Consider the following 44,646-nt stretch of genomic DNA (forward strand, 5'->3'; position numbering starts at 1 on the left):
CAGTATCGCGCTATGCAAGACGAGGTGGTGCGGGCACGCCTGCTGTCTCATGTCATGAGGGCCGAGCGCGAGTTGGCGGCGGGGAGTTATGACGACTACGATGACTTTGCTGCTGCGGTGAGGGAAGAATATGGCCTATAGGAAGGCCATATTGGCCGAGGCTCAGCAGGAGTACCGCGATATCGTCGGATATCTCGTCGGCGTGTTGCAGAGCAAGCAGGCCGCGCGGAATTTCATGGAGGAATTCGACAAGCAGGTGAGCCTCGTGGCGGAGAATCCCGAGTTGTATGGCCTTTCTCGCGTTCCTGAGCTAGCGGAGCTTGGTTACCGGCGCGCTCCTGTGAAGAACTATCTTGTGCTGTACAAGGTGGCGGATGGGCAGATAGTCGTCTGTCGCATTATCCATCGCTCGCGGGATTACACCCGTCTTTTGTAGGAAGTGCTGCTCGAATGCCCCTGCGGGAAGAAGTTGATTGGCGGCCGGCTGTTTGCCCTCGCCGTCAAATCTTACATTCTTGTCGGTGGGCTGATCGCGCGGTGCGGGGCCGTGAGCCCGTGGTATTATGGTTCGATGCTGAAACGACCGCCCTCTGGCAAGAAAGCGCTATGAAGAACATCTCAGAAATCCTCGCCAGCGTCGAAGAGACGCCCGTCACGTTCGAAGACTATTTGAAAGCTTATGCCGATCCGGTCGGGGAGCTGATCAACAGTTACATTCCCCATGGGACTCATGGGGATATGGATCGCTACCTGTACGATCCGCTCTACCATTACAGTGAGAACGCGGGCAAGCGCCACCGCCCGCTCATCTGCTTCGCGGCCTGCCTGGCCGTGGGCGGCGATCCCGATCGCGCTGCCACCGCCGCCGCGGCTATCGAGCATTTCCATTCCGCGGCTCTCATTCACGACGACATCGCCGACGAGGCCGAGCTGCGCCGCGGCGAGCCCTGCCTGCACCTCACCGAGGGGCTGGGGCTGGCCATCAACATGGGGGACTTGGCCCTTTCCATGGTGAACGGTCCGGTGGTGAACGATCCGCTTCTGGAGGACGCCGTGAAGGTGCGCGTCATCAAGGAGCTCATCGCCATGACCTGTCGCACGGTGGAGGGCCAGGCGCTCGATCTGGGTTGGGCCCGCGACGGCCGCTACGACATCACGCCCGAGGACTACCTCACCATGGCTATCCACAAGACGGCCCACTACTCGGGTGCTGTGCCCCTGGCCGTGGGCGCCATTGTGGGCGGCGCCGACGACGAGATCGTGGAAGCCCTGCGCAGCTACGGTCTGGACACGGGCCTCGCCTTCCAAATTCAGGACGATCTGCTGAACCTTGTGGGCACCGACGAGGCCAAGAAGAAGGACTTCCGCAGCGACATCACCGAGGGCAAGCGCACGCTGGTTGTGGTGCACGCCCTGCAGAACGCGGCGCCCGAGGCGCGCGAGCGTCTCGTCGAGATCCTGTCGTCGAAGGAGCGCGACCCGGAGGTGCTCGCCGAGGCCGTGGCCATCATGGAGGAGACGGGGTCCATCGATTACGCCCGCACCTTCGCCGAGGATCTGACGCTGAATGCCAAGGCGCGGTTGGCCGGGGCGTTGCCCCCTTCGCAGTACCGCGACTTGCTCGTATCCATGGCCGACTGGTTCGTGAACAGGTTGAAGTAACATGGAACCTATCAAGAGAAACGACACCGGCGCCGCCGTCGAGGACGTGCAGACGCGCCTGGCCCGCATCGGGCATCTTCCCGAGGACGCCATCACCGGCATTTTCGATGACGCTACCGCCGCCGCTTTGGCCGAGTTCCTCGCTGCCTCGGCGCTCCCGCCGAGCGAAGAGGTGACCGAGAAGGTGTGGGCGGCGCTGGTAGACGCCACCTACAATCTGGGCGACCGCACGCTGTATCTGCGCATGCCCTACTTCCATGGGCACGACGTGCTTGAGCTGCAACAGGCGCTGGGCGCGCTCGGGTTCTTCTACGGCACCCGCGATGCCATCTTCGGTGCTCACACCGAAGAGGCGCTCCGTCGCTTCCAGCTGAACTTGGGTTTGCCCTCCGATGGCATCGCAGGCGCCTACACCTATGCGGCGCTGCGCAACCTGGCCCACTCCTGGGTCGGCAAGGAGGCCACCCACAGTCCGGTGCGCCATTTGGGCTTCGCCCGTGCGGCCGATGTGCTCGAGCGCAACGCCGTGTGCCTGTTCGGCACCGATGAGTTCTCTCGGGCCGTGGCCTCGCGCATGTCGAACGTGGCTCAGGCCACCAATCCCGCCTCCAAGATCATCAGCGCCGACGCGCTCTCGGTACCGCCGGACGCGTCTATGATGCTCGTGCACGTGCTGCTGAGCGCGACGGACGCCGAGGCCGGGGTGCCGCTGGTGTCCTATGCGGAAGAGGATACGCTAGGGCTGCGTTTGGCCTCGGCCGTCGATGTGGCCCGCGACGCGAGCTGGCCCCGCGTGTCGGTGCTGCTCCCCGGCACCATGTGGCTAGAGGCCGGCCCGGAGCGCTCCGCCCAGCACTACGCCATCACGCTGCTCGACGCCCTCTGCTCCGCCTTGCAGGAGTAGACGACAGGTGACTTCCTGCGGGAGCCTATCGATTGCGCTTGTCGGAACTATCGCTATTGGAGATGCGGCATTTTCGGATTATCCGGACTAAATGCCAGTTCGACCCCGAAATGGTCGACCTGCGGGATGGAGGTGCGCCATTCCGGGCCTCAAGTGGCAGAAAAATGCCAGTTGAGGGCAGAAATGGCAGAAGGGGGGGATCGGGATCGGCCATTTCGGGGTCGAAGTGGCATTCGCGGGCGAAATCCCGAAAAGAGGGGTTTGAAAGACCCGGAAAAGGCGACGAGCGCTTTTGTGTGGAAATTACCGTGTTCGCGTGCGAGGAAACAAAGCGGAAAAGCGCGCGGTGCTACAATAGCCGAGTTTGAGAGTAATGTTTACCGCGCGCAAAGGAGCATCCCTTGACTCGTCCTATGACCATGGCGGAGAAGATTCTCGCCGCCCATGCGGGGCTGGATGAGGTGGAACCGGGCCAGTTGATCGAATGCGATCTGGATCTGGTGCTCGCCAACGACATCACGGCCCCCATCGCCATCAAGACCGTTCGCGAGATCACCGACAAGGTGTTCGATCCGACTAAGATCGCCCTCGTGCCCGACCACTACACCCCCAACAAGGACATCAAGTCCGCCGAGCAGGCCAAGATCGTGCGCGATTTCGTGCGCGAGCAGGGCATCACCCACTACTACGAGGTGGGCTGCATGGGCGTGGAGCACGCGCTTCTGCCGGAGCAGGGCGTCGTGGGCGCGGGCGACCTCATCATCGGCGCCGACAGCCACACCTGCACCTACGGCGCGCTGGGCGCGTTCTCCACGGGGGTGGGTTCCACCGATGCCGGCGTGGGCATGGCCACGGGCAAGGCCTGGTTCAAGGTGCCCGAGACCATCAAGTTCGTCATCAACGGCGAGCTGGCCCCCGGCGTCACTGGCAAGGACGTCATCCTGCACATCATCGGCATGATCGGCGTGGACGGCGCCCTGTACAAGGCCATGGAGTTCACGGGCAGTGCCATCGAGGCTATGCCGATGGACGAGCGCCTCTCCATTTCGAACATGGCCATCGAGGCCGGCGGCAAGGCGGGTCTCATCCCCGTGGACGACATCACCCGCGCCTACCTGGACGAGCGCGCCGAGCGGCCCTATACCGCCTACTATTCCGACGACGACGCGCAGTTCGCGCAGGTCGTCGAAATCGACGCCGCCGACATCGTGCCGACGGTGGCCTTCCCGCACCTGCCGAGCAACACGCGCCCGGTGGCCGAGGCTCGCGACGTGAAGATCGACCAGGCCGTCATCGGCAGCTGCACCAACGGGCGTCTCGCCGACATGCGCCAGGCCGCCGCCGTTCTCGCGGGCCGCACGGTGCATCCGGACGTGCGCTGCATCGTCATCCCCGCCACCCAGAAGGTGTACCAGCAGTGCATCGCCGAGGGGCTCATGGACATCTTCATCGACGCCCACTGCGCCGTGTCCACCCCCACCTGCGGGCCGTGCCTGGGCGGCTACATGGGCATCCTCGCTGCCGGAGAGCGCGCCATCGCCACCACCAACCGCAACTTCGTCGGCCGTATGGGCGACCCCACCAGCGAGGTGTACCTCTCCTCGCCGGCCGTGGCCGCCGCTTCGGCCGTGCTCGGCCACATCGGCCTTCCGGAAGATTTGGAAGCCGTCGCGGACGCGGCGGAGTAGGAGGAAGCCCCATGAAATTCAAGGGAACCGTGCACCGGTACGGGCGCGACATCGACACTGACGTCATCATTCCCGCCCGCTATTTGAACACTTCCGATCCGGCGGAGCTGGCGAAGCATTGCCTGGAGGATCTGGACACGGAATTCGTGAACAACGTGCAGCCCGGCGACATCATCGTGGCCGATGAGAACTTCGGTTGCGGCTCATCGCGCGAGCACGCCCCCATCGCCATCAAGGCGGCCGGGGTGGACGTGGTCATCGCCAAGAGCTTTGCGCGCATCTTCTACCGCAACGCCATCAACACGGGGCTGGCCATTATGGAATGCCCCGAGGCCGTGGACGCCATCAGCAACGGCGACATCGTGTCCGTGGATGCCGATGCGGGCACCATCACCGACGAGACCACGGGCGAGACCTTCACGGCCCAGCCCTTCCCGCCGTTCCTCATGGAGATCATCAACGCGGGAGGCCTCGTGCCCCGCTGGCAGAAGAAGCTCGGAAAGGACGCGTAGCATGACGACTACCTACAAGATCTGTTTATTGGCCGGCGACGGCATCGGGCCGGAGATCATTGCCGAGGGCGTGAAGGTGCTGAACGCCGTGGGTGCGAAGTACGACACCGCCTTCGAGTACACCGACGCGCTCATCGGCGGCGCGGCCATCGATGCGACGGACAATCCGCTGCCCGAGGCGACGCTGGATGCGGCCCGTGCTTCCGACGCGGTGCTGCTGGCTGCCGTGGGCGGCCCTAAGTGGGACACCACCGATCCTGCCGCCCCGCGTCCGGAGCAGGGGCTCTTGGGCATCCGTAAGGAGCTGGGCCTGTACACCAACCTGCGTCCCGTGCAGATCTTCAACGCTCTGGCCGACGCCTCCACGCTGCGTCCGGAGATCGTCGACGGCGTGGACATGATGATCGTCCGCGAGCTTACCGGCGGTTTGTACTTCGGTCGCCGCGAGCGCTTCTACGACGAGCCGGCCGCCGGCGTGAACGGAGCGCCGGGCCAGCGCGCCTACGACACGCTGGAGTACTCCGAGTACGAGATCGAGCGCATCGCCCGCCAGGCCTTCGAAATCGCCCGCAAGCGTCGCGGGAAGGTGACGAGCGTGGACAAGGCCAACGTATTGGAGACGAGCCGCCTGTGGCGCGAGATCGTGCACCGCGTGCACGACGCCGACTACGCCGATGTGGAGTTGGAAGATTTGCTGGTGGACAATACGGCCATGCAGCTCATCAACCGCCCCGCCGATTTCGACGTGGTGGTGACCGAGAACATGTTCGGTGACATTCTCTCTGACGAGGCCGCCCAGATCACGGGCTCGCTGGGCATGCTCGCCAGCGCTTCTTTGGGCGACGGCGCGGCCCTGTACGAGCCGAGCCACGGCAGCGCGCCGGACATCGCCGGGCGCGGTATCGCCAACCCGCTGGCACAGATCCTTTCCGTGGAGATGATGCTGCGCTACAGCTTCGGCATGGGCGAGGCCGCCGACGACATCCGCCGTGCCGTCACCGAGGTGCTGGATGCCGGCTGGCGCACCGGCGACATCAAGGACGCCGAGACCCCGGCCGACAAGGTTGTGGGCACCGCGAAGATGGGCGACTTGGTGGTCGAGCACCTGTAGCGCCTCGCCCGTTTCGTCGGCCTGTCGGCTCGCCGCCATCGCCGCTGGGATTAAACTTGCAAAACCATTGGGAAAGGGCGGCCTGCGGGGTCGTCCTTTCTGCGTTACAATACCCGAAGTTTCACTTACCAGGGCCGCAAAGCCCCGTCGACGAAAAAGGATATCACCATGGCCATTAACGCTCCCGAGGGGACTCGCGATCTTCTGCCCGACGAGGCGCTGTTCTGGAATCAGTTCAAGCAGACGGCGGCCGAGGTGTTCGGCACCTACGGGTATCTGCCCATCGAAACGCCCATCATGGAGCAGACCGAGCTCTTCGTCCGCGGCATCGGCGAGGCCACCGATGTGGTGTCCAAGGAGATGTTCACGGCCATTTCCGGTGAGAATCTGCGTCGCTGGGTGGAAGAGGGGAAGGCCCCGAAGGCGAAGAGCCGCCTGTCCTTGCGCCCCGAGGGCACGGCCGGTGTGGTGCGCGCCGTAGTGCAGCACGATTTGGTGCCGCAGGGCGCGGCCCCGGCGAAGCTCATGTACGCAGGCCCGATGTTCCGCGCCGAGCGCCCGCAGAAGGGGCGTCAGCGCCAGTTCAATCAGGTGGGTGTGGAGTGCCTGGGCGCCGAGGAGCCTACGATCGATGCCGAAGCCATCATCATGCTCATGTGCTTTTACGAGAAGGTGGGCATCCCGCGCGATTCCATGCGCCTTCTGTTGAACTCCATGGGCTGCGAGCAGTGCCGTCCGGCCTACCGCGAGCTCGTGCGCGCCTACATGGACGAGCACGCCGACGAGCTGTGCGACACCTGCATGACGCGCGCCGAGGTGAATCCGCTGAGGGCGTTCGACTGCAAGAATCCCCAGTGCGCGGCCATTATGGCTGACGCGCCGAAGATCACCGACCACTTGTGCGACGAGTGCCGCGAGCACTACGATGCAGTGAAGGCTCTGCTCGATGGCGCCGGGGTTGTTTACGAGGAGGACTACAAGCTCGTGCGCGGGCTGGACTACTACACCCGCACGGTGTTCGAGGTGCAGGTGGACAACGGCATGGGAGCCCAGAACGCCATCGGCGGCGGCGGGCGCTACGACAAGCTGGCCGAGGAGGTGGGGGGCCGTCCCACACCGGGCCTCGGCTTCGCGCTCGGTTTCGAGCGCTGCGTGCTGGCCCTGGAAGCGGCCGGCGTGGAATTCCCGCGGGCCCAGAAGTGCGACCTGTTCGTGGCCTGCGTCGACGATTCCGTGCGCGCCCGGGCCTTCGCGCTCGTACAGGAATGTCGCGACGCCGGCTTCACGACCGAGATGGATCACCAGAAGCGCTCGCTGAAGAGCCAGTTCAAGCTGGCCGACAAGCTGGGTGCGGCCCGCGTGGCCGTCCTCGGCCCCGACGAGTTGGATGCGGGCGAGGTGACCCTGCGCGACATGGCCACCCACACCGAGGCCAAGGTGCGCCTGGAAGAAGTCGTCGGCGAGCTAGGTCGCGCGATTTTGTAGGAACTTTTTCGCTCTGCTTTCTGGCGTCAAAGAGGGAGCTGTCGATGCGGCGATGCGTCGACAGCTTTTCCTGTTTCTTCGGGTTTGACAGCAAGTATAGCTGCAAGTATACTTGAATTGCAAGTATACAGGAGGTGCGCTATGCCGCAGTTGTCTTTGTATCTGGATGAGCCGACCATGGAAATGCTGCGCGAGAAGTCGTCGCGGGCGCATCAGTCGATGTCGAGGTACGTGACGGGGCTCATTCGCGAGAGTGGGGAAGGGCGCGGCTGGCCGTCAGGCTACTGGGATAACGTCTACGGCTGTCTGAAGGATCCGACGTTCGTTGTCCCCGAGGAAGAGGGAGACCTCGACGAGATCGTTCTGTTCGCGTAAGGGGCCGTCATGTATTTCTTCGACTCCGATGTGTGCATCGAGATCATGCGGGGCCATCTGCCGCGGGCCCAGGAGATCATGCGGAAAAGCTCGCCGGATCTGTTCGGCGTGCCGGCTATCGTCGAGGCCGAGCTGCTGTACGGGGCCGAGAACAGTAACAATCCCGAAGAGGGCCGCTATTTTGTAGAGAGCCTCTTGTCGCCGCTGCACATCATTCCCTTCGATTCCCGGTGCGCCGCCTGCTACGCGCGAGTCCGGGCCGACTTGAAGCGGCGCGGTTGCATAATCGGGCCGAACGATCTGCTGATTGCCGCGACGGCCCTTGCCCATGGCGCGACGCTCGTTTCGAACAACACGAGGGTGTTCCGGCGTGTCGAGGGATTGCTTCTGGAGTTGTGGGCGGAGGTAGACTTTTAAGGTCGCAGTGAAGAAAATCTTCAGGCCCGTGGTTTTCTTTCGGGTATTTGACGGGTTGGGTGTTGGCGCGGGGCCTTCCTGTATAGTGTCACGAAACCTTTTGTGGGGCCAAAGGGGCTCCGGGAGATGCGAGGTCGCCGCGCGGTGCGCTGCGGCCGATAAGAGAGGATGAGTTACGTGGCACAATCTGGTTTGGATTCGCTGCTTGAGGCGTTGCGCCAGTCGGGTATGAACACCGATGGCGTGGGCTCGGGCGCCGGTGCGTCGGATTCGGCGTCGTCCGGGCCGCAGACGCCGGGCTCCGGCTCGGGCGCCGGCGCGGGAGCGTCGGGCTCGCGCGGCGGTGTGGGCGGCTTTCCCTTCGGAGGCTTCGGCGGGTTCGGGGGTGCGGGCAACGGCGGCGGTCGCGGCCATGGCGGCTCCGGCTCCGGTTATGGCGGCGATGGCGGCCATGGTGGCCCTACGGTCGATTTCGAGTTCCTCGCCAACGACTTCCACCTGCCTTCTAAGAAATGGCTGGCGCTCATCATCGTGCTGGCGCTGCTCGTCATCGCCGGTGCCTACTGGTGGTTCCATCCGGCCATCAACATTCACTCCACGGACTTCTGGGGCTTCGTCTTCATCGTTATCCTGCTGCCGCTGTTCCTCGTTTTCTGGATGCGCTCCAAGCAGTACAAGACGGGCACCAAGGAAGTGACGAAGAACGAGGGTAAGGCGAAGACCTTCCGCATTCTGTCCTTCGTGCCCGTGGCCGTGGTGGCGCTCGTGGCCATTGGCGCCCTTATGTCCATGGCGATCTTCCCGGGCAATGCCGAGAAGTATTCCAACGTGCTGAAGACCGACACGCTGGAGTTTGCCCAGGACATCAAGGAAGTGAACTATTCGGAGATTCCCGTCATCGACCGCGATTCCGCCATTTTGCTGGGCAACCGCGAGATGGGCTCCATCCCCGAGTACGTCAGCCAGTTCGAGGTGTCGAACCTGTACTCGCAGATCAACTACCAGGGCACGCCGGTTCGCGTGAGCCCCTTGGGCTACGCCGACCTGTTCAAGTGGTTCACCAACCGCGAGGGCGGCATCCCGGCCTACGCGCTCGTGAACATGACCACCCAGGACGCCGAGATCGTGCGTCTGGAAGACAGCCCCATCTATTACTCGCAGTCCGAGCCGCTCGTGCGCAACATCGACCGCCACGTGCAGTTGTCCTACCCCTTCTACATGTTCGGCGAGAAGTCCTTCGAAATCGATGAGGACGGCCACCCCTGGTGGATCTGTCCCGTGAAGGATTTCACCATCGGACTCTTCGGTGGCGAGACCATCAGTCGCGTGGTGCTGTGTGACGCCACCACCGGCGAGACCCAAGACCTCGCCGTGGCCGACTGCCCCGAGTGGGTCGACCGCGTGTTTCCCGCCGAGCTGCTCATCCAGCAGTACAACTGGTGGGGGGCCTACAACAACGGCTGGCTGAACTCGTTCCTCGGCCAGGAGGGCGTGGTGCGCACAACGCCCGGCACCGACGGCACGCTGGGCTACAACTACATCGCCAAGGACGACGACGTGTGGGTGTACACCGGCGTCACCTCGGCCACGGCCGACAACTCCATCATCGGCTTCGTGCTGGTGAACCAGCGCACCCAGGAGTCGCACTTCTACAGCGTCTCGGGCGCCACGGAGGACTCTGCCATGCAGTCCGCCGAGGGCCAGGTGCAGAACTTGCGCTACACCTCCACGTTCCCGCTGCTCATCAACGTGTCGAACCAGCCGACCTACTTCATGGCCCTGAAGGACGGCGCGGGCCTGGTGAAGAAGTTCGCCATGATCGACATCCAGCGCTACCAGAACGTGGCCGTGGGCGATACGGTGGCCGACACCCAGAAGGCCTACGAGGCGCTGCTCGCCACCAACGGCGTGGTGGCCGAGGGCGAGGGCGGCGCGACCGATGTGGTGACGGTGAAGGGCACCATCCGCTCCATGAATCAGGCGGTCATCGAGGGCAACACCCACTTCTACCTGACCGTGGAAGGGGAGGACGGCTCCATCTTCGATTTCGCGCTGCCGGGGCTGCTGGACATCGTCGGCTATAAGGTGGGCGACGAGATCAACTTCACCTACGTGGAAGCTGCCGGTTCCAACGTGAGCCCGGCCTATGAGATTCTGGGCGAGGGCGGCAAGGCCTCCGAGAACGCCTCCGGCGAGCCCGAGGACGATGTGGTGCAGGATAACGGGGCCGCCCAGACGCCTGCCGACGTTGCTTCTGGCGAGGACACCGAGAAAGTGGCCTAGGGGCGCTTCGGAGCCAACGTAATTCTTAAGGTTTAAAGCGAGCGGGAGCAATCTCGCTCGCTTTTGTTTTCCCAGGTCAACATGAAGGTTTATAGGAGGGTTTAAAGCTTTAAACTTCTTTTTCCCGCTTGGTCGATGCGTGGATTTGCCAAGGCGTCCATAGTGCGTGGTGCAGCGAGGGAGCTGCGGCGGCGAAGCGAAAAGCTTCTCCGCAAACCAACGCAGCACGGACGCTGCAACCGAGCTTTCAGAGAAGCTCGGCGTCACGAGTGAGGGAAAGGGACCCATCATGACCAACGGAATGAATGTTTCTCGCCGCGACCTGTTCAAGTTCGGTGGCCTGGCCGCCATCACCGCTGCCGGAGCCGGCGCGCTCGCGGGCTGCGCTCCCCAGCAGAAGATGGCGAGCACGGGCGCCGCCGCTGCCGAGGACGGATCTACCTACGTGGGCCCGAGCTTTTTGCAGAAGCCGGCCGAAATCACCGAGTTCGACGAGGAGCACACCTACGATGTCGTGGTCGTCGGCGCGGGCGAGTCGGGGCTTTCCGCCATGCACGCCGCCCTGGAGGCGGGCGCTACGGTGGGCGCGCTGCAGAGCCTCTCCATCGTGCAGACCGCCGGCAACATGGGCGCTTCCATCGATTTGACGAAGACGAACGAGGCCGGCATCAAGGCGGTGCTGTCCTTCATCAACTACAAGAGCGACTACCGCGCCAACCTGGGCCAGGTAGAGACCTGGGCCCGCAACTCCCAGGAGGCGCTGGCCTGGTGGGCCGAGGCTGCGGCCAAGGGCGGCAGCGAGTCGAAGCCCTACGACTACACGGTGAACTGCAACGGGCATGAGGTGTTCTTCCATGCCAACACCTACTTCCATGACGAGGGCCATCAGAAGGGCGCGCTCGTCATCGGCGACGCCGTGCAGGCCGAGGGCGCCGAGATCTTCTTCGAGACCCCCTGCGTGCAGTTGCTCGTGGAGGACGGCCGCGTGGCGGGTGCCATCGGCGAGACCAAGGACGGCGCTCATGTGCTGCTGCGTGCCAACAAGGGCGTCATCATGGCCGCCGGCGACTATGTGGGCGATTCCGAGATGCTGTACTACTACACCCCCGACGCGAAGGGCCTGCATCAGGCCGTCGACTTCCGCAACGGCACGGGCCTGAAGGCCGCCATGTGGGCCGGCGCCCAGATGTGCCCCGCCTCTCACACCAAGATGGTGCACGGCGAGGGCCCGAAGGTGCGCTTCGAGATGCCGTATTTGTTCCTCGACCGTCACGGCAAGCGCTTCATGGACGAGGGTTGCTGCCGCATGGGCTATCTGAACGAGTTCACCAACAAGTACCTGGCCGAAGTCGATTTCGCCGAGTCCACGGCCGCCAAGTTCTTCTCCATCGTGCCCACGAACTGGGAGGAGCACTACGATGCCTGGAAGGACTTCTCCGACATCTCCATCCACAACGCCTACCGCAACGTCGATCCCGAAGCCTGGATCAAGGGCGACACGCTGGAGGAGCTGGCCGAGGGCATGATCGCCTACGCCGACGAGGAGGGCTGGGCCCACGACTACACCGTGGAGGCCATCGTCGAGTCCATCAACCGCTACAACGAGCTGGTGGCCGCCGGCAACGGCGATGAGGACTTCGGCAAGCGCGACGAGTATATGGTGCCGATCGAGGCCCCCTGCTACGCGGTGCCGCGCGGCGCGAACAACATCGACGCCCTGGTGGACGGCCTGTGGTGCGACGGCAACTTCCAGTGCCTGGACGTCGACATGAAGCCGATCGAGGGCCTGTTCGCCGTCGGAAACGCTTCCGGTCCCTTCTTCGGCAACAGCAACTACCCCATGGACATCGAGGGCCTGTCGGTGGGCCGCGCCATCACCACCGGCTTCGCCACGGGCCGCTACGTCGCCGGCCTGTAGACTCGCTAACGGCGCTTTTCTCACCCTCCCTCTGAGCCGACGCCCCTCACCGGGCGTCGGCTTTGCCGTTTCCGCCGAATTGGGGACGTGGAAAAAGCGGGACTTGCCACGGATTGGGACTTCTGGAAAATGTGGGGCATGTTTTCTGGGAATAATTTCGAGTTGTTAGACATTCGGTTCCCTGAGGATGGCCTGATTTCGTCGAAAGAGGAGCTCGGAAAAGACTTTCCGCCTTTTGAAAGACAAAAAGCGCAGTTAGGTTCAGGCGTAGACAGAGGATATGTCTAACAACTCGAAATTTCTGCCATAATAGACGGGCGAGATTGACACGAGGGTTGCAAAGGGGCTGAGTGTGAAGAGCGAGAATGCGGAAGATCGTCGGGCGCTCTTGAGGGGCGGGCGGCGCTACGTCTGCGCTTACGGGTGCGCTCGGGCGTGGGCGACGCTGACGTTCACGGGAACGTCGGGCGCGGGCGTGCTGGGCGCGCCGTCGAGCGACTTCGATTCTCACCTCACGTTCGACATCGCTTTCATTGCCGTCAGCATTCTCGTGGTGCTGCTGTTCCGGCGTCTGGTGCCCCTGAACGAGAATCGCGTGGTGAAGGCGGTCTCCTCCGGCTGTATGGCGGCTGCATCGCTGCTGTGCGTGGCGACTGCCTGGATCCCGGGGGCGTCCTTGGGGCTCATGGTCGCGGGATCGCTGGCGGCGGGCGTGGGCTATGGTCTCTTCCTGCTGCTGGCCGCGGAAGTGCTGGCCACCTTCAGTCTGTTGCGCATCTTCCTGTTCCTGTCGGGCGCGATGCTTCTAGGCTCGGTCATCACGTTCTTCTGCGAGGGGCTTGTCGGCCTTCAGGCCCAGGCCATGCTCGTGCTTTTGCCTCTGCTGGCGACGCTGTGCCTGCAGGGCGCCTACGAGCATGTGCCTGCGGCCGATCGTCCCAAGCGGGGCGTGCCGAAGTTCTCCTACCCGTGGAAGCTGTTCGTGCTGTACGGCCTGTACGCCTTCGCCTACGGCATGCGGGCGAACCAGCTGGTGGCGGGCGCGGGGAGGCACTCGTCGGCCTCGACGTTCATTCTCATGGCGGTGCTGTTCGCCACGGCCTATTTCGCGTCGAAGCGGTTCAATATCGGGCTTCTGTACCGATCTCCCGTGGTGCTCATGGTGTGCGGCTTTCTGCTGGTGCCGGCCGAGAGTCTGTTCGGCACGGCGGCGTCCAGCTACCTCATCGCCATCAGCTACTCGCTCATGTCCTTCCTCGTGATGTTCCTGCTGTTCGACATCGCCAAGCGCTTGGGTGTGGCTATCGTGGCGTTCATGGCCATCAAGAACGCCGAGCAGTTGCTGCAGCTGGCTGGTGGCGGCGCCACCGATGCGCTGGGCATGCTCGGGCTGCCGGCGTCCACCGAGGCTCTGGCGGTGACGGTCATCGTGTCGGTACTCATTTTGGCGGCCACGGTGCTGCTGTTCTCCGAGAAGGAGCTGGCTAGCAAGTGGGGCGTGTCCATCCTGGAGGAGGGCGGCCTCGTGCAGCGCACGGCCGAGGAGGAGCGCGCCGCCGAGCGCGTGGAGGAGCTCTCGCGCACTTACCGCCTGAGTCCGCGGGAGCAGGAGGTGCTGGCGCTTCTGGCCGAGGGGAAGACCGGCCGCGTCATTCAGCAGGAGCTGTTTATCGCCGAGGGTACGTTCAAGGCCCACACGCGCCACATTTACGAGAAGATGGGCATCAACTCCCGCAAGGAGCTGTTCGAGCTGCTGGGCCTTCGTTCGTAAGCAACTGCAGGTTGCTGCTGATTGGGCTGCGCAGGCTGCCGCTGGCCGGGCTGCGCAGGCTGCCGCTCGCGCGGGTTTTTTGAAGAGGGGAGAAAAACCCGTTGACACGGGCGGGATTCGCTCTAGAATAGACGAGCTGCCCAAAGGTGGGCAGTGCAACGAACAGATATGTTCCGCTACTTAAGACAGCAGGTACCGAGTCTGCAACCGCCTGCGGGGCGTTCCGGAAGGGGCGACACCTGGCGCAACGGCTCGGTTTAATCGCGAAAGCGGCCCGCCGAGGTGGTCGAAGATTCGCAACCGTGAATTTCTGCGGCCTCCGTCTTATGGGCGGGGGCCGCTTTTCTCATCTTAAGGCTTGCGGCCCACCCAGCACAGGTGCGGAACCCGGAAAGCTTTGAGAAGGAGGTGTACGTACAACATGCCCAACGCTCAGAACAAGGAGATGCTCGCCAGCATCAAGGAGGATCTCGACGGCGTTTCCGCCATGTGGGTCGTGGATTACCGCGGCCTTACCGTGAAGGAGATGCAGCAGCTGCGCCGCGACATTCGCGAGACCGGCTCGGTGATGAAGGTCTACAAGAACACGCTGGTTCACCTGGCGCTCGCTGAGGCCGAACTGCCGACGCTCGACGATATGCTCGCCGGCCCCAGCGCGTTCGTGTTCTCCGGCAACGACGTGGCCGCATCGGCTAAGGCCCTGAAGACCTTCGCTAAGGCCAACGAGAACCTTGAGATCAAGGGCGGCCTGATGGAAGGCGCTGCCGTGTCGGCCGCAGAGGTGGAGGCCATCGCTTCTCTGCCCTCTCGCGAGCAGCTCATGGCTCAGATCGCCGGTGCTATCTCCGGCGTCGCTCGCGGTCTGGCTACCACCATCAACGGTGTGCCGCGCGGTTTGGCCCAGGTCGTCAAGGCCGTGGCCGAGCAGAAGGAAGCTGCCTAACAGCTCGGGCGGCCTGAGACGGGTCGCGTAACGCAAGAAGAAATAACGGTCGGCGCGAAGAGGTGCCGGCCCCCTTTGAAAGGAAACTAACATGGCTGTTACTCGTGAAGAGATCATTGAGGCTTTGAAGGAGATGTCCCTGCTCGAGGCTTCCGAGCTCGTGAAGGACATCGAGGAGACCTTTGGCGTGTCCGCCGCCGCTCCGGTGGCCGTGGCCGCCGCTGCTCCGGCTGAGGGTGGCGCTGCCGCCGAGGAGAAGTCCGACTTCGACGTCGTGCTCGAGGGCTTCGGCGACAACAAGATCGCCGTCATCAAGGTTGTCCGCGAGATCACCGGCCTGGGCCTGAAGGAGGCCAAGGAGGTCGTCGAGGGCGCTCCGAAGGCTGTCGCCGAGGGCGTGAACAAGGAGAAGGCCGAGGAGATCAAGGCGAAGCTGGAAGAGGCCGGCGCCGCTGTGACCCTGAAGTAAATTCGCTTTCGCGAAGACTTCTCCCAACCATCACGGTTGAACACAAGGACCCCGCTTACGAGAGGGGTCCTTTTTTGTCTTCGGAGGATTGCCGGCTCTCGGTCGGCTTAGCCCAGCCACTCTACGAGGGATGTGATGTCGCGCTGGGTTTGGGCGAGGCCGTCCTTGTAGGATTTTCACGAGGGCATCGTAGTCGGTGGTCTTGTTGGTGACTTCCATCTTGTCGGGATAGAAGATCCAGGCGGCGCCCGTCTTCTCCGGGCCTTCGTACTGTGGGGTGAAACCGTGACTGGTGGCGGTGTTAACGATAAGAAGCACCTTATCCTTGTATTTGGACAGCGGCACGTCGGTGTCGCCTTAGACTCTAACGCTGAAATCATAGATGCTCATGAGGGTTCCGAGTCTTTCATTTGCTGGCGTTCGCGTACGGGTGGTCCGTGAACGCAATGGATGGACATTGCGAACAATAGCGAATGACCGAGCCTTGATATTTGGAAATGGTTAGTCGTGCTTATTTGTTGGCATTAGAAGCGAGCGAGGGCATTTGGGAGATAGTAGTACGGTGCTCTAAATATTGCGTTCGCCTCGTCGCTGCCTTCGCTCGCGCCATCAGATGGTCGCATTGACGGCAACTTCACTATAGCTAAATAACAAAAAACCCAGGTCAAAACTGGACTCATCCAAAAGAACTAGTCCCCAAACCCGCAAACGTCTGAATAGATGAGGACAAGTATAGCCCCGCGTTCTATCTTGCGGATTGTCGGCGCTTGCAAACCGGGATGTTTGCAAGAACGCTTTATCCCGTGGAGAGAAAAGGGGAACTATGTCTAATACGGAGAAGAGATTGTCAGATTTGTCTCGAAGGGGCTTCATTGGCGCGTGTGCCGCCACGGTTGCTGCCTTGGGCGCTACAAGCCTAGGGTGCTCCGAAAACAACGTCCGAATGGCAGAGACAGGAGAGTTGGAAGAAGTTGAACCGGAGTGGAAGCCAGTAGTGTGCTGGGCGCATTGCGGCGGCAAATGTGGACTCAAAGCCTATGTGAAAGACGGCACCGTCCTCAGGCTTAAAACTGACGACACCCACGACGATTCTTTCAATCATCCTCAGCACCGCGCCTGCTTGCGTGGCCGCTCGAGAAAGTTTGACGTGTTCTCGAAGGACCGCGTTCGCTTCCCTATGAAGCGGAAGCACTGGCAGCCGGGTGGCGGCGATAACGTCAACGGTGACCTACGTGGCATTGACGAGTGGGAGCGCATCTCGTGGGACGAAGCTCTCGATATGGTGGCAGACGAAATAACGCGCATCAAGGAAACCTATGGAAACCGTGCCATTCTCGGAAGTGGTCAACAGCCCACGAACCGTACTTATGTTGATTATGAAATGTACATCGATTTTCCTGACTTCTTCATCAAGGGGCTGGAATTCTTCAATGTGCTGAATCTTTACGGCGGTCAAGTGTCCCATTACGGCACGGGCTCGGCGGGCTCTTTCCAGAACGTTCCCGAACTGGTGGGTTTTGGAACAGCTAATGCTGGTGGCGGCATCGACATGCTTAATGATCGACTTGACGCACGCAACTGCGAATACGCGGTCATGGTTGGCGTGAACCCTGCTTGGAGCTCTGACGGCACAACCTTGTGGGCGAATTTCGTGCCCATGAGAGACGCCGGATGCAAGTTTTACTGCATCGACCCCATGCATACGGACACGGCAGAGGTCTTGGGTGCGGAATGGGTGCCCATTCGCCCTGGCACTGATATCGCGTTTCTCATGGCGTGCGCCTACGTGATGATCACCGAGGATGATCCCAAGAGTAATCCGCTTATTGATTGGGACGTGGTCAATCGCTGCTCCATCGGCTTCGATGCCGAATCCATGCCGGAGGGCGCCGACACCGAGAGGAACTTCAAAGACCATATTCTGGGAATTTATGACGGTTGTGCCAAAAATCCCGAGTGGGCAGAGGAGATTTGCGGCGTTCCTGCAGGCAAGATTCGAGAGATTGCCTATGTGCTGGGTATGGAAAACAAGACGGCCCTGCTTTGTGGATGGGGTCCGGGGCGCTGCAACGACGTAGATAACCTTCCTCAGATTCTTATGGCAGTGGGGTGCGTGCTCGGTGGACATTTCGGCAAGTCGGGCCATATGACCGGCAGCAGCTTGCGCGACACCTCGGCAAGTGGCGGCAATGCGCTCATCAACCCGGGCTGGAGAAAGTTGCCATGCGTGCCCGACCCCGTTGATGATTGCATTCAGGATCCGCTGCTGTGGCCCGCGATTCTGGAGGGTCGCTACGTGTACAACGGCCTTGGCCAATTTCTCGAAGGCGAAGAGCGCGAGATTGATGTTCGCTGTATCTACAACTATTCGCTCAATATGCTCAGCCGTACGGAAGACCAGATAAAGGGTATCGAGGCCTACCGAAAGATGGATTTTGTGGTGACCCATGCGCTTACGTTCAATCCGAACGCCCAGTACTCCGATATCGTACTTCCCGTGTGCTCGCCCTGGGAGCTGCCGCCCCAGTTGGGTATGTTCACGGGGCGAGAGGCGGCTTTCTTGGGCGATAAGGTGTGTGATCCGCTCTGGGAGTCGAAGTCGGTCACGTGGATTGGACGCGAACTCCTCGCGCGCTGGGGCATCGACCCCGATTTGGCCTATCCGTACTCCGACGAGCAGCAATCGTTCTATCAGATTTCCGGGACGCAGATTATTGAGGACGACGGAAAGACCTTCTCGCCCCTTGTTACCTTTACCGCAGAGGACATCGCAGCCCTCGGCGTGGAAGGTGAGCCCCAAGAAGGTAAGATTTCCTACCGGGACGCGCTAAAGCAGGGCGTGATAACCGTACCCCGTTCTGAATCTGACAATCACGGGCACATCGCATACGAGGCGTTCCGAACTGCTCCCGAGGAAAATCCCCTCGCGAGCGAAAGCGGCAAGATGGAACTGTACTGTCGTCGCCTGGAAGAGCAAACCTCTCGCGCAGGATGGGGCGTCGTGTCCCCCGTGCCCGAATACGTCGATGATCAGAAGTTCGGCTATAAGGCGACATTTGCGAACTATGAGGCACGCGAAAAAGGCCCGTATCCCTTCCAGCTCTTCAATCCTCACTACCCCCGTACAGCGCACGCTCACTTCGATAACATCTTGGAGCTTCGCGAGGCATTCAAACGCCCGCTGTTCATAAGTCTGGAAGATGCCGAGTCGTTAGGCATTGAGACCGGCGACACGGTTCTCGTTGAGAACGATTACGGTCGGGTGGTGCGTCAGGCTTGTGTGACCAACCGCATCATGCCTGGCGTGGTTGGGCTACCCCATGGAGGATGGTTTGAGATGGACGAGCAAGGAAACGATCTAGGCGGATCCGGCGCCACGCTGTGCGGCTCGGTGACGGGCGGCACGGGCGTCTCGGGATACAACACCCAGATTTGCTCGGTGACCAAGGTGGATGGCAGCCCTGAAGATTGGGAGCGTCCTGTGGCGATGCCCGAATGCCAGAAAGACGAGGAGGAGTAACGATGGGACGTATGGGATTTTACTTCGACGCAGTCAATTGCATTGGTTGCCGAACCTGTCAGATTGCCTGCAAGGACAAGAATGCTCTTCCGGTGGGAATGTTGTTCCGCCGTGTGGTGACGGTAGAAGCGGGACGCTTCCCCGAGGGGTCATTCTTCCACATTTCCGAAGGCTGCAATCACTGCGAAGACCCTGCGTGTGTGAGCAACTGCCCTTCGGGAGCTTGCGCGAAGAACGAGCAGGGACTGGTAACTATCGATGAAGAGGTATGCATTGGTTGTCGGTCTTGCGTAATGTCGTGCCCCTATGGCCAACCCCAGTATGACGCGGAGGCAAGTGTGAGCCGTAAGTGCGACGGTTGTTCGGATTTAACTGCCGCTGGAGGGAACCCCGTCTGTGTCGATTCTTGCCTGATGCGCTGCTTGGAGTTCGGCGATTTGGACGATCTGCGCGCTCTTCATGGCGAAGGCTTGGTGTCGGAGATTCCGGTGCTGCCCTCCGCTAGCGAGACGAACCCTTCGCTGCTAATAAACCCGCGTGCCTGTGCTCTTGAAGAAGAATTCACTGTTCAGAGCGTCTATTAAGAGAATCGCCAGCGTTCGTCTATAGGGATGCTTGCTGGAAAGATGCGATTTGAAAAGCCGCGAAGGCGAGTGTTCGCGAAATGAGCGTGCGAGATGGAAGGCGATTGCAATTGTGCGCGGTCGCCTTCCATATGCTGAAGTTTTCAAATCTGAAAATGTTCGGAGAACTGTCTACCGAGCCGAAGGAAAGGAAAGGCCAATGAGCACAGACGTAAGCGTATTTGATCGGCAAAAGGCGGCTGCCTTCGGTTTGGTGCTGAAGGTGTTACAGAGCGTATTCGGCGCAGAGCCCAGTGTTGGACAGGTCAATGCGTTGCGCGAAGATACCTTCCAGGAAGCTCTTGCCCTTCTTGGGTTGGGAGGCAACGAGGCTATTGCCTGCGCTATGGACCAGTTTTTGACAGATGAGAATGACTTCCAGCGCATCGGGGAGGGATACTATCGCTTATTCGTAAGCCCTTCGCTCGAGGTTTCTCCCTGGGAATCCACGTATGTTGGCAACCCTCAGCTCCTCTTTCAGGAAAGTACCCTCGATGTTCGCAATTTCTATAAGTCACTTGGCTATGTAGCCGATAAGTTTCAACAGGTGGCCGATGACCATATCGCCATCGAGCTTGGCTTTCTTTCCGCCCTCTGTCTAAGAGCCGCCTTAGCCGACGAAGAGGAGGAGGGCCGTGCTCTCGTTGCAGATGCGGCCCGTTTTGCCGATGAGCACCTTGCCCGCTGGACTCCCATTTTTTCTAAGTCGCTGCAGGAGCGGGACAAAACGGGGTATTATGCTAATTGGGCGAAGGGGCTGGAGGCATGTCTCCTCGTCCTGAAGGAGTGTGCGTAGCCGGCGATACTTTGGAGGTGCTGGTAACTTGGCGAGAGGCGCGGCATCTACAAAGAGCATGGGCGGTTTGTTTGCGGCTTTGTCGGACGAGGGGAAGAAGTGGCCCGGCATTCATTGCTTCGCCCTGGCGTTTTATATGGCTTGGTACCATATGACGTTTTTCGGGGAGTCGTGGATTCGCTTCAATGCGGCGGGTCCCGTAGAGCGCATCTTTCTCTTCGTGGCTCCCTCTCTGACTCTTGTGGCAGCTTTCGTAGCAGCGGCGTTCCTTCCTCGTCGAACGTTGAGGGTTCTTTCGCTTCCGCTGGCTATTTCCGGCTTCGCTCTTGTTGCGACTGCGGGATCGCTGCTCATGCTGTTCTCCGTAGGGTTTTTGACCCCCTTTTTCTTCGGCCTCGGCTCATGCGTTTCGGCTGCGGGAATGGCTCCACTTGCCGTGAGGATTGGTCTTGATCTTGCTGAAGAGGGGCCCAAGCGTGCGTTTCTCTTTATCTCGGCATCGTCGGTTCTCTCAATGCTTATTTGGTTTGTGGTTTCGTGCGTCACTCTGATATCAGCAGGGCTCGTGTTGGCTTTGCTCCCGATGACGACGACGGCGCTGGTGCTCACTGGCCCTTATAGAAAGGGAGGGAAGCGAGCTGACGAGGCTGAGGAAGGCGAGAGGGGACTGCGCGTATCGCTTGTCGATTTCTGGCGGTTCTTCTCGGCGTTCTTCGTGTTTGCGGCTGTGGCTGGCATGGGGCGTGTGCTGTTCCTAGACGCCTCTCAGGAGGGTTATCTCCATTCGATGATGTTCCTCGCCCTGGTTTCCTGCTTGTCGCTTATGCTGCTGGCAGTTAAGGGTCTCTCGGTATCCATGCTACGTGGCGTTTACTATTTGGTTGTGGTCAGCTGCGTTTTTGCGTTACTTCTGGTGTTTGCGGTCGGGGTAGACGCTCATTGGATGTTCGAACTGACTAATGCGCTCTACCTGGTTCTCGATGTTTTGTCATGGTGCCTCATTGCCGCGGCTGCCTTCGTGGGTCGAAAGCGGGCACTTTGTATCGTTGCGTTTGGCCGCGCCGCATTTTTGGCGGGGTCGATAGCGGGGTATTTGCTCGGTGCAGGCTATCTAAAGTCGATTTACAGCTTCCAAGGGGGCGAATATCTTTGGGTTGCTCTTGTTCTAGTCGTGGTGTGTTGCGCGACGGTAGTTCTCTCGGGGGGAAACCTTGTGGAGCTGACCCAGGTATCGATTCAGGAAGCCCCTGAGGTAACTGATCGCTCTGCGTTTGATCTTCAGCAAGCCAGAGAAGAGTATCTCAACCACAAATGCGAGCGCATTGCGGCGCAGTATCACTTGCCTCCACGCACAGCTGAGGTATTGGGAATGCTGGCTGCGGGACGTGGGAACAAAGAAATCGCGGAAGAGCTTTGTATGGGGCTGAACACCGTGCGGACCCATGTACAGAACATCTACCAAAAACTTGATGTCCATAGCCGCAGTGACTTAGCTTCGTTCATTGAGCAATATTAAAAGGTCGTTCGTTCTACCCCTAGGATGGCGTCTTCGCGGCTTCCGAAAGAGCACCTGGCGATTTGCCTGTACTCTCCTTTGCGGGGTGCTCTTGCTTTATAGGCGGTTTAGCCCAGCCACTCCAGGAGGGAGGCGATGTCGCGCTGGGCTTGGGCGAGGCCGGTTTCGTAGGAGCGGACGAGGGCGTCGTAGTCGGTGGTCTTGTTGGTGACGTCCATGGTGTCGGGGTAGAAGACCCAAGCGGCGCCTGTCTTTTCCAATTGCTCTATCTCGTCGCAGAGCTCGTTGTAGGGCTGCCAGCGCGCGATGGTGCGCTCGGCCACGATGGGATGCTTGCGGAAGGCCGCGCGGAAGAGCGCCTGGGCGCCCCGGCTCATGGCGTGCTTACGGTAGCCGCGCGGCTGGGTGCGGATGATGCAGAAACGCTCGTAGCCGTCGGCGCGGGCGGCATTCAGCAGGATGCCCCAGCTATCTCCCATGCCGCCGTCCATGTAGGTGTGCCCGTCGATGGTGGTGGGCGGCATGAAAAGGGGCATGGTGGACGATGCACGCACTTTCAGCCCCAGGTCGTGGGCGTCCTTCACATCGGTGCGGGTCCAGGCGACGGTCTCGCCGGTGTCCCAATCCATGGCCTCGATGTGCATCTCGGCCGGGTTGGCGGCGAAGGTGTCCCAGTCGAAGGCCATGGGGTCGCCGGCGGGCGCGTTCTCGATCAGCTCCTCGTAAAGGTAGGGGCTGTTGAAGTAGCCGGTGCCCCGCAAGAAGCTGCCCCAGCCGCCGAAGCGCGGATACTTCACCAGCTCGACGAATGAGGCGCGAGCGCGGGTAGCGTCGCGCACCAGGTAGTTCACCGTGTGACTGGAGCCGGCCGAGATGCCGTAGACGCACCCGAAGTTCAGGTTGCGCGCGAGCAGTTCCACCACCATGGGCGCCGTGTAGCTGTTGCGCATGCCGCCGCCCTCGAAGATGAGCGCCACATCGGGCTGGTTGATGGCGAGGTCGGCGAGTTGGGCGGGGTCGGTCATGGAAGCTCCTTTAAGGGCATGAGAAAAGGGAGCCCGTAAGAGCTCCCTTTCAGTATAGCTATTTGTCACGCCGCCGTGGGCGTTACTCCGCGTAGCGGAAGAGGGCGGCTACCGACTTGTCGGTGGGCATCTGGTTCTGCTCGACGATGTAGATGTGGGCCTCTTGGGCCAGTGCCGCCTGGGCGAAGGCGTCGGTGATGTCGGGCGCGGCCGGGTCGATGTAGCCGTCATCGACCGGGTTCGGATCGCCGTCGAAGGTGACGGTACCGGTGTTGATGTCGAAGCCGCCGGGGAGGATCTTGCCCTTCACGAGGAACAGCGCTCCCACGCGGCGCTCGGCCAGCGCCATGCCGATGGCGTCGAAGTCGTCCGAGGCCTTGCCATGGGCCGCGTCGGCGCCGAACTTCTCGGCGGTTTCCTTGATATTCGCATCGCGGATGCCGTCCATCACGGCCAGCGACTCTTCCAGAAGCGCCTTGCCGTCAAGACCGGCGGGATCCTTCTTGATGCCGACGGGCAAGAGATGACGCAGCGTGGAGAGCTTGCGGAAGGCGGTCTCGTACTCCTCGTCGCAGCACAGGATGATGGGGGTGGTGTCATCGTGCACGAGGTAGTCGTTCACGGCCTTGTTCACATAGCGGAACCAGGGCAGGGCGTCGTCCTTCTTCACCTCGTTGCGGGACTGATGGTCGTGGTACTGGCCCATGTGGCCCTCCAGCGAGATGTAGTCCAGCGCGCCCTTCTCGCCCTTGCGAGCGTCGGCGGCGATGTCGTCGCTGTTGGCGAACAGCTCGCTGAAGAAGTCGTGCACTTCCTGCGGCAGCTGCTGGCGCTCCACATGGGTGCGGTCGCCCTTCACCCAGCTGAAGCGGTCGTTGCCCAGTTCCAGCACATAGTACTCGGTGCCGTACTGGAAGTTGCGCAAAAGCGGCTTGACGAAGTAGGTGTCGCCGGCGGCCACCATGGGATCGGGGGCGAAGAACAGGTTGTACACGTAGATGTCGTCGTTGTTCATGAGGAAGCCCAGACCCTCGCCGGCATGCAGCCAAAGCGGCATGTCCGGATGCTCGAGCAGGTAGTCGGCCTTCTCGACGATGCCCTTATAGGCATCTTTGTCGTAGGTTTCGGCGAGCGTGCGCTCGGCATCCTTCATCAGATCCTTGAACATGTCGCGATCCCAGATATCGCGGCGCTCCTCGCGCTCGGTGTGGTGCACGGGAATATAGAGCGACACGACGGGCGCGGTCACATCAGCGAGGATGGCCGGATCGAACTTTTCCATCACGTGAATGCTATCGGCGGTCTTCCGCAAGGTCTCCTTCTCGTCTTTCATGACGAACCTCCAAAGTGGTCGGGAACACAAAGTGCGCGCAGCAGTGTCGCGGCGCCGTTGCGTCTGGAAAGGCGACGGCGCGTGGTGCAACTGATGTGCTGAAAAGAGCATAGCCCCCGACGAGGAAAATCGGGGGCTATGAGCCAGCCTGTGAACGGGCGGTTGCCGAAATGCAGTTTAAAGTTGATTTGACCGCTCGCCTTTAGTCGAGGTAGCGCTTCACGTTCATGGCGCGCATGGCGTTCAAGATGGCGATGACGGCCACGCCCACGTCGGCGAAGACGGCCATCCACATGTTGGCGATGCCGAAGGCGGCCAGCACCAGCACGGCAAACTTGACGCCCAGGGCAAACACGATGTTCTGCCAGACGATGCCCATGGTGCGCCGCGCCAGGTGAATGGCGCGGGCGATGTCGTCGGGGTCGTCGTTCATGAGCACGATGTCGGCGGCCTCGATGGCGGCGTCCGAACCCATGGCGCCCATGGCGATGCCGATGTCGGCGCGGGTGAGCACGGGTGCGTCGTTGATGCCATCGCCCACGAAGGCGAGCTTGCCCTTGCCATTGGTGTCGCGCTCGGTTTGGGCGAGAAGCGCCTCCACCTCGGCCACCTTGTCTTGGGGAAGCAGCTCGGCGTGCACCTCGTCGATGCCGAGTTCGGCGGCGACGGCCCGGGCCACGGGTGTGCGGTCGCCCGTGAGCATGACGGTCTTCTTCACGCCGGCCGCGCGCAAATCGGCGATGGCGCGGGCGGCGTCGGGCTTCACGGTGTCGGCGATGACGATGGCGCCCAGGTAGGTGCCGTCGGCGGCCACGTAGAGCACGGTGCCCGGCACGTCGGTGGCCGTGAAGGCGATGTCATGGGCCGCCATGAGCTTGCCGTTGCCCACGAGCACGTTTCGTCCGTCCACGACCGCTTCCACGCCCTGGCCGCTGATCTCGCGGACGTCGCGCACCCGTTCGGCGGTTGTGGTGGAGCTGCTTCCGGGCCGCGCGCCAGTCGTGGTGGAGTCGCTGTCCGGTTGCGCCAGATTCGCGTCGTTGTCGCTGTCCGGTCGCGCGTCGGTCGTCAGGGAGTCGCGATAGGCCCGCACCGATTGCGCGATGGGATGGGTGGAAAAGGTCTCGGCCGCCGCGGCGATGCCAGCAAGCTCGGCCTTGCTTACGCCGGGGGCACAAACGAGCTCGGTCACGGAGAACGTGCCGTCGGTCAGCGTGCCGGTCTTGTCGAATACGACGGTCTCGGTGGAGCCGAGGGCCTCCAGGTAGTTCGACCCCTTCACCAGAATGCCGAGGCGCGAGGCGCCGCCGATGCCGCCGAAGAACGACAGCGGCACGGAGATGACCAGCGCGCAGGGGCACGACACCACGAGGAAGGTGAGTCCGCGCAGGATCCAGTCGGACCACTGACCGCCGAACAACAGCGGGGGCACGATGGCGAGTACAGCGGCCACGCCCACGACGATGGGGGTGTACACGCGGGCGAAGCGGGTGATGAAGTTCTCGGTGCGTGCCTTCTTCTCGGCGGCGTTTTCCACCAATTCCAAGATGCGGCTTACCGTGGAGTCCTCGAAGGGCTTGGTGGCGCGTACGACGAGTTTGGCCGTCAGGTTCACGCAGCCGGAGATGACCTCGTCGCCTGGGCGCGCCGTGCGGGGCACCGACTCGCCGGTGAGCGCCGCCGTGTCAATTTGGCTTTCGCCGGTCAGCACCGTGCCGTCAAGCGGGATGCGCTCGCCGGGCATGACGATGAACTCGTCATCGGGGGCGAGCTCGAAGGGATCCACCTGCTTCAGCTTGCCCTCCTCCATGACGTTCGCGTACTCGGGCGCGATATCCATCATGTCCGCGATGGACTGGCGCGACTTGTCCACGGCGTAGCTTTGGAATAGCTCGCCCACCTGGAAGAACAGCATCACGGCCGCGCCTTCGGCCATGTGCGGCTCGGTGTCGGGGAACAGCACCAGCGCAAACGCGCCGAAGGTGGCCACGGTCATGAGGAAGTCCTCGTCCAGCGCGTGTCCGTGAACGAGTCCGCGCAGGGCGCCGGCGATGACGTCGTAGCCGGCGATGAGGTAGGGGATGAGGAACAACGCGAACTCGGCGTACACGTCGCCGGGGGTGCCGAAGGCGGCGCGCAGGATGCCGGTCTGGGCCGCCACCTCGATGATGACGAACAGCACGAGCGCGACGATGATGCGGGTGAGGAGTTTCTTCTGCTTCGGGTTCATGGGGAATCCTAACGGACGATGCGGCAGTCTTTCTCGTAGCTGGTGCAGACGGCCTGGGCGGCGTCGACAATGGCGGCTAGGGCCTCCTCGTCGGCGGCGTCCGCGTCGATCATCAGCTTGCTCGTCATGAAGCTGATGGATGCTTTGTTCACGCCGGGCAGCTCATTGATGCCGGCCTCCATCTTCGCGGCGCAGTTGGCGCAATCGAGGTTCTCCAGTTTGAATGACTTGCGCATGATGGTTCCTTTCAATGTTGTTCCCACTCGATAGTGGCGGGCGGTTCGGTGAATCGCAAGGGGGACAGGGTTACTCGCACACGTGGGTCATGCCCTGGGCGAGCATGGTGTAGACGTGGTCGTCGGAGAGGGCGTAGATGACGTTCTTGCCGTCGCGGGTGGCTTTCACAAGGCGCGCCTGCTTCAACGTGCGCAGCTGGTGGCTCACGGCGCTTTGGGTGCAGCCGACGACGGCGGTGATGTCGCCGACGGATAGGCCGCCGCCCATGAGCGCGAACAGGATCTTGATGCGGGTGGTGTCGGAGAAGGCCTTGAACAGGTCGGCCACGTCGAACAGCAGCTCCTCGTCGGGCATTTCCGCGAACAAGCCTGCCGTGGCTTCGCGGTTGCAGCCGCAGGGGCAGGCCTCCAGCGATGCGCAGGCGCCTTCCACGATTTTGCCGGCTTCTTTCTCTATGGCTGTCGGTTCGCTCATCTCAGCTCCTTGCAAACTATTAAACATATGAGCAACTGTTCATAAGTATAGGCACCGCCACCGTTCTGTCAAGGGGTGGAATAAAAGATTTCGTTTGGAAGGGCAACGGAAGGGGAAGCGTAACGGCTCCGTCGCCATCGGAAGGCGCGCCAAAGCTACCATTGAAAGCAGAAAACGCGATAGGACGCAGTGCCGCATGCTTTTGCCTTGCACGATCCGGCCAATTCCCAATCATTGATATGAGCTGGGGAAGAAGGCGCGGTCGGTCGTCCCGTCGCGCCCGATGCGAATTTGAAAGGTGTTGCAATGAAGGCTTACCAAATCGTCGATGCCGACTTCGTGAAGCGCGAGATAGGGCGCATGCCCATCGTGGACGTGCGGCCGCCGCTGCGCTACGACCCGGCCCATATTCCCTCGGCCATCAACATTCGGCTCGATGTGGCCGCCGCCTCGGAGGATCCTGCCGAGGAGCTGGCCGAGATGTTCCAGGACAACGGCATTTTCCCCGAGGACGCGGTCGTCGTGTACTGCCAGATGGGCGTGCATGCCAAGATCGCCTGCGATTACCTGGCGTCGGCGGGTTACAGTAGACTGTATCTGTACGCCGGCAACATGAACGACTGGATACGCGACCCGGCGCGTCCCGTGGAGGCCTCGTCGGTTGCCTTCGCGAAGGCGTCGTAGGAGGGCGCGAAGACAGCCGGATCGCGCGTCCGGCGCCGCCGATATTGGCGCCCCGTCGCGACGAAACGATGACAAGGGCCGTCTGTCCGTGGCAGGCGGCCCTTCGCTGTCCTACCATAGGCGGGAGACACCGACGCGGGGGGCCCGCGTTCGCGAAGACGGGAGGCCGCTATGACCACGGAAGAGAAGCGCATCGACGAGGAGAAGTCCTCGCAGCTCGATAGACCCGAGCCCATTCCCGGGTTCCCCGAATTCGGGCACATTCCCTTTGAGGGGCTGCGCAACACGCGCGACTTGGGCGGCATGCCGACGGCCGACGGGCGCACCATCGCGCCGGCGAAGCTCCTGCGCAGCGGCGCGCTGCACAAGGCGAGCGAGCAGGATTTGGCGCGGCTCGTGGGCGACTACGACCTCGCCGGCGTCATCGACTTCCGCACCCAGCTCGAGCGCGACAAGGAGCCCGACCCTCGCGAGCTTATGGAGGGCGTGGTCTTCTACGACTTCCCGGCGCTGTCCGGCGAGACCATCGGCATCACCCACGGTGCCGGCGTGGCCCAGGACCTGAAGACCTTCGCCAGCTACAACGCCGGCCCCCACGAGTTGGTGTGCGGCATGTACCCGCAGATCCTGCTGGACGAGGCGGGGCGGGTCGCCTACACGTCGTTCCTCGAGGTGCTTTTGGAAGGCGACGGCGGAGCATATCTGTGGCACTGCACCGAGGGCAAGGATCGTGCCGGTTTGGGCGCCGTCATCGTGGAACGGGCGCTCGGCGTGCCCGAGGCCTACGTGCGCGCCGATTATCTGGCCACGAACCTGTTCGTCCGCAACCGCGCCGAGGGGATCATCGACGCCATCAGCGAGAAGCTGCGGCTTGCGCGCGGGCTCGATGCGGACGTCGACTCGCTGTTCTACGCCTACAACGACTACTACGACCGCGCCATGGCGGCGGTGAGCGCCAACTACGGCTCCTTCGACAACTACCTCACCGAGGCCCTGGATTTCGGCCCCGAGAAGCGCCAGGCCCTGCGGGCGAAGTACCTGCGGTAGTTGCGGCGGCCGACCACCCATTCCGCACTTTCTCGACATTTCACCTCGTAGAAATACCTCAGCGCGCGGGGAGGTGTAAAATCGCCCTCGAACATTTCGCGACCCAAGGAGGCATTGTGGCCGAGTCCGCTACCCCGGAACAGAAAGTCATCGTCGTCGATTTCGGCGCCCAGTACGGGCAGCTCATCGCCCGTCGCGTGCGCGATTTGCACGTGTATTCCGAAATCGTGCCCTGCGACATCACGGCCGAGGAGGTGCGCGCCATCGCGCCGGCGGCCATCATCCTGTCCGGCGGCCCGGCGTCGGTGTACGCGGAGGACGCCCCTTCCATCGACCCGGAGATTCTCGCCCTGGGTATTCCCGTGCTCGGCTTCTGCTACGGGCAGCAGGCCATGGCCGTGGCGCTCGGCGGGGAAGTGGGCCACACCGAGAAGGGCGAGTACGGCCCAGCGGTCATCACGCGGGCGGGCGAGTCGGCGCTGTTCGACGGCACCCCCGGCGAACAGACCGTGTGGATGAGCCACCGCGATGCTGTGAGCCGCGTGCCCGAGGGCTTCTCCATCACGTCGCGCACCGAGGTGTGCCCGGTGGCGTCCATGGAATACCCCGAGCGGCGCCTGTTCGCCACGCAGTTCCACCCCGAGGTGCGCCACACCGAGTTCGGCCAGACCATGCTGCGCAACTTCCTGTTCGGCGTGTGCGAGCTTGAGCCGGATTGGACCATGGACTCCATCATCGAGGACTCCGTGGAGGCCATCCGCGCCGAGGTGGGGGACGACCGCGTCATTTTAGGCCTTTCGGGCGGCGTGGACTCGTCCGTGGTGGCGGCGCTGTGCGCCCGCGCCATTGGCAAACAGTTGACCTGCGTGTTCGTGAACCACGGCTTTCTGCGCAAGGGCGAGCCCGAGGAAGTGGAAGAGGTGTTCACGAAGCAGTTCGACGTGGACTTCATCCACGTGCACGCCGAGGAGCGCTACCTGGAGCTTCTGCGCGGTGTGACCGATCCGGAACAGAAGCGCCGCATCATCGGTACGCAGTTCTGGAAGGAGTTCTTCGCGGTGGCGGAGGATCTGGCTCAGGACGGGCGCCCGGTGAAGTACCTGGCCCAGGGCACCATCTACCCCGACATCATCGAGAGCGGCGCGCGCAAGACCGGTGGGAAGGCGAGCACCATTAAGAGCCACCACAACCTGATCCCGTTCCCCGAGGGCGTGCATTTCGACCTGATTGAGCCTCTGGACCACTTCTTCAAGGACGAGGTGCGCGCGCTGGGCACGGCGCTGGGCCTGCCCGACTACATCGTGCACCGCCAGCCCTTCCCGGGGCCGGGCCTGGCCATCCGCATCATCGGCGACGTGGACGCCGAGAAGCTGAGCATCCTGAAAAACGCCGACGCCATCGTGCGCGAAGAGCTGGATGCCTACAACGAGCGTCTGTTCGCCGAGACCGGCGAGCGCAACAGCGAGCACGCCGTGTGGCAGTATTTCGCCGTGCTGCCGGACATCAAGAGCGTGGGCGTCATGGGCGACGAGCGCACCTACGCCCGCCCGATGATCCTGCGCGCCGTAGAAAGCTCGGATGCCATGACCGCCGACTGGGCCCGCCTGCCCTATGACGTCCTAGCCCGCATCTCCGGCCGCATCGTAGCCGAAGTCCCCGGCGTGAACCGAGTGGTGTATGATATCACCAGCAAACCGCCCGCAACGATCGAGTGGGAGTGAGCATTTGTTCGCTTTTTGGGGCATGAGCGTAATTTACTCCAGTTCACGGAGGCTGTCAAATTTGATGGACTCAACCAAAATCTGACAGCCACCAGTGAATCCTCTCACTTTGCCAAGACCGTCGAGATTGCTCGACGGTCTTTTTTCCCAGCTAGAGGCTAAGAAATGCTGTGTTTTCATCCAAAGTCCGTGCGCTTCCTTCATTCATGTTCACGTCCAGTAATCGCTATCAACCGGGTGCGGTGCTTGCAAGCCGCTCGCAACTATTTCACTTTCGAGCTATACGGCGCTGAGAATGCGCGATAGTATCGTTTTGAACTCACCCGCTTTTGGGAGGGCACACGATGGAAGAGTTCCCAGTTCAGACAATGGAGTAAAAATTCCGCCGATACTGCCTGAAATGCAGAGGCACCCACAGTATCGGATGCCTCATGAATACGGAGCAAAACTCAAGCTGCGGTGAGTAAATCAAAAAAGCATCTTCTAAGCTCGGAATGAAGCCTTCCAGAGCTCGTATTCCGCTTCGGTCATCTTGCCGGACTCCACATCGGCCAGGGCGCGGCTCCATGCCTTGAGGGCCTGCGTGAGCTTCTTCGCACCCTTGGTCTTATGATCGATGGTGATGGTGCCGACGGGTCCGGGAGCGATGCCGAACGAATCCTCCATCCTGAAGAGCGCCTCTAGCGCGTCCCTGGCGGAGTCGATCTCGTAGTCCTCCAGTGCAGTGACGGGAACGTCGAGAACGTAAGCCCGGCTTCTTCTATGAGACCGATGATTGCAATTAGTCTGCGATATTGCCGTGAATCCTTCGCAAGTACTCGCTAGCGAGCTCCGTTCTGTTCCCCACGCCCATCTTCGCATAGATATGCGCCAGGTGGTTCTTCACGGTATTCTGCGCTATGCCCAACTCGGAGGCTATCTCTCCGTTCGTGCGGCCTTTTACGGCGAGGAGAAGCACTTTGTGCTCCTGGGGCGTTAGCGTTTCCGCACTCTGAGGGTTTTTCGGAGCTTCTTTGGACCCCATATAACGGGACTCGCCCCAGTACCTCATTAAGGCACCCTCCACCAGGGTTCTGTCCCGGAACTCATCCAGGTTCGCCTTCATTAGTGTCAATGTGGCGTCCTCGACGATGCGGCAGTATTCCTGGATGAGGCGTCGCGGGGCATCGCAGTTCTCCCAAAGGAAGCCGGTTACCCATTTCCCGACGATCATCTTGGTTTCCATGTAGTTGGCCAGCGGGATGAAGATGTCGCTCTCGCCCTTGGTCAGATCTCCTGTGAACAGCAGGTTGCCGCGCGGCTCTATGGGCTCGTGACGCAACGCCCTGAAAAGCTCGTCGATCTCTTCTCGGGTCCAGCGGTCAAGCGATTCCCGCGAGAGGGAGGAAGCGCGTGATTGCGGGTAGCGGACGATATAGCTTGCGACGAGCCCGTCGACTAGCTCACCCATGCGCGATGAGAGGAAGTCGATGATCTGGTCTGCGCTCTCAGGATTACTCTGCTCCATCATGCTCCTTATCAGATTTATATAGTCCGATTGTACTAGTTAACATTCTCTCGCGCCATGGTCCGGGCGGAACTTCCCGCAAGCGCCCCATTCGGCGACCATATGGGCATCGAAACTGAATATGCGTCGCGAAAGGAGGTTTCGCATGTTCACAGAAAACTATATGGACTTCCTCAAGGATGTCCCCGGACAGGTGATGGAGGTCATGGCCTTCCAGCCGGGCACGCTCATCCCCGTCCACCCCGAGGCCCTCATAGCGATGCTGCTGTGCATGACCTTCGGATACCTGCTCTATGTGCAAGCCTTAAGGATCATGGTGCGCGAGAAGGTCGATCCCTATCCGATCTGGCTTCACTGCTGGATGATCTCCATCGACTTCACCGGCTCCATCATGTCCTGGCAGTGCGCTATCGAGCACGACTTCTTCTGGGTGTTCGTGCTGTTCGGCATCGGCCTTCCCATCTGGGTGTGCATGGAGGCGGTGTGCATCTACAAGTCGGTCAAGAACCATCGCCAGGAGGAGTTCGGGAGCCTGGTAAAGGGCGAGGTCACGCTAAAGCAGGGATGGGTCGTCGCCATCGGCATGGTCATCGTCGGCGCGAGCGTCAACCTCTGGGCCGAGACCCTTCTCGGAGGCTTCAGCAACTGGGCGGTCTTCATCATCTGGCCCTTCACGAACTATGTGTTCGCCTATTGGACCTGGCGATTCTGGCGCGAGCAGGGCATCAAGAACGGCAACCGCTTCCGCAACTCCATGGGCCTTCAGTGGATCATCACCATCCAGATCACGCTCATGTGGGTGCCCGGCCTCTCCTGGTATATCCAGCTGACGCCGTACCTGAACACGCCCGCGTACTATTTCTGCGGCATCGTGGCATCGGCTCTGGCGGTAATCAACCTCTATTACTGCTACAAGCTCCCCAAGAAGGAGACGCTGCCGAACGGGAAGAAGCCGATCTGGTAAGAATTCTCATCGGCAGAGTTTTAAAGTCGCCCTGGTCATCGCCGGGGCGACTTTTTGTTTGTCATCGGCCCAGTTATCGCGATTGCGGCGAAGCGTGAATCGCCGAGCTCGATGCGGATACTTGTCAGAAATGCTAAGAAACACCAGTTCAGACCTACGTGGACAATTTGTCCACGTAACTTTTCGCTGGGTCGAAATTCCACTTGAGCCTGACGCTTCCGTAAGAGTAGGAAGGGGTTTTAGAGCCTTGTGAGAAAATGTCCAAAGACAAGCGCGAGAGAGGGACGCGCTGGGAGAGGTTGGCGAAGGGTCAATTGCCAGATATCAGGTGCAGGAAGCTCTCGGATATCCTTGCTTCTAAATCCGACCACTATCCTTATTCGGACAAATACATAGCTGAGGTGCATGACTCGAAGGATAAGACCGGTAGGACCGAACGCGAGCATATGGTCGAATGGTTCCGTGCCAATGAGACCAAAGGCTCCGGCGCTTATTCCAGGCAGGTTCCCAACCAGAGCGCCCGGCGATGCTACAACGGCTTGATGAATGCGGCGTCTCTGCTATGGATCGCCGAAGCCGTAGGGATCGACGAGCCCACTGTTCGACGAGCCTACGAGGCGGCCGTGGCCGCCGATGACTACCGCCGCGCGTGCGGGGCAATCCGCAAGATCATCGCGTGGGACATGATCTACGCGCTCGCGTAGCGCGTGCGTGCCGAGCGGTTCTCTCCAGCCTTTCTCGCATTGTGCGTAAAAGGACTCTTCCCTGATACAAACCGCGCACTGTCATAATGGGAGCGCATATCGAACGGGAGAGGAATTCGCCATGGGTATCGTAAAGCTGAACATACTAGATGTCTTGCAAGAGAAGAACATGAGCCTGGAGGAGTTCGCGGCACTACCTGGGATTGGCGAGGAGAGCGCTAACAAGATCGGTGAAGGCCCAGTGTCGGCAGTGCGCTTCTCGACCCTGGCTGCCATATGCGACGGATTGGGCTGCAAGCCGGGAGATGTGCTTCGCCATACCGCCTAGCGACTATCGCCAAAGGGTTGTCGCGGGTGGCTTGCCCGTGATGACGCTGCGGAGACACCTCAGATAATACGTGAACTCAATCTGAACTCACTTTGAACTCAGGGTTTCGCGTTTCTGCTGGTCAGGAATTTACTCACAAGGCCTGTTTTTATTCCTGGACTATTCCCGTCGCGTAAATTTTCGGAGGTTCGAGATGACGAGCCTGAAATCCTGAACTCAAAACATGCTCAGATATAATAAATCCCAGTTCAGAGAACCAGGATTTGCTTCTTAGAGTTATTCCAGGCTTTAAGCCCTTTTCGCCTTCTTTGAAGTGAGTTCAAAACGATACTGAAATCAGTGAGCAAGGATTGGACGATGAAGCACGAGACGGAAATCGCAATGCCCATAAAACAAGAAAGCCCACTCGATACAATCGAGTGGGAGTGAGTTTTACCAGTTCAGAGGCGCTATTTTGCTTCACCATTACTTTCTAATTCTTTGTAAAACTGTGTAATTCTCCACAAGGATTTTGCAAGCCACTCGATTATCCTCTCACTTTCGATTTGATTGAAAATGACCCGTCAAAGCCTTGACGGGTCTTTCTTTTCCCGGTTCCAATACTGTATATTGGCGGCTTCTGGAGTGCTGTGCCTAGAGACAATGTTTCAAATATGCGCTTAGATTTCAGATTCCTTAGCTTTATAACTTTGAATTGTTTTAAGAATCCAGCGATTCATAGACTATACATTGACACATTTCAATGTATGAATATACTAAGCGTATTACATAGACGGTTATCGATGTAAAGGATTTATAATGGAAGTGGTCGGCTCGTACCTTATGGATCAGGTGCTCAAGATGCAGTGGCTTTCGGATCTTGTGACCATGCTCGTGGGCGCATTCGGTTTGGACGTCAACTCCCAATGGGGAGGCACGATACATTTCCTCATCTACGACACCGTCAAGATAGTCATTCTGCTCTGCGTGATGATCTTCATCATCAGCTACATTCAGAGCTACTTCCCGCCCGAGCGCAGCAAGCGCATCCTGGGGCGGTTCAAGGGCATCGGCGGCAACATCGTAGGTGCTTTGCTTGGCACGGTGACGCCGTTCTGCGCCTGCTCTTCTATCCCGCTGTTCATCGCGTTCACGCGCGCGGGGCTCCCGCTCGGGGTGACGTTCTCCTTCCTCATCTCGTCTCCCATGGTGGACATCGCCTCCATCATCCTCATCATGAGCATCTTCGGCCCGCACGTGGCCCTCATCTACACGGTGGTGGGACTCGTGATCGCAGTGGCGGGGGGTACCGTCATTCAGCACCTCCACATGGATGACCAGGTGGCCGACTTCGTGCGCGGCGAGGCGGTGGACGCCGTGCAAGCCGAGACGATGACGAAGCAGGAGCGCGCGACCTACGCACTCGGGCAGACGGCGGAGACTTTCAAGAAGGTGTTCCCCTTCATCCTCCTGGGCGTCGCCATCGGCGCGCTCATCCACAACTGGATCCCGCAGGACATCGTCGAGGCGGTCTTGGGCGACGGCAACCCGTTTGCCGTCGTGCTCGCGACGCTCATCGGCGCTCCCATCTACGCCGACATCTTCAGCACCATCCCGATCGCCGAGGCGCTCTTCGGCAAGGGCGTGGGACTCGGCACCATCCTCGCGTTCATGATGAGCGTCACCGTGCTCTCGATCCCCTCGCTCACCATGCTCTCGCGCGTGGTGAAGCCGAAGCTGCTCGCCACGTTCGTCGGCATCTGCCTTATCGGCATGATCATAAGCGGGTACGTGTTCAACTGGCTGCAGCCATTGTTCGTTTAGGAGCTCTTATGTGCAGGTGCAAGAGAAGACATAGATGCAGGTCGGTGTAGGCCTCCCGGGTTTCAATTGACGACCGTATAGCTGATTCGATTGATTGCGGCCGATGGGCTTTGGGCCATACCCCTTCCCATCGGCATGCGAACCCAAGGAGGCATAGATGTTCGACAACTTATTCACCGTGGAGAACCTGCTCAACGTTCTGGGCACGTTCGCCTACCTGTTCGGGGAGCTCTTCCTGCTCTTCATCGCCATAAGCTTCTTCGTGGCCCTGTTGCAAGTGTGGGTGTCGAAGGACCGCATCAAGCGCATCCTCTCTCGTCCCCACAAGGTCACCAACGCCGTGCTCGGCGCGGCGCTCGGGGCGGTGACGCCGTTCTGCTCATGCTCCACCATCCCCGTGCTGGTGGGGCTCTTCAAGAGCGGCGCTCCGTTCTCGGGAGCCATATCGTTTTTGATGACATCGCCCATCCTCAACCCGGCCATCATCGCGCTTTTGCTCGTGTTCTTCGGGCCCGTTCCCACGCTGGTTTACACCGTCATCACCTTCACGTTCGCGGTGTGCGTGGGGCTTCTGCTCGACGCTCTCGGGTTCTCCCGCTACATCAAGAACGTCGTCGTCAAGGGCGGGTGCTGTGGAGGCGACGAGGTCACCTGGGAGAACCTGAAGGGGACGTTCTGGCAGAAGCAGGCTCAGGCATGCAAGTACGCCTTCAAGGACGCCATAGGGCTGTTCAAGGGGGTCGTCGGGTGGCTGCTCCTCGGCGCGGGCATCGGAGCCTTCATCTACGGATTTGTTCCCACCGAGCTTCTGGAAGGGCTTGCCGGGGCGGACAACCTCTGGGCCATCCCGCTTGCCGCCGTGATCGGCATCCCCATGTACATCCGCGTGGAGACGATGATCCCCATCGCGGGGATCCTCATGGAGAAGGGCGTGTCAGCGGGCGTCGTCATCGCGCTCATCCTGGGCGGCGCGGGCTGTTCCATCCCCGAGGTGTCGCTTTTGAACAGCATATTCAAGAAGCCCATGGTGGTGACGTTCGTGCTGTGCATCCTGCTGGTGGCCATAGGCACAGGCTTCGCGTTCACACTCGTCATGCCCTAGCGGCATGAGAAGCATATAGCAATGAAGGCCCATTAGAGAAAGGATAGGAAGATGGGACTGTTCGGAAAGGTGTTCGGCAAAGAGGACAAGAAAGATAGCTGCTGCTGCGACATGGAGATCGTGGAGGTACCCGAGGGCGAGGAGGCACCTGCGGCATGCGAGTGCGATTCATCTGGGGCGGATGCAGTCGTGCTGACCGTGCTGGGGCCGGGATGCAAGCGCTGCCACCAGCTCAACGATAACGCGCAGGCCGCCGCATCGAAGGCGGGCGGCGCGGTGAGCGTGGAGTACGTCACCGACCCGGTAGCGATAGCCGAGGCGGGCATCATGGCTACGCCTGCGCTTCTCGTGAACGGCAAGGTCGTCTCGCAGGGCAAGGTGCTCGCGCAATCGGAGATCGAGGAGCTCCTGTAGGCGGAAGCCGCTATCTGACGGGGTGCGTTCTGCGCTTGACAGCCGTAACATCCTGATTGAATATATAGATAAGCATCAATTTCTAAGGTTTGGAATCATGGAGACAGAGAAGACAGCGCTGCTATTCAAGGCTCTCGGAGACGAGAATCGCTTGCGTATCCTAAAACTTGTATCCCAAGGAGAGGATCTCTGCGCCTGTCGTATTCTCGACGAGCTCGACATCACCCAGCCCACCTTGTCTCATCACATGAAGATATTGAAGGATGCCGGTCTGATCAGCGCTAGGAAGCAAGGGCGCTGGATGCACTACTCGATCAGCGAGAACGCAATCAACAAGGGCGTTGAGTGCCTACAGCGTTTTCGAACGGAATAGGCACTCTAATTCGCGACTAGTCTAGTTCATGGAAGCTGCTGGAGGCTTTTCTTCTGCTGAATGGCCGAGGGCATCCCTCGGCCTTTCTTATGCTCTGCTATCTCTGCCTTGACCTAAGTCAGTCTAGTCTCCGCAGAACAATGGCTCTCGCATGGCGGCTAATGGCTTGGATGTGATGTTTTACAGTGATTTGGCCTTCGGAGACACTGAACTCATCGTGAACTCACTTTGAACTCATGGTTTTTCGTTTGCGCAGTTCAGGACTTTACACCCATAGTCTGTTTTTATTCCTGCGTTATTCCTGGGTATAAATGTGAGTCCTGTATAATGGGTAGTTGAACTCAACATAAACATGTGCAGAGAGTTTCGGCTGGTCAGACAAAGTGTTTTCTAGTTTTCTTATTTACTCCCTCATGCTAAGACTAGAGATTGCGAAATAAGTGAGTTCAAATTGGTACTAGGAATGCTCGACACTAGTCGGACATCCTATGATGAGGTGATACGAAATGACTCTGCTCGAACAATTATCCGCCCCTAAAACTATCGAGTGGGAGTGAGTATTACCAGGTCAGAGGCACTATTTGGCTTCACTAGCTTCGCGGTAAGGAGGCCATAGATGCCTGCCTGTTCTAGTTTTCTCGAAGTGTCGCCTGCTCAGGGCCACTGTGACAATTTGTCACAGTGGTTCAGGAGGGTCTTTTGATGGGCTGGATAATAGCGATACTTGTCATCGGGTTGGCAATAGCCGGATTGGTTGGAGGAGCTGTCTTGCACCCGCTACTCTACGGTCTGTTCATCGCCTCGATACTGATTGTTCCTCTATGGCTCGGGTCTTCGATCGTCTACGGCATCATAGATGCGATCTTCGGAAAGAGGCGATAGGCCATAGGGTGTGCAAAAGTGGCTCTCCGTGCCTGCCGTTATAATTACATGTGAAGGAACCATAAACGAGGGAAACAGCTTGGCCGACATCAGATGCAGGAGATTCTCGGACATTCTCAGAACCAAAGAGGATCACTACCCATATTCAGACAGGTACATAAGCGAGGTTCACGACTCGTCCACCAAGACGGGAAGGACCGAGCGCGAGCACATGGTCGAATGGTTTCGCGCGAACGAGACCAAGGGAAGCGGTTCGTACAGCAGGCAGACTCCGAACTCCAGCGCGAGACGATGCTGCAACAGCCTGATGAACGCTGCCTCGCTCCTCTGGATCGCCGAGGCTGTCGGTATAGACGAGCTTACCGTGAAGATTGCATATGAGGCTGCTGTTGGTGCCGGAGATTATCGCCGAGCATGCGGGGCGATTCGAAAGATCATCACCTGGGACATGGTCTACGCCTGCGTATAGCCACGAGAGGTCACGATTTCGTGTAGGGCGGAATTGCCTGTTGTCGCAGGAGCTCGCAGGCCTTATAATGTTCAGCAACGGACTGGTCGAATAGATCTTGGTCCACCCTGCGGCGGGGATATTCCCCGCCATTTCTATATCTAGGAGCAATACCTTGTCTGACCTTGGGATATTCATCGACGAATCTGGAGACGTAGGGTCGAACTCCGAGTTCTATCTGATCACGATGATACTCCATGACCAAGCATCGAGCATCGAACAGCAGGAACAAAAGCTTTGCTACGAGCTCGATCTTCTGGATGTGCATCCTGAAGAAGCAGTCCACTCCGGTCCCATAGTCCGCAAAGAGGATGAATGGAAGGACGTCGATCTCGAAAAGCGCCGCAAAGTCTTCTTCAAGATGTTCTCGTTCATGAGGCTTAGCCCTATCAGCTACAAGACGTTTTCCGTCAGGAAGAGGGAATGCGCCGACCGGTTCGCGCTGAGGGGGCGGCTCGCAAACGAGCTGGGCTCTTTCCTGAGGGACAACCTTGCTTTCTTCCAGGGATTCGAGTCGGTCATCGTGTACTACGACAACGGTCAGGCTCTTGTCACGGACCTCATCAACACCGTGCTTTGCGCGTATCTGACGAATGTGGATGTCCGCAAGATAGCTCCCTCCGAATACAGGCTGAGCCAGACGGCGGACATGGTCTGCACGCTGGAGCTTATGCGGGAGAAATCTGAAAATGGCGCGGGCATGAGCAAGTCCGAGCTCATCTTCTTTGAGAGCAGGCGAAGGCTCAGCAAAGTGTTCCTGAAGACGCTGAAGGGACTGGAGTTTCCCAAGAGCTAGCTCACGGGGGAACCGAGCCTCTCGTGGCATTACCGCCGCAGCTCCACCCGGAGCGCGCGTCTTCGCAAACGAGTGCTTGAGATTGGAGAATTACCATGGAGTCACCCAGGGTCCTGCCAGAAGCGGGCAACAGGGTTCGATTCGAATTCGACGGAAACCTCGTCTCCGGCACCGTTTTCGTCGTCGATCCTAGGGGCGGCGGCGTTTGTTTCGGTGTCTGCCCCAGTTGCGATGTGAGAGCCGATGACGGCACGCTTCACAAGCATGTCCCCATCAACGAGGTCGTGCCTTTATCGGTTGAGCAGAGGTAAGTTGGCGACCTCCCTTCGCCGCATGCTGGATCTGGGCGGCAAATGGGCAGTCGATGCATGCTGCTAAGCGGTTTGGGGCGATTTTGCTCTGCGAACCGGCTCATAAAGACCCTGTACTCACTTGGAACTCACTTTGTACTCAGCGTTTCACGTTCTGCCTGTTCAGGCCTTTACACCCCTATGCTGAATTTATTCCTGAGTTATTCCTGGTAATAAATTTGCGGAGTAAACGATCGGGATCTCGGCATTTTTGTACTCAGCATTTTCGAAATAGGAGAAAACACCTGTTCACAGGTGCTTTATTGTAACGCCGTATTTATTCCCTTTCCGAGGTGTGTAAAACGGGATTTAAGGTGAGTACAAAACGATACTGTTGATTTGCTTAACTAGGTGGACGTCATGATGCAGGTTGGACGACATAACATGATTTGATACGTATTGTACGCCTGACGGCAAAAACTACGATTGAGTGGGAGTAGGGGTTCTCCTCTTTCCTTTGACGCTTGATCACCCTAGCGGGTGCTCTCCGTAACGAGGGCACCCGCTTCATTATGAGGAGCGCCCCGTGGATGCCCTGCAATTCACGCGCGATCACCAGGCTTATTTCGAAGACTACGTGACACGCAGCACATACCACTCGAACGCCATCGAGGGCAGCACGCTGTCCTTTGCCGAGACCTATGCCATCCTCTGGAACGACAACACCATGAAGGTGACGGCCACGGCTCGCGAGCTGTACGAGGCGATCAACCACAAGTACGCCCTGGCCACGGCATCGGAAAACATGGACGACCCTCTTTCGGAGCGGCTTGTCAAGGCTATAGCGCGGGATATCAACCGCAACATAAGCGGCATCGACGACTATCGTCACGGCCAGGTGATCATCCGCGGGGCGGAGCACCTGCCGCCGGCCGCCAATCAAGTGAACCAGCTCATGATGCAGCTCGTGTACGAGTACAACCACGACGAGGGAGGGGACCCCTTCCTGCGCGAGGCTCGCTTCCATGTCCGCTTCGAGAGAATTCATCCCTTCGAAGATGGCAACGGTCGGACAGGTCGCATCCTCGTAAACCGCGGGCTCATGCGAGCCGGTCTCGCTCCGGTAGTGATCCCCGTGGAAGAGCGCGCCGCCTACATGGACTTGCTGGCGCGCAGCGACTACGACGGCCTGGCCGCCATGCTGCGCCGCCTGTCTGAGGCGGAGACCGAGCGTATGGAAAGATTCGCCGAGCTATAGCAGCGTTTGGAACAAGTGGAGAAAGCTATTCCACCTTCTGAAAGTACTTCCTCATGAGCTCCCTGGGGATATGGCAGTAGTCGTTGGGGAACTTGTCCAGGTGGTTCTGGTGCGCCCTAGCGCCCAGGGAAGTTGGAATTGCGGAGGGTGCGGCCCGATGCCGCGCGAAGACGACCTGGGCCGCACCCTCCGGGTGGCGAGATTCTACTGAACTTCGAACTGGATGTCCTCGTAGGAGAGGCCCTCGGGCACTCTTCCTCGCCGAGGATGAACACGGGCTTCTGGCGGCTCGCGTCCACGAAAAGCTGCATGTTCCCCGGCGTGGAGTAGTGGCCAGCCGGGTCCATGAAGTACTTGGCGACCGGGATGAGCCCCAGGTCGATGTCGGCGGCGAGCACGCCCTCCGCGTCGTGCTCCATCTTGGCGATGACCTGCCCCGTGGGGCTGATGATCCGCGTGAACCCGTGACCGTAGGCCATCGCCTGGCGCTGCGCGTCGGAGCGGCAGAGCTTCTCCTCCATCTCCGGCGTCCAGATTTGGCTGGCGCACAAGGTGAACGTCCCCGTCGCCCGCACGATCATCTCGTTTGAGGTTGCCTTCATCTTGCGGTACCTGCCCAGAAGATTGCCGGACGATCCTAACAATATATCGACGCAAGGCTCGGTCGACCTGTTCAAGATCATGGAGACGCGCGAGGACTGTAGCGCGACTGTTATCGGTTCGGAGTTTGAGCTCGCCGAGCAGTATTTGTGTATCGAAGGCGAGCTGATGATCAACCCTGTTCTCAACTGCATAGCGACTGGGGCTCTCTGCATCTATCGTGAGAACTCGAACATACGCGAGTGTTTTTTTAAGAAGAAGGGAGGTACGTGGAGATACCAGAAATAGCTTGTTAGCGCCGGGTGGGATTTACTGCGGTTTAGTGCAGGCGTTAACAGAGCCGTGCTGTGTCGAGCGGCGAAAGCATGGTTGCTGTGTGGGGAGGGTGCGGATACGCCGGTGCGTGCTGTTATCGCCGGACGCTATGACGCAAGTGATGTGAGACGTGCTGTCTTGGGTGACACGCATACCATCGTATAGGCACGAGTTTTCGGACGGCGTGGCGAATGCTGATGGCGCCTCCACTGGCGTTGCGCGTGTGATCGCTGGCGCCTACAAGGTAGTTTGTGATTCGCTTGACGTTTGTGGTGCGCCAAGCTTGATCAGCGTCAATTGTTGCAAGACATTCTACGGTGACAGGATCTGTTCCATCGCTGCCGGCACTATTGAAGCAGGCGGCTGCGTTTGGGCGCACTGCACAGCCTGCAGCGGTGCCACTAGTATGTGGTCATAGGTACAGCTGATGGAAGTAAGAAGTATCTGAAAATATAAATCCTAATTCCAGGTCAACAATAATTTATCGTGGACAATGTCATTTGGCATAGAATGATTCTTCTGTTGAAGACGATCTATCATTGAGGTGCCACAGTTAACAATTATTTCACGCGCGAAAACGCCATCAGGTGGTTGTGGTGAGATGTTTTTTGACTTCGACTTCCTATATCCGTTAATCGACAAAGCGACATAAACTCCTCGCGACTTGCAATCGGCTATAGCATCCCAAAGACCATCGATGGAAAAATCCTGCGCTCCGTAAATAATGGATTGAGAATGCGTATAAGGCGGATCGCAATAGACCAAATCGCCTTTCTTGGCGCGTGACATCGCCTCACGATAATCAGCGGTATCGAAATCAACATTTTGAACAAGGTTGTGCCACTGATATACGCGCTCTCTGAACGATTCGGGGGAAATCGGTTTGTGCGGACCTTTCGGGGTGCTCATAAATCCATCTTTCTTCCTGAATCTGACGATCCCTGAATAACAGGTTCTTGTGAGCAGACAAAAATCAAGGCAGTTTTTATCACTGTTGAAGCGGTCGCGAATCATGGAATATGATTCGTCGGGATGTGAATAGTAATCATCAATCTGGCTTTGATAGTAGTCGCAGAGAACATCGGGATCATCTTTGACGTATTGAAAAATATCGACAAGAAAAGGAAGTGCGTCACTGGCGTATGCGCGTTCAAACCTAGGCCACATTGCTCCGCAAGCATTACGTTGAGATAATTCAGCCAATACAGCACCGCTCCCCAAAAAAGGTTCGTGGTAGTTTCTGAAGGATTCAGGAAAACAATCAACGATGTATTCTGCGAACCTTTGTTTGTTGCCTATCCACTTCAATAAGGCTGGTACCATTAGAAACTCCGTAACTTATATCATGTAGACTTATCGTCTACATAGTACCATGATCAACCCATGGAAAGAAGTATCCAAATAGCATTCGGCGATGCGGTGCGAGATGCACGGGTTAATCATGGCTACTCACAAGAAGAACTGGCTGACCTGTGCGGAATGCATCGAACCTATATCAGTGATATTGAACGTGGATTACGTAATGTATCTTTGGAGAACATAGAGAAGATATCAGCAGCTTTGGATACACCTCTGTCAGTCCTTTTTGAGCAGATTGAGACCGAGAATGCGTAGATTCGACTATTTCAAAGGACAACCTTCTGAGTTTTGGGCGAAGGTGAGATTCATTTCGCAAGAACTCGGTTATACGAAAAGAAGAGCAGACGCGATCCGGACGTATTCGGTTGACGAAATAGTGAATCTCTTTTTAGAGAATGGCGATCAAATAGATATCGCTGAGGCAGAAGAGCTCAGCAAATATAGCGAGATGCGTTGCGAAGCAGTTCATGAAGCACGAAATTATTTGATGGATGCCAAACAGGCCGAAGAGGTCTACGCGCAAGTATCGAAGAAGATATCCTGGGCAATTGTGCCCTTCAGTGCCCCAATGAGGGGGTGCGGACAGTTACTTGGACAGCGGCCTACGCCGCCAGCCCCAACCGCCTCCTGCGGTTGTCTATCGTATCGTAGACGGTCCTGCCGCCCTCCCGGAAGGCCTTTAGACGGACGGTCGAGTAG

At 59.6% G+C, this 44,646-nt stretch carries 43 protein-coding genes and 1 pseudogene (1 of these 44 only partly in view); 35 read left to right on the top strand and 9 right to left on the bottom strand.

The genetic code is table 11. The features are described 5' to 3' along the window. The 20 genes and pseudogenes from GO707_RS05390 to GO707_RS05485 form a co-directional block, all read left to right on the top strand. Positions 1 to 141: the 3' portion of a type II toxin-antitoxin system Phd/YefM family antitoxin gene (locus GO707_RS05390; RefSeq protein ID WP_157012427.1), read on the top strand. Its footprint begins 126 nt before the window's first position; only the last 141 of its 267 coding nucleotides appear in the window; the start codon falls outside the window, past its left edge; the stop codon is at positions 139 to 141. Next, the gene (locus GO707_RS05395) at positions 131 to 436 is read left to right on the top strand and encodes a type II toxin-antitoxin system RelE/ParE family toxin (RefSeq protein WP_157012428.1); all 306 of its coding nucleotides are present in this window, start codon (positions 131 to 133) and stop codon (positions 434 to 436) included. Before GO707_RS05390 ends, GO707_RS05395 begins: the two co-directional genes overlap by 11 nt. A 170-nt stretch (positions 437 to 606) precedes the next feature. Then, positions 607 to 1,662: a polyprenyl synthetase family protein gene (locus tag GO707_RS05400; protein ID WP_157012429.1), complete on the top strand. Its 1,056-nt coding sequence runs from the start codon at positions 607 to 609 to the stop codon at positions 1,660 to 1,662. Position 1,663: 1 nt separating this feature from the next. Continuing rightward, entirely contained in the window at positions 1,664 to 2,566 is a 903-nt protein-coding gene (locus GO707_RS05405; RefSeq protein ID WP_022740638.1) for a peptidoglycan-binding domain-containing protein, read from the top strand. Between the two features lie 401 nt (positions 2,567 to 2,967). Next, positions 2,968 to 4,254 carry a 3-isopropylmalate dehydratase large subunit gene (gene leuC / locus GO707_RS05410; protein ID WP_157012430.1) on the top strand — a complete coding sequence of 429 codons (1,287 nt, stop codon included), beginning with the start codon at positions 2,968 to 2,970 and terminating at the stop codon, positions 4,252 to 4,254. Between the two features lie 11 nt (positions 4,255 to 4,265). Continuing rightward, positions 4,266 to 4,766 carry a 3-isopropylmalate dehydratase small subunit gene (locus GO707_RS05415; RefSeq protein ID WP_117284324.1) on the top strand — a complete coding sequence of 167 codons (501 nt, stop codon included), beginning with the start codon at positions 4,266 to 4,268 and terminating at the stop codon, positions 4,764 to 4,766. A gap of 1 nt (position 4,767) precedes the next feature. After that, entirely contained in the window at positions 4,768 to 5,877 is a 1,110-nt protein-coding gene (gene leuB, locus GO707_RS05420; protein ID WP_157012431.1) for a 3-isopropylmalate dehydrogenase, read from the top strand. 168 nt (positions 5,878 to 6,045) lie between these two features. Beyond that, positions 6,046 to 7,362 (top strand): histidine--tRNA ligase, encoded by a 1,317-nt coding sequence (gene hisS, locus GO707_RS05425; protein ID WP_157012432.1) that lies wholly within the window; start codon positions 6,046 to 6,048, stop codon positions 7,360 to 7,362. A 141-nt stretch (positions 7,363 to 7,503) separates the two neighbouring features. Further along, complete coding sequence (locus GO707_RS05430; RefSeq protein WP_022740633.1) at positions 7,504 to 7,737, top strand: hypothetical protein; 234 nt, start codon at positions 7,504 to 7,506, stop codon at positions 7,735 to 7,737. Between the two features lie 9 nt (positions 7,738 to 7,746). Further along, positions 7,747 to 8,154 carry a type II toxin-antitoxin system VapC family toxin gene (locus GO707_RS05435; protein ID WP_157012433.1) on the top strand — a complete coding sequence of 136 codons (408 nt, stop codon included), beginning with the start codon at positions 7,747 to 7,749 and terminating at the stop codon, positions 8,152 to 8,154. 177 nt (positions 8,155 to 8,331) lie between these two features. Beyond that, positions 8,332 to 10,437 (top strand): Tat pathway signal sequence, encoded by a 2,106-nt coding sequence (locus GO707_RS05440; RefSeq protein ID WP_302011339.1) that lies wholly within the window; start codon positions 8,332 to 8,334, stop codon positions 10,435 to 10,437. Between the two features lie 289 nt (positions 10,438 to 10,726). Further along, positions 10,727 to 12,355 carry an FAD-binding protein gene (locus GO707_RS05445; RefSeq protein WP_157012434.1) on the top strand — a complete coding sequence of 543 codons (1,629 nt, stop codon included), beginning with the start codon at positions 10,727 to 10,729 and terminating at the stop codon, positions 12,353 to 12,355. A 352-nt stretch (positions 12,356 to 12,707) separates the two neighbouring features. Continuing rightward, positions 12,708 to 14,126 (top strand): helix-turn-helix transcriptional regulator, encoded by a 1,419-nt coding sequence (locus GO707_RS12715; RefSeq protein ID WP_114539435.1) that lies wholly within the window; start codon positions 12,708 to 12,710, stop codon positions 14,124 to 14,126. Between the two features lie 421 nt (positions 14,127 to 14,547). Further along, on the top strand, positions 14,548 to 15,069 hold the full coding sequence (rplJ, locus tag GO707_RS05455) for a 50S ribosomal protein L10 (RefSeq protein ID WP_114539434.1): 522 nt from the start codon (positions 14,548 to 14,550) through the stop codon (positions 15,067 to 15,069). 91 nt (positions 15,070 to 15,160) lie between these two features. Further along, positions 15,161 to 15,538, top strand: a complete 378-nt coding sequence (rplL, locus tag GO707_RS05460; RefSeq protein WP_114539433.1) for a 50S ribosomal protein L7/L12 — start codon at positions 15,161 to 15,163, stop codon at positions 15,536 to 15,538. Between the two features lie 823 nt (positions 15,539 to 16,361). Beyond that, a pseudogene (locus GO707_RS12865) lies at positions 16,362 to 16,451 on the top strand (twin-arginine translocation signal domain-containing protein); the annotation flags it as partial. Between the two features lie 30 nt (positions 16,452 to 16,481). Continuing rightward, positions 16,482 to 19,058, top strand: a complete 2,577-nt coding sequence (locus GO707_RS05470; protein ID WP_231699514.1) for a molybdopterin-dependent oxidoreductase — start codon at positions 16,482 to 16,484, stop codon at positions 19,056 to 19,058. A 2-nt stretch (positions 19,059 to 19,060) separates the two neighbouring features. Beyond that, the gene (locus GO707_RS05475) at positions 19,061 to 19,642 is read left to right on the top strand and encodes a 4Fe-4S dicluster domain-containing protein (protein ID WP_114539431.1); all 582 of its coding nucleotides are present in this window, start codon (positions 19,061 to 19,063) and stop codon (positions 19,640 to 19,642) included. Between the two features lie 199 nt (positions 19,643 to 19,841). Continuing rightward, positions 19,842 to 20,477 (top strand): TorD/DmsD family molecular chaperone, encoded by a 636-nt coding sequence (locus tag GO707_RS05480; RefSeq protein ID WP_114539430.1) that lies wholly within the window; start codon positions 19,842 to 19,844, stop codon positions 20,475 to 20,477. 58 nt (positions 20,478 to 20,535) lie between these two features. Next, positions 20,536 to 21,993: a helix-turn-helix transcriptional regulator gene (locus GO707_RS05485; RefSeq protein ID WP_114539429.1), complete on the top strand. Its 1,458-nt coding sequence runs from the start codon at positions 20,536 to 20,538 to the stop codon at positions 21,991 to 21,993. A gap of 107 nt (positions 21,994 to 22,100) precedes the next feature. Here the strand turns inward: GO707_RS05485 and GO707_RS05490 are convergent, their stop codons facing one another. From GO707_RS05490 to GO707_RS05510, 5 genes are all read right to left on the bottom strand, one after another. Then, on the bottom strand, positions 22,101 to 23,018 hold the full coding sequence (locus GO707_RS05490; RefSeq protein WP_114539428.1) for a patatin-like phospholipase family protein: 918 nt from the start codon (positions 23,016 to 23,018) through the stop codon (positions 22,101 to 22,103). Positions 23,019 to 23,100: 82 nt separating this feature from the next. Further along, positions 23,101 to 24,351, bottom strand: coding sequence for a baeRF8 domain-containing protein (locus GO707_RS05495; protein ID WP_157012435.1), 1,251 nt, complete (start codon positions 24,349 to 24,351; stop codon positions 23,101 to 23,103). Between the two features lie 202 nt (positions 24,352 to 24,553). After that, positions 24,554 to 26,581, bottom strand: coding sequence for a heavy metal translocating P-type ATPase (locus GO707_RS05500; protein WP_114539426.1), 2,028 nt, complete (start codon positions 26,579 to 26,581; stop codon positions 24,554 to 24,556). Positions 26,582 to 26,589: 8 nt separating this feature from the next. Continuing rightward, on the bottom strand, positions 26,590 to 26,817 hold the full coding sequence (locus tag GO707_RS05505) for a cation transporter (protein WP_114539425.1): 228 nt from the start codon (positions 26,815 to 26,817) through the stop codon (positions 26,590 to 26,592). Positions 26,818 to 26,887: 70 nt separating this feature from the next. Then, entirely contained in the window at positions 26,888 to 27,292 is a 405-nt protein-coding gene (locus GO707_RS05510) for an ArsR/SmtB family transcription factor (protein WP_181869679.1), read from the bottom strand. Between the two features lie 306 nt (positions 27,293 to 27,598). Between GO707_RS05510 and GO707_RS05515 the strand changes: the two genes are divergently transcribed. From GO707_RS05515 to guaA, 3 genes are all read left to right on the top strand, one after another. After that, on the top strand, positions 27,599 to 27,976 hold the full coding sequence (locus GO707_RS05515; protein WP_157012436.1) for a sulfurtransferase: 378 nt from the start codon (positions 27,599 to 27,601) through the stop codon (positions 27,974 to 27,976). Between the two features lie 171 nt (positions 27,977 to 28,147). Next, on the top strand, positions 28,148 to 29,023 hold the full coding sequence (locus tag GO707_RS05520; protein ID WP_114539423.1) for a tyrosine-protein phosphatase: 876 nt from the start codon (positions 28,148 to 28,150) through the stop codon (positions 29,021 to 29,023). 116 nt (positions 29,024 to 29,139) lie between these two features. Further along, positions 29,140 to 30,744 carry a glutamine-hydrolyzing GMP synthase gene (gene guaA / locus GO707_RS05525; protein WP_335878761.1) on the top strand — a complete coding sequence of 535 codons (1,605 nt, stop codon included), beginning with the start codon at positions 29,140 to 29,142 and terminating at the stop codon, positions 30,742 to 30,744. A 483-nt stretch (positions 30,745 to 31,227) separates the two neighbouring features. Here guaA and GO707_RS05530 read toward each other — a convergent pair whose 3' ends face one another. Together GO707_RS05530 and GO707_RS05535 are read right to left on the bottom strand one after the other, a co-directional pair. Then, entirely contained in the window at positions 31,228 to 31,410 is a 183-nt protein-coding gene (locus GO707_RS05530; protein WP_114539421.1) for a hypothetical protein, read from the bottom strand. A gap of 115 nt (positions 31,411 to 31,525) precedes the next feature. Then, positions 31,526 to 32,251: a helix-turn-helix transcriptional regulator gene (locus GO707_RS05535; protein WP_181869678.1), complete on the bottom strand. Its 726-nt coding sequence runs from the start codon at positions 32,249 to 32,251 to the stop codon at positions 31,526 to 31,528. A gap of 145 nt (positions 32,252 to 32,396) precedes the next feature. Here GO707_RS05535 and GO707_RS05540 point away from each other — a divergent pair, with 145 nt between their 5' ends. The 10 genes from GO707_RS05540 to GO707_RS05585 all read left to right on the top strand — a co-directional run bounded on the left by GO707_RS05540 (position 32,397) and on the right by GO707_RS05585 (position 41,673). Next, positions 32,397 to 33,215 (top strand): hypothetical protein, encoded by an 819-nt coding sequence (locus GO707_RS05540; RefSeq protein WP_114539419.1) that lies wholly within the window; start codon positions 32,397 to 32,399, stop codon positions 33,213 to 33,215. Between the two features lie 446 nt (positions 33,216 to 33,661). Next, positions 33,662 to 33,919: a hypothetical protein gene (locus tag GO707_RS05545; protein WP_147272688.1), complete on the top strand. Its 258-nt coding sequence runs from the start codon at positions 33,662 to 33,664 to the stop codon at positions 33,917 to 33,919. 121 nt (positions 33,920 to 34,040) lie between these two features. After that, a complete protein-coding gene (locus tag GO707_RS05550; protein WP_114539417.1) occupies positions 34,041 to 34,247 on the top strand; it encodes a helix-turn-helix domain-containing protein in 207 nt (68 codons plus the stop codon). Between the two features lie 798 nt (positions 34,248 to 35,045). Then, positions 35,046 to 36,050 (top strand): permease, encoded by a 1,005-nt coding sequence (locus tag GO707_RS05555; RefSeq protein WP_157012437.1) that lies wholly within the window; start codon positions 35,046 to 35,048, stop codon positions 36,048 to 36,050. A gap of 157 nt (positions 36,051 to 36,207) precedes the next feature. After that, positions 36,208 to 37,152: a permease gene (locus GO707_RS05560; protein ID WP_157012438.1), complete on the top strand. Its 945-nt coding sequence runs from the start codon at positions 36,208 to 36,210 to the stop codon at positions 37,150 to 37,152. 51 nt (positions 37,153 to 37,203) lie between these two features. After that, complete coding sequence (locus GO707_RS05565) at positions 37,204 to 37,566, top strand: thioredoxin family protein (RefSeq protein ID WP_197745987.1); 363 nt, start codon at positions 37,204 to 37,206, stop codon at positions 37,564 to 37,566. A 97-nt stretch (positions 37,567 to 37,663) separates the two neighbouring features. Then, entirely contained in the window at positions 37,664 to 37,939 is a 276-nt protein-coding gene (locus GO707_RS05570) for an ArsR/SmtB family transcription factor (RefSeq protein WP_114539525.1), read from the top strand. Positions 37,940 to 38,900: 961 nt separating this feature from the next. Next, complete coding sequence (locus GO707_RS05575) at positions 38,901 to 39,290, top strand: hypothetical protein (protein ID WP_157012439.1); 390 nt, start codon at positions 38,901 to 38,903, stop codon at positions 39,288 to 39,290. Positions 39,291 to 39,444: 154 nt separating this feature from the next. Next, on the top strand, positions 39,445 to 40,125 hold the full coding sequence (locus tag GO707_RS05580; protein WP_157012440.1) for a DUF3800 domain-containing protein: 681 nt from the start codon (positions 39,445 to 39,447) through the stop codon (positions 40,123 to 40,125). 876 nt (positions 40,126 to 41,001) lie between these two features. Continuing rightward, a complete protein-coding gene (locus GO707_RS05585; protein WP_302147881.1) occupies positions 41,002 to 41,673 on the top strand; it encodes a Fic family protein in 672 nt (223 codons plus the stop codon). 116 nt (positions 41,674 to 41,789) lie between these two features. Here the strand turns inward: GO707_RS05585 and GO707_RS05590 are convergent, their stop codons facing one another. After that, the gene (locus GO707_RS05590) at positions 41,790 to 42,275 is read right to left on the bottom strand and encodes a nitrilase-related carbon-nitrogen hydrolase (protein WP_198161021.1); all 486 of its coding nucleotides are present in this window, start codon (positions 42,273 to 42,275) and stop codon (positions 41,790 to 41,792) included. 772 nt (positions 42,276 to 43,047) lie between these two features. Beyond that, positions 43,048 to 43,911: a DNA adenine methylase gene (locus tag GO707_RS05595; RefSeq protein WP_157012442.1), complete on the bottom strand. Its 864-nt coding sequence runs from the start codon at positions 43,909 to 43,911 to the stop codon at positions 43,048 to 43,050. A 60-nt stretch (positions 43,912 to 43,971) separates the two neighbouring features. On the opposite strand from GO707_RS05595, the gene GO707_RS05600 reads away from it, so the two are divergent. After that, positions 43,972 to 44,202, top strand: coding sequence for a helix-turn-helix domain-containing protein (locus GO707_RS05600; RefSeq protein WP_157012443.1), 231 nt, complete (start codon positions 43,972 to 43,974; stop codon positions 44,200 to 44,202). Beyond that, on the top strand, positions 44,195 to 44,646 hold a 452-nt coding region (locus GO707_RS12870), incomplete at its 3' end, for a DUF7690 domain-containing protein (RefSeq protein ID WP_418655107.1). The genes GO707_RS05600 and GO707_RS12870, both read left to right, overlap by 8 nt.

Origin of the sequence: Adlercreutzia rubneri (assembly GCF_009755265.1) — a bacterium.
GTDB lineage: Bacteria > Actinomycetota > Coriobacteriia > Coriobacteriales > Eggerthellaceae > Adlercreutzia > Adlercreutzia rubneri.

What these genes read in the sequence shown, in the direction of transcription:
- GO707_RS05555 (WP_157012437.1), top strand. Translation starts at nt 35,046, where the DNA reads ATGGAAGTGGTCGGCTCGTACCTTATGGATCAGGTGCTCAAGATGCAG.
- GO707_RS05400 (WP_157012429.1), top strand. Translation starts at nt 607, where the DNA reads ATGAAGAACATCTCAGAAATCCTCGCCAGCGTCGAAGAGACGCCCGTC.
- GO707_RS05505 (WP_114539425.1), bottom strand. Translation starts at nt 26,817, where the DNA reads ATGCGCAAGTCATTCAAACTGGAGAACCTCGATTGCGCCAACTGCGCC.
- GO707_RS05475 (WP_114539431.1), top strand. Translation starts at nt 19,061, where the DNA reads ATGGGACGTATGGGATTTTACTTCGACGCAGTCAATTGCATTGGTTGC.
- GO707_RS05470 (WP_231699514.1), top strand. Translation starts at nt 16,482, where the DNA reads ATGGCAGAGACAGGAGAGTTGGAAGAAGTTGAACCGGAGTGGAAGCCA.
- GO707_RS05500 (WP_114539426.1), bottom strand. Translation starts at nt 26,581, where the DNA reads ATGAACCCGAAGCAGAAGAAACTCCTCACCCGCATCATCGTCGCGCTC.
- GO707_RS05415 (WP_117284324.1), top strand. Translation starts at nt 4,266, where the DNA reads ATGAAATTCAAGGGAACCGTGCACCGGTACGGGCGCGACATCGACACT.
- GO707_RS05530 (WP_114539421.1), bottom strand. Translation starts at nt 31,410, where the DNA reads ATGGAGGATTCGTTCGGCATCGCTCCCGGACCCGTCGGCACCATCACC.
- rplL (WP_114539433.1), top strand. Translation starts at nt 15,161, where the DNA reads ATGGCTGTTACTCGTGAAGAGATCATTGAGGCTTTGAAGGAGATGTCC.
- GO707_RS05405 (WP_022740638.1), top strand. Translation starts at nt 1,664, where the DNA reads ATGGAACCTATCAAGAGAAACGACACCGGCGCCGCCGTCGAGGACGTG.
- GO707_RS05495 (WP_157012435.1), bottom strand. Translation starts at nt 24,351, where the DNA reads ATGAAAGACGAGAAGGAGACCTTGCGGAAGACCGCCGATAGCATTCAC.
- GO707_RS05560 (WP_157012438.1), top strand. Translation starts at nt 36,208, where the DNA reads ATGTTCGACAACTTATTCACCGTGGAGAACCTGCTCAACGTTCTGGGC.
- GO707_RS05395 (WP_157012428.1), top strand. Translation starts at nt 131, where the DNA reads ATGGCCTATAGGAAGGCCATATTGGCCGAGGCTCAGCAGGAGTACCGC.
- GO707_RS05550 (WP_114539417.1), top strand. Translation starts at nt 34,041, where the DNA reads ATGGGTATCGTAAAGCTGAACATACTAGATGTCTTGCAAGAGAAGAAC.
- GO707_RS05540 (WP_114539419.1), top strand. Translation starts at nt 32,397, where the DNA reads ATGTTCACAGAAAACTATATGGACTTCCTCAAGGATGTCCCCGGACAG.
- GO707_RS05445 (WP_157012434.1), top strand. Translation starts at nt 10,727, where the DNA reads ATGACCAACGGAATGAATGTTTCTCGCCGCGACCTGTTCAAGTTCGGT.
- GO707_RS05535 (WP_181869678.1), bottom strand. Translation starts at nt 32,251, where the DNA reads ATGGAGCAGAGTAATCCTGAGAGCGCAGACCAGATCATCGACTTCCTC.
- GO707_RS05485 (WP_114539429.1), top strand. Translation starts at nt 20,536, where the DNA reads ATGGGCGGTTTGTTTGCGGCTTTGTCGGACGAGGGGAAGAAGTGGCCC.
- GO707_RS05595 (WP_157012442.1), bottom strand. Translation starts at nt 43,911, where the DNA reads ATGGTACCAGCCTTATTGAAGTGGATAGGCAACAAACAAAGGTTCGCA.
- rplJ (WP_114539434.1), top strand. Translation starts at nt 14,548, where the DNA reads ATGCCCAACGCTCAGAACAAGGAGATGCTCGCCAGCATCAAGGAGGAT.
- GO707_RS05490 (WP_114539428.1), bottom strand. Translation starts at nt 23,018, where the DNA reads ATGACCGACCCCGCCCAACTCGCCGACCTCGCCATCAACCAGCCCGAT.
- GO707_RS05570 (WP_114539525.1), top strand. Translation starts at nt 37,664, where the DNA reads ATGGAGACAGAGAAGACAGCGCTGCTATTCAAGGCTCTCGGAGACGAG.
- GO707_RS05480 (WP_114539430.1), top strand. Translation starts at nt 19,842, where the DNA reads ATGAGCACAGACGTAAGCGTATTTGATCGGCAAAAGGCGGCTGCCTTC.
- leuB (WP_157012431.1), top strand. Translation starts at nt 4,768, where the DNA reads ATGACGACTACCTACAAGATCTGTTTATTGGCCGGCGACGGCATCGGG.
- GO707_RS05590 (WP_198161021.1), bottom strand. Translation starts at nt 42,275, where the DNA reads ATGAAGGCAACCTCAAACGAGATGATCGTGCGGGCGACGGGGACGTTC.
- GO707_RS05510 (WP_181869679.1), bottom strand. Translation starts at nt 27,292, where the DNA reads ATGAGCGAACCGACAGCCATAGAGAAAGAAGCCGGCAAAATCGTGGAA.
- GO707_RS05600 (WP_157012443.1), top strand. Translation starts at nt 43,972, where the DNA reads ATGGAAAGAAGTATCCAAATAGCATTCGGCGATGCGGTGCGAGATGCA.
- GO707_RS05545 (WP_147272688.1), top strand. Translation starts at nt 33,662, where the DNA reads ATGGTCGAATGGTTCCGTGCCAATGAGACCAAAGGCTCCGGCGCTTAT.
- GO707_RS05565 (WP_197745987.1), top strand. Translation starts at nt 37,204, where the DNA reads ATGGGACTGTTCGGAAAGGTGTTCGGCAAAGAGGACAAGAAAGATAGC.
- GO707_RS05435 (WP_157012433.1), top strand. Translation starts at nt 7,747, where the DNA reads ATGTATTTCTTCGACTCCGATGTGTGCATCGAGATCATGCGGGGCCAT.
- hisS (WP_157012432.1), top strand. Translation starts at nt 6,046, where the DNA reads ATGGCCATTAACGCTCCCGAGGGGACTCGCGATCTTCTGCCCGACGAG.
- GO707_RS05515 (WP_157012436.1), top strand. Translation starts at nt 27,599, where the DNA reads ATGAAGGCTTACCAAATCGTCGATGCCGACTTCGTGAAGCGCGAGATA.
- GO707_RS05520 (WP_114539423.1), top strand. Translation starts at nt 28,148, where the DNA reads ATGACCACGGAAGAGAAGCGCATCGACGAGGAGAAGTCCTCGCAGCTC.
- GO707_RS05430 (WP_022740633.1), top strand. Translation starts at nt 7,504, where the DNA reads ATGCCGCAGTTGTCTTTGTATCTGGATGAGCCGACCATGGAAATGCTG.